General features: G+C 66.3%; 56 protein-coding genes and 3 pseudogenes (1 of these 59 running past the window's edge). 31 read left to right on the top strand and 28 right to left on the bottom strand.

What is annotated here, in order from left to right:
• The 3 genes from NG698_RS15790 to dacB form a co-directional block, all read right to left on the bottom strand.
• A protein-coding gene (locus tag NG698_RS15790; protein WP_252601783.1) for an Rv3626c family coenzyme F420 biosynthesis-associated protein crosses the window boundary here: on the bottom strand, positions 1-313 show its 5' portion. Its footprint begins 821 nt before the window's first position; 313 of the gene's 1,134 nt are visible here — the first part of the coding sequence; it begins with the start codon at positions 311-313; its stop codon lies beyond the left edge, outside the window.
• A gap of 135 nt (positions 314-448) precedes the next feature.
• The gene (locus tag NG698_RS15785) at positions 449-1,435 is read right to left on the bottom strand and encodes a hypothetical protein (protein ID WP_252601785.1); all 987 of its coding nucleotides are present in this window, start codon (positions 1,433-1,435) and stop codon (positions 449-451) included.
• Positions 1,436-1,931: 496 nt separating this feature from the next.
• The gene (dacB, locus tag NG698_RS15780) at positions 1,932-3,428 is read right to left on the bottom strand and encodes a D-alanyl-D-alanine carboxypeptidase/D-alanyl-D-alanine endopeptidase (RefSeq protein ID WP_374210046.1); all 1,497 of its coding nucleotides are present in this window, start codon (positions 3,426-3,428) and stop codon (positions 1,932-1,934) included.
• A gap of 154 nt (positions 3,429-3,582) precedes the next feature.
• Here dacB and NG698_RS15775 point away from each other — a divergent pair, with 154 nt between their 5' ends.
• The 3 genes from NG698_RS15775 (at position 3,583) to NG698_RS15765 (ending at position 6,270) form a co-directional block, all read left to right on the top strand.
• Positions 3,583-4,071, top strand: coding sequence for an inorganic diphosphatase (locus tag NG698_RS15775; protein ID WP_056347687.1), 489 nt, complete (start codon positions 3,583-3,585; stop codon positions 4,069-4,071).
• Positions 4,072-4,231: 160 nt separating this feature from the next.
• The gene (locus NG698_RS15770; RefSeq protein ID WP_252610965.1) at positions 4,232-5,521 is read left to right on the top strand and encodes a carboxylesterase family protein; all 1,290 of its coding nucleotides are present in this window, start codon (positions 4,232-4,234) and stop codon (positions 5,519-5,521) included.
• On the top strand, positions 5,518-6,270 hold the full coding sequence (locus NG698_RS15765; RefSeq protein ID WP_252601789.1) for a DUF429 domain-containing protein: 753 nt from the start codon (positions 5,518-5,520) through the stop codon (positions 6,268-6,270). The genes NG698_RS15770 and NG698_RS15765 overlap by 4 nt, the downstream gene beginning before the upstream one ends.
• On the opposite strand, the gene NG698_RS15760 is transcribed toward NG698_RS15765, so the two are convergent.
• Complete coding sequence (locus NG698_RS15760) at positions 6,267-8,717, bottom strand: phosphoketolase family protein (protein ID WP_252601832.1); 2,451 nt, start codon at positions 8,715-8,717, stop codon at positions 6,267-6,269. The genes NG698_RS15765 and NG698_RS15760 overlap by 4 nt on opposite strands.
• A 143-nt stretch (positions 8,718-8,860) precedes the next feature.
• Here NG698_RS15760 and NG698_RS15755 point away from each other — a divergent pair, with 143 nt between their 5' ends.
• Positions 8,861-9,460 carry a hypothetical protein gene (locus NG698_RS15755; RefSeq protein WP_252601791.1) on the top strand — a complete coding sequence of 200 codons (600 nt, stop codon included), beginning with the start codon at positions 8,861-8,863 and terminating at the stop codon, positions 9,458-9,460.
• A gap of 22 nt (positions 9,461-9,482) precedes the next feature.
• Here the strand turns inward: NG698_RS15755 and NG698_RS15750 are convergent, their stop codons facing one another.
• Positions 9,483-9,818: a DUF1761 domain-containing protein gene (locus NG698_RS15750; protein ID WP_252601793.1), complete on the bottom strand. Its 336-nt coding sequence runs from the start codon at positions 9,816-9,818 to the stop codon at positions 9,483-9,485.
• Between the two features lie 59 nt (positions 9,819-9,877).
• On the opposite strand from NG698_RS15750, the pseudogene NG698_RS15745 reads away from it, so the two are divergent.
• Positions 9,878-10,426: pseudogene (locus NG698_RS15745) on the top strand (ThuA domain-containing protein); the annotation flags it as partial.
• Positions 10,427-10,650: 224 nt separating this feature from the next.
• Here the strand turns inward: NG698_RS15745 and NG698_RS15740 are convergent.
• Complete coding sequence (locus tag NG698_RS15740; protein WP_252610908.1) at positions 10,651-11,511, bottom strand: HAD family hydrolase; 861 nt, start codon at positions 11,509-11,511, stop codon at positions 10,651-10,653.
• Between the two features lie 171 nt (positions 11,512-11,682).
• Between NG698_RS15740 and NG698_RS15735 the strand changes: the two genes are divergently transcribed.
• Positions 11,683-12,060, top strand: a complete 378-nt coding sequence (locus tag NG698_RS15735) for a hypothetical protein (RefSeq protein ID WP_252601799.1) — start codon at positions 11,683-11,685, stop codon at positions 12,058-12,060.
• Positions 12,061-12,124: 64 nt separating this feature from the next.
• Here NG698_RS15735 and serS read toward each other — a convergent pair whose 3' ends face one another.
• Entirely contained in the window at positions 12,125-13,405 is a 1,281-nt protein-coding gene (serS, locus tag NG698_RS15730; protein ID WP_252610906.1) for a serine--tRNA ligase, read from the bottom strand.
• A 91-nt stretch (positions 13,406-13,496) separates the two neighbouring features.
• On the opposite strand from serS, the gene NG698_RS15725 reads away from it, so the two are divergent.
• Complete coding sequence (locus NG698_RS15725) at positions 13,497-14,555, top strand: diacylglycerol/lipid kinase family protein (protein ID WP_252610905.1); 1,059 nt, start codon at positions 13,497-13,499, stop codon at positions 14,553-14,555.
• A gap of 12 nt (positions 14,556-14,567) precedes the next feature.
• Here NG698_RS15725 and NG698_RS15720 read toward each other — a convergent pair whose 3' ends face one another.
• The 3 genes from NG698_RS15720 to NG698_RS15710 form a co-directional block, all read right to left on the bottom strand.
• A complete protein-coding gene (locus NG698_RS15720) occupies positions 14,568-14,777 on the bottom strand; it encodes a hypothetical protein (protein WP_056347667.1) in 210 nt (69 codons plus the stop codon).
• 124 nt (positions 14,778-14,901) lie between these two features.
• A complete protein-coding gene (pheA, locus tag NG698_RS15715) occupies positions 14,902-15,840 on the bottom strand; it encodes a prephenate dehydratase (RefSeq protein WP_252601805.1) in 939 nt (312 codons plus the stop codon).
• A 39-nt stretch (positions 15,841-15,879) separates the two neighbouring features.
• The gene (locus NG698_RS15710) at positions 15,880-16,206 is read right to left on the bottom strand and encodes a rhodanese-like domain-containing protein (RefSeq protein WP_056347663.1); all 327 of its coding nucleotides are present in this window, start codon (positions 16,204-16,206) and stop codon (positions 15,880-15,882) included.
• A 111-nt stretch (positions 16,207-16,317) separates the two neighbouring features.
• On the opposite strand from NG698_RS15710, the gene NG698_RS15705 reads away from it, so the two are divergent.
• Positions 16,318-17,061, top strand: coding sequence for a Type 1 glutamine amidotransferase-like domain-containing protein (locus tag NG698_RS15705; protein WP_252610904.1), 744 nt, complete (start codon positions 16,318-16,320; stop codon positions 17,059-17,061).
• Positions 17,054-18,508 (top strand): amidase, encoded by a 1,455-nt coding sequence (locus tag NG698_RS15700; protein WP_252610903.1) that lies wholly within the window; start codon positions 17,054-17,056, stop codon positions 18,506-18,508. Before NG698_RS15705 ends, NG698_RS15700 begins: the two co-directional genes overlap by 8 nt.
• Positions 18,509-18,865: 357 nt before the next feature.
• On the opposite strand, the gene NG698_RS15695 is transcribed toward NG698_RS15700, so the two are convergent.
• The 3 genes from NG698_RS15695 to NG698_RS15685 form a co-directional block, all read right to left on the bottom strand.
• Complete coding sequence (locus NG698_RS15695) at positions 18,866-20,386, bottom strand: carboxyl transferase domain-containing protein (RefSeq protein ID WP_252610902.1); 1,521 nt, start codon at positions 20,384-20,386, stop codon at positions 18,866-18,868.
• Between the two features lies 1 nt (position 20,387).
• A complete protein-coding gene (locus NG698_RS15690) occupies positions 20,388-21,605 on the bottom strand; it encodes a CaiB/BaiF CoA transferase family protein (protein WP_252610901.1) in 1,218 nt (405 codons plus the stop codon).
• A 78-nt stretch (positions 21,606-21,683) separates the two neighbouring features.
• Complete coding sequence (locus NG698_RS15685; RefSeq protein WP_252610900.1) at positions 21,684-23,051, bottom strand: SLC13 family permease; 1,368 nt, start codon at positions 23,049-23,051, stop codon at positions 21,684-21,686.
• Positions 23,052-23,184: 133 nt separating this feature from the next.
• Here NG698_RS15685 and NG698_RS15680 point away from each other — a divergent pair, with 133 nt between their 5' ends.
• Positions 23,185-23,883, top strand: coding sequence for a FadR/GntR family transcriptional regulator (locus tag NG698_RS15680; RefSeq protein ID WP_252601821.1), 699 nt, complete (start codon positions 23,185-23,187; stop codon positions 23,881-23,883).
• Positions 23,884-23,933: 50 nt separating this feature from the next.
• On the opposite strand, the gene NG698_RS15675 is transcribed toward NG698_RS15680, so the two are convergent.
• Both NG698_RS15675 and NG698_RS15670 read right to left on the bottom strand, forming a co-directional pair.
• The gene (locus tag NG698_RS15675) at positions 23,934-24,539 is read right to left on the bottom strand and encodes a DUF4190 domain-containing protein (protein WP_252610899.1); all 606 of its coding nucleotides are present in this window, start codon (positions 24,537-24,539) and stop codon (positions 23,934-23,936) included.
• A 78-nt stretch (positions 24,540-24,617) separates the two neighbouring features.
• Positions 24,618-25,538: a nuclease-related domain-containing protein gene (locus NG698_RS15670; RefSeq protein ID WP_252610898.1), complete on the bottom strand. Its 921-nt coding sequence runs from the start codon at positions 25,536-25,538 to the stop codon at positions 24,618-24,620.
• Between the two features lie 288 nt (positions 25,539-25,826).
• Here NG698_RS15670 and pgm point away from each other — a divergent pair, with 288 nt between their 5' ends.
• Positions 25,827-27,497 carry a phosphoglucomutase (alpha-D-glucose-1,6-bisphosphate-dependent) gene (pgm, locus tag NG698_RS15665; RefSeq protein ID WP_252610897.1) on the top strand — a complete coding sequence of 557 codons (1,671 nt, stop codon included), beginning with the start codon at positions 25,827-25,829 and terminating at the stop codon, positions 27,495-27,497.
• A gap of 120 nt (positions 27,498-27,617) precedes the next feature.
• On the opposite strand, the gene NG698_RS15660 is transcribed toward pgm, so the two are convergent.
• On the bottom strand, positions 27,618-28,223 hold the full coding sequence (locus tag NG698_RS15660) for a malonic semialdehyde reductase (RefSeq protein WP_252610896.1): 606 nt from the start codon (positions 28,221-28,223) through the stop codon (positions 27,618-27,620).
• A gap of 232 nt (positions 28,224-28,455) precedes the next feature.
• Here NG698_RS15660 and NG698_RS15655 point away from each other — a divergent pair, with 232 nt between their 5' ends.
• On the top strand, positions 28,456-29,625 hold the full coding sequence (locus tag NG698_RS15655) for a serine hydrolase domain-containing protein (protein WP_252610895.1): 1,170 nt from the start codon (positions 28,456-28,458) through the stop codon (positions 29,623-29,625).
• A 77-nt stretch (positions 29,626-29,702) separates the two neighbouring features.
• Positions 29,703-31,055 (top strand): uracil-xanthine permease family protein, encoded by a 1,353-nt coding sequence (locus tag NG698_RS15650; protein WP_252610894.1) that lies wholly within the window; start codon positions 29,703-29,705, stop codon positions 31,053-31,055.
• Positions 31,056-31,085: 30 nt separating this feature from the next.
• Here NG698_RS15650 and NG698_RS15645 read toward each other — a convergent pair whose 3' ends face one another.
• From NG698_RS15645 to NG698_RS15630, 4 genes are all read right to left on the bottom strand, one after another.
• Positions 31,086-31,949, bottom strand: coding sequence for an SGNH/GDSL hydrolase family protein (locus NG698_RS15645; RefSeq protein ID WP_252601993.1), 864 nt, complete (start codon positions 31,947-31,949; stop codon positions 31,086-31,088).
• Positions 31,946-32,764, bottom strand: coding sequence for a GAF domain-containing protein (locus tag NG698_RS15640; protein WP_252610893.1), 819 nt, complete (start codon positions 32,762-32,764; stop codon positions 31,946-31,948). Before NG698_RS15640 ends, NG698_RS15645 begins: the two co-directional genes overlap by 4 nt.
• Before the next feature lie 124 nt (positions 32,765-32,888).
• The gene (locus NG698_RS15635) at positions 32,889-33,404 is read right to left on the bottom strand and encodes a hypothetical protein (protein ID WP_252601988.1); all 516 of its coding nucleotides are present in this window, start codon (positions 33,402-33,404) and stop codon (positions 32,889-32,891) included.
• A 42-nt stretch (positions 33,405-33,446) separates the two neighbouring features.
• Complete coding sequence (locus NG698_RS15630) at positions 33,447-34,346, bottom strand: SDR family oxidoreductase (protein WP_252610892.1); 900 nt, start codon at positions 34,344-34,346, stop codon at positions 33,447-33,449.
• Between the two features lie 185 nt (positions 34,347-34,531).
• On the opposite strand from NG698_RS15630, the gene NG698_RS15625 reads away from it, so the two are divergent.
• Positions 34,532-35,026 carry a DUF6328 family protein gene (locus NG698_RS15625; protein ID WP_252601982.1) on the top strand — a complete coding sequence of 165 codons (495 nt, stop codon included), beginning with the start codon at positions 34,532-34,534 and terminating at the stop codon, positions 35,024-35,026.
• Between the two features lie 50 nt (positions 35,027-35,076).
• Positions 35,077-35,738, top strand: a pseudogene (locus NG698_RS21975) (DUF6766 family protein).
• 61 nt (positions 35,739-35,799) lie between these two features.
• Here the strand turns inward: NG698_RS21975 and NG698_RS15615 are convergent.
• The 3 genes from NG698_RS15615 to NG698_RS15605 form a co-directional block, all read right to left on the bottom strand.
• The gene (locus tag NG698_RS15615) at positions 35,800-36,924 is read right to left on the bottom strand and encodes a glycerate kinase (protein ID WP_252601979.1); all 1,125 of its coding nucleotides are present in this window, start codon (positions 36,922-36,924) and stop codon (positions 35,800-35,802) included.
• A gap of 71 nt (positions 36,925-36,995) precedes the next feature.
• Positions 36,996-37,820 (bottom strand): class I SAM-dependent methyltransferase, encoded by an 825-nt coding sequence (locus tag NG698_RS15610; RefSeq protein WP_252610891.1) that lies wholly within the window; start codon positions 37,818-37,820, stop codon positions 36,996-36,998.
• Positions 37,821-37,874: 54 nt separating this feature from the next.
• Positions 37,875-38,261, bottom strand: coding sequence for a DUF7793 family protein (locus NG698_RS15605; protein ID WP_252610890.1), 387 nt, complete (start codon positions 38,259-38,261; stop codon positions 37,875-37,877).
• Between the two features lie 134 nt (positions 38,262-38,395).
• On the opposite strand from NG698_RS15605, the gene NG698_RS15600 reads away from it, so the two are divergent.
• The 3 genes from NG698_RS15600 (at position 38,396) to NG698_RS15590 (ending at position 42,809) form a co-directional block, all read left to right on the top strand.
• Positions 38,396-40,021 carry a sensor histidine kinase gene (locus NG698_RS15600; protein WP_252601973.1) on the top strand — a complete coding sequence of 542 codons (1,626 nt, stop codon included), beginning with the start codon at positions 38,396-38,398 and terminating at the stop codon, positions 40,019-40,021.
• Positions 40,022-40,041: 20 nt separating this feature from the next.
• Positions 40,042-41,580: a putative bifunctional diguanylate cyclase/phosphodiesterase gene (locus tag NG698_RS15595; protein WP_252601971.1), complete on the top strand. Its 1,539-nt coding sequence runs from the start codon at positions 40,042-40,044 to the stop codon at positions 41,578-41,580.
• A gap of 287 nt (positions 41,581-41,867) precedes the next feature.
• Positions 41,868-42,809 carry an EAL domain-containing protein gene (locus NG698_RS15590; protein ID WP_252601969.1) on the top strand — a complete coding sequence of 314 codons (942 nt, stop codon included), beginning with the start codon at positions 41,868-41,870 and terminating at the stop codon, positions 42,807-42,809.
• A gap of 6 nt (positions 42,810-42,815) precedes the next feature.
• Here NG698_RS15590 and NG698_RS15585 read toward each other — a convergent pair whose 3' ends face one another.
• The 3 genes from NG698_RS15585 to NG698_RS15575 all read right to left on the bottom strand — a co-directional run bounded on the left by NG698_RS15585 (position 42,816) and on the right by NG698_RS15575 (position 44,820).
• The gene (locus NG698_RS15585; protein WP_374209961.1) at positions 42,816-43,622 is read right to left on the bottom strand and encodes a glycerophosphodiester phosphodiesterase family protein; all 807 of its coding nucleotides are present in this window, start codon (positions 43,620-43,622) and stop codon (positions 42,816-42,818) included.
• Positions 43,623-43,649: 27 nt separating this feature from the next.
• Entirely contained in the window at positions 43,650-43,898 is a 249-nt protein-coding gene (locus tag NG698_RS15580) for a hypothetical protein (RefSeq protein ID WP_252610889.1), read from the bottom strand.
• Positions 43,899-44,001: 103 nt separating this feature from the next.
• Entirely contained in the window at positions 44,002-44,820 is an 819-nt protein-coding gene (locus tag NG698_RS15575) for an HAD family hydrolase (RefSeq protein ID WP_252601965.1), read from the bottom strand.
• Between the two features lie 136 nt (positions 44,821-44,956).
• Here NG698_RS15575 and NG698_RS15570 point away from each other — a divergent pair.
• The 5 genes and pseudogenes from NG698_RS15570 to NG698_RS15550 all read left to right on the top strand — a co-directional run.
• Positions 44,957-45,526 (top strand): annotated as a pseudogene (locus NG698_RS15570) (ABC transporter substrate-binding protein); the annotation flags it as partial.
• Between the two features lie 118 nt (positions 45,527-45,644).
• A complete protein-coding gene (locus tag NG698_RS15565) occupies positions 45,645-45,848 on the top strand; it encodes a DUF1905 domain-containing protein (protein WP_252610887.1) in 204 nt (67 codons plus the stop codon).
• A gap of 14 nt (positions 45,849-45,862) precedes the next feature.
• Positions 45,863-46,159 carry a YdeI/OmpD-associated family protein gene (locus tag NG698_RS15560; RefSeq protein WP_252601959.1) on the top strand — a complete coding sequence of 99 codons (297 nt, stop codon included), beginning with the start codon at positions 45,863-45,865 and terminating at the stop codon, positions 46,157-46,159.
• A gap of 81 nt (positions 46,160-46,240) precedes the next feature.
• Complete coding sequence (locus tag NG698_RS15555; protein WP_252610885.1) at positions 46,241-46,888, top strand: metalloregulator ArsR/SmtB family transcription factor; 648 nt, start codon at positions 46,241-46,243, stop codon at positions 46,886-46,888.
• Between the two features lie 9 nt (positions 46,889-46,897).
• The gene (locus NG698_RS15550) at positions 46,898-48,175 is read left to right on the top strand and encodes an MFS transporter (RefSeq protein ID WP_252610883.1); all 1,278 of its coding nucleotides are present in this window, start codon (positions 46,898-46,900) and stop codon (positions 48,173-48,175) included.
• A gap of 115 nt (positions 48,176-48,290) precedes the next feature.
• On the opposite strand, the gene NG698_RS15545 is transcribed toward NG698_RS15550, so the two are convergent.
• Positions 48,291-48,980, bottom strand: coding sequence for an ArsR/SmtB family transcription factor (locus NG698_RS15545; RefSeq protein ID WP_252601952.1), 690 nt, complete (start codon positions 48,978-48,980; stop codon positions 48,291-48,293).
• A 138-nt stretch (positions 48,981-49,118) separates the two neighbouring features.
• Here NG698_RS15545 and NG698_RS15540 point away from each other — a divergent pair, with 138 nt between their 5' ends.
• Together NG698_RS15540 and NG698_RS15535 are read left to right on the top strand one after the other, a co-directional pair.
• Positions 49,119-49,685 carry an OsmC family protein gene (locus NG698_RS15540; RefSeq protein ID WP_252601949.1) on the top strand — a complete coding sequence of 189 codons (567 nt, stop codon included), beginning with the start codon at positions 49,119-49,121 and terminating at the stop codon, positions 49,683-49,685.
• Between the two features lie 21 nt (positions 49,686-49,706).
• On the top strand, positions 49,707-50,477 hold the full coding sequence (locus NG698_RS15535) for a methyltransferase domain-containing protein (protein WP_252610881.1): 771 nt from the start codon (positions 49,707-49,709) through the stop codon (positions 50,475-50,477).
• 142 nt (positions 50,478-50,619) lie between these two features.
• Here NG698_RS15535 and NG698_RS15530 read toward each other — a convergent pair whose 3' ends face one another.
• A complete protein-coding gene (locus NG698_RS15530; protein ID WP_252601944.1) occupies positions 50,620-51,555 on the bottom strand; it encodes a PfkB family carbohydrate kinase in 936 nt (311 codons plus the stop codon).
• Positions 51,556-51,644: 89 nt separating this feature from the next.
• On the opposite strand from NG698_RS15530, the gene NG698_RS15525 reads away from it, so the two are divergent.
• From NG698_RS15525 to NG698_RS21795, 6 genes are all read left to right on the top strand, one after another.
• Positions 51,645-52,001, top strand: coding sequence for a sialidase family protein (locus NG698_RS15525; RefSeq protein ID WP_252610879.1), 357 nt, complete (start codon positions 51,645-51,647; stop codon positions 51,999-52,001).
• A 10-nt stretch (positions 52,002-52,011) separates the two neighbouring features.
• Complete coding sequence (locus tag NG698_RS15520) at positions 52,012-52,542, top strand: ROK family protein (RefSeq protein WP_252601938.1); 531 nt, start codon at positions 52,012-52,014, stop codon at positions 52,540-52,542.
• A gap of 58 nt (positions 52,543-52,600) precedes the next feature.
• The gene (locus NG698_RS15515; RefSeq protein ID WP_252610877.1) at positions 52,601-53,116 is read left to right on the top strand and encodes a beta/alpha barrel domain-containing protein; all 516 of its coding nucleotides are present in this window, start codon (positions 52,601-52,603) and stop codon (positions 53,114-53,116) included.
• On the top strand, positions 53,113-54,354 hold the full coding sequence (gene nagA, locus NG698_RS15510; RefSeq protein ID WP_252610875.1) for an N-acetylglucosamine-6-phosphate deacetylase: 1,242 nt from the start codon (positions 53,113-53,115) through the stop codon (positions 54,352-54,354). The genes NG698_RS15515 and nagA overlap by 4 nt, the downstream gene beginning before the upstream one ends.
• 91 nt (positions 54,355-54,445) lie before the next feature.
• A complete protein-coding gene (locus tag NG698_RS21800) occupies positions 54,446-55,150 on the top strand; it encodes a CPBP family intramembrane glutamic endopeptidase (RefSeq protein ID WP_252610873.1) in 705 nt (234 codons plus the stop codon).
• Between the two features lie 470 nt (positions 55,151-55,620).
• Positions 55,621-56,121 carry a hypothetical protein gene (locus NG698_RS21795; RefSeq protein WP_308293043.1) on the top strand — a complete coding sequence of 167 codons (501 nt, stop codon included), beginning with the start codon at positions 55,621-55,623 and terminating at the stop codon, positions 56,119-56,121.
• Positions 56,122-56,288 lie beyond the last annotated feature (167 nt).

Genomic DNA, 56,288 nt, shown 5'->3' with positions numbered 1-56,288 from the left:
CCATGGCGGGTTTGAGCATCACGGCGAAGCTCTGTGTGTTTGCCTTGGCCCAATTGGCCCGGTCCACCACCAGGACAGAGGAGTCGCGCAGGTCCCGCGCGGCTTCGAGGCCCGTGATTTCGTGGACGTGCGGGACGGAGGCGTCGGCGAGGCGGCGCAGGCTGTCCACGGCTTCGCCGATTTCCGCCGAGTTGAGGGTTGGCCCCGCGGAGGCCAGCCGGGCCGCCGTGGACGCGGCCAGGTCCCAGTTGATCAGGGCCGGGGCCGGGCTGGATGATGCCGGGGCTGACGAATCACGCACAGTGGACTCCATAGCCCCATCACATCACAGCGGACGGCGGATGGTCCTTAAGTTCGCTGACCGGCGAACGGCTCGGGGCATCCGGTGACCTGCGCCTGTGTGTGGTTCGTTTCAGAAATCGGCCGGTTGCGCTGTCCTTCACCCACGTCACGGAGTCTTGGTGGCAACTTCGGCAGGAGCCGTCTTGGCGTAGACGTCCTTACTGACCTCATATCCGTGCTGGTCGAGCTCAAGTGCTTGTTCATTGACGTCGGCCAGTTGGGCGTCGGAGAGCTGTTCGATTTTTTCGAGGTCCAGGGTTTCCTGTTTCACGCCACCCTCGGCTGTCACCCTTACCAGCCCAGTGCCGGCTGAATAGAACTTACGCTGGTGGCCTACATCCGGTTCCAGCGGATTGTGCTCATCAATCACCAGCACACCTTCGTAGCAGTCGGTGGGGACGCATAGCGCTACGTTGTCCTCGTAGGCACGCGCGCAATCGAGGAAACCCACTGAAGCCGCGTGAGCCTGAACATATTCCGGCGTGCCGGTCCGTGGCTGCGCTTGCATTGCAATGCCGGCTTGGCTCCCCGAAATCCCGTGGATGAAAGTATTGGGCGCCCCAATAAATTTGTCGTTTTCGAACTCCTCGGGATACTCACCGAAGAGCCAAACCGCTCCAGCGTTATCCTGGGCAAAAAAGGCCAGCTCCGATTCAACCAGCGCCCCGTCCTGGTAATCGCGGTCCCACATCACCAGGGTTTTCACACCGTCAATGACCTTGGTCAGGCCGGTTACGGTGTGTGTGACCCTGCGTTCGGTGGTGTCATCTTCAGCGGCGACCGTGCCGGTGGTGGAATACACGGTGCCTGGCTTTAGCGGAAACCACTTGTTGTCGATCGTCGGAGAGCTTTGGAAGGTGGTCTTGTCGAAGTTGACCGCAGACCCTGGCCCGCACAGCTCTGGCGCCTGCGACGTCGCTGTCGGCGACCCTGACGGCGATGCCGGCTCCGAAGTGCCGGTGGAGGTGGGCTGCGCTTGCCCGGCATCCGGCGCCGCGCACGACGCCACCGTCGACATTGCCAGAAGCAGCGTGAAAGCGGAACTAAGGGCTGATAGTCGTTTATTTGGCTGGAACATCATTGTGGCCTTCACTCTCGGAATTTATTGCTTTCAGCAACTGTCACGGGCGCCCCGTTTAGGAGCTCACCGAGGGGCAGCGCTGTCGAAACCGCGCCGGGTCTGGGACCGATCCGAAGACCTCTGTACGGGAGCGCGGAGAGCCGCCGAACACGCGGCCTCGAGCACAAGGTCAGGCCGTGCCGCGCCTTGGCGGGAGCGGGTCGGGACGCCATCACGGAATTTGATCGGAAATGGACACCAGCCTCACCCCTAATGACGGTTTCGACGTCGGAGGTTCCGTGCGTAGCCAAACACGGAGCCCGCGTGTGGTTGAGCCTAGGGCTGGCCTCCGTCAAGTGTCACGAGTAGCCGGTACTTGTTTTTCCGCCCGCCGCGCCGCAAGTACTTGCTCCCAAAAGAGCAGGCCCGCATAACAGCGGTCCGGACCCGCACGAACGGTGTTGCCCGGCACCGCTATTGCGGCGCAGGGCAGCGGTTACGGTAGGAACCCGGTTGCGGTAGGAGCAGGTCAGCGGCAGCCGCAGGCGGCGAGCGCCGTGGCGGCTCGGTCCAGGGCTTCCCGGTTCCCGGCGGCGCCAGGCTTCAGGTCGTTGCCGATGAAGGAGAAGACCAGGAGCCGGCCGTCGGCGTCCACCACGTAGCCGCTGAGGGCGATGACCGAATTCAGGGTCCCGGTCTTGGCCCGCACCAGGCCGGCACCGCGGGCCGTGGAGCCATCGACGTAGCGGGTGTCCAGTGTTCCGGTCAGCCCCGCGACCGGAAATCCATCCAGCGCGGCCCGCAAACGGGTGTCGGTCCCGCTGGTGATGGCACGCACCACTTCCGCGAACTGGCGGGCAGAGACCTGGTTGCCCAGCGCCAGCCCGGACACGTCCGCGAGCCGCATGGTGTCCGTAGGGATGCCCAAATCCGCGAGCTGTGCGCGGACTGCTCCAGTGGCGCCGTCGTTGCTGGCGGGCTCCCCCGCAGCCGCCGAGGCCATTCGGCCCAGGACCTCCGCCAGGTAGTTGTCCGAGGTCTGCAGCATGAGGTCCACCTGCTGGCCAACCGTGGCGGACTGGACCTCGGCAAGCACCGCCGGCTCTTCTGCCGGGGGCGCATCGCCCGAGGGTGCGGTGTAACGTTCGACGCCGGCCGCTACCGTGAGTCCCGCAGCGGCACCCGCCGTCTTGAGCTGCGCCGCAAACGCCTCGGCGGCGGTGATTGCAGAGTCCTGCGGGCGGGGTCCGGTGGTCACGGCCGGGTCAAAGCGCGCCGAGTTCAGCGCAAGCGGGTACAGCGGGGCAACCTCGCCCGCCGCAACGTCCCCGTCCGCCCAGGCGGGGTTCAGCGTTGGGCCGGTGAACAGGGAGTCGTCCACCAGGACCGTCAGCTCGCCGGTTGTTCCGGCGGCTTGGAGCGCGTTCACGGTGGCGGTGGCGAGGGTGGCGAGTCCGGCGCGGCCCATCACCTGGTTGGGCGCAGATTCCCCGGCACCCAGGAGGACGTCGCCACCGCCGGTGAGCACCACCTGATTGGCAGCGGGCCCGGCCAGGACCTTGGTGCTGAAACGGTGGTCCGGCCCGATTGCGCGCAGGGCGGCCACGGCAGTGAGCAGCTTCATATTGGAGGCGGGGATCCGGCTCTCCGAACCTCCGCGGTCAAACAGGACCTGGCCAGTGAGCGCATCCTGGACCAGCCCCGTGAAGCTGCCGTCGCCGTCGGGCTTTAACAATCCGCCCAACTGAGCGGCGACCGCGGAGGGCAGCGGGATGGGCGCCGACTCCGTGAGCGGAGAAAGGCCCATTCTGGCGGAAAGCGCGGTGGGGGCCTGCTGCCAGGCGGGCACTTCGGGTGTCGCCGCAGGACGCGGGCTGACGAAAGCAGGGACAACCAGCCACGCGGCGGGAAGGGCCAGCATAACGATCACGGCCAGGAGCAGCGCGTTGGGCCAGGCACGCAGTCTGCGCTGGACCGTGCGCCTGAACGCCGCCCTTATCCCTGCGGGACGCGATGTTTCCTTCATGCTGGTGCTGGTCCTCAAGTCCTGAAATTTCCCCGCAAGTTCCTGAAACCTGGGCCTCTCGCTATATCCTCAATAGTAGTCGGCGGCACCGACACTCCTTTTTGTTGTTCGTCTCCTGTGCCGCGAACCCCCTGCAATTGCCGAGGAGCATTCCATGAAGCATGACGTGACCATCGAGATCCCCAAGGGATCTCGCGTCAAGTACGAAGTTGACCACGAGACCGGCCGCGTCCGCCTGGACCGCGTCCTCTTCACCTCCATGCAGTACCCCACGCACTACGGTTTCTTCGAGAACACCCTGGGCGAAGACGGCGACCCGCTGGACGCACTGGTGCTCCTGCAGGACTTCGACCTGCACCCCGGCGTCATCGTTGAGTCCCGCCCCATCGGCGTTTTCAACATGACCGACGACGGCGGCGGCGACGCCAAGGTCCTGTGCGTCCCGGTTGACGCCCGTTTTGACCACATCCAGGAAATCAGCGATGTCAGCGAATTCCTGATCAAGGAAATCGAGCACTTCTTCACCCGTTACAAGGACCTGGAGCCGGGCAAGTGGGTCAAGGCCGAGGGCTGGGGCGACCGCGCCGCCGCCGAGGCCGAGCTGGAAGCCTCCATCAAGCGTTACGTGCCGGCAGCGCACTAGTCCGCACGGTCTCAGCAACGCGGGGTCACTTCCCGCCCATTCCACCTCCGGAATTGGGCAGGAAGTGACCCCGCATTGTGGTTTAAGGTGGAGGGTGAGTTCCGAGCCTTCGAATCCCCCGTATTTTGAGCCGCCGTATTTTGAACCGCCGTGCGGGCCCATCACAGGGTGGCGGGACGGTGAGGTGGTTCGCGCAACCGGTATCCCCTACGCCACCGCGGGTCGCTTTCAGCCTCCGGTGACAGCGCCCGACTGGACTGCCGGTTTTGCTGCCACCACCCTCTCGCCCGCCTGCCCGCAGGGCCCCGTTCCGTTCCTGGACGACGTCCTGGGTACCCGGTACGGCGAGCTCCCCGGAAGTGAGGACTGCCAGCGCCTGTCGATCACGGCTCCGGCCGGGCTTGCCGACGGCGAACAGGTCCCCGTCATGGTGTGGCTGCACGGCGGCTCCTACACGTCCGGCTCCGGCGACCTGGCGATCTTTGATGCCCAGTCCCTGGTATCGGAGAACCGGGTCATCGTGGTCTCCGTGACCTACCGCCTGGGCCTGTTCGGATATTTGGCCACCGGCACCGGCCGGCCCGCGAACCTCGGCCTGCTGGACCAGTTGGAAGCGTTCCGGTGGGTGCAGCGCAACATTTCGGCCTTCGGTGGGGATCCGGGGCGGGTCACCGCGTTCGGGCAGTCCGCAGGCGGCGACTCCGTAGCCCACCTCATGGCGACGCCCGAGGCACCGTCCCTGTTCCAGCGGGCCATCATCCAGAGTGCACCGCTGGGGATCACCCGCGGCCGGCACAAGATGAGCCGTGCCATGGGCATCGCCGCCGAAGCCGTCACGGAGGACACCCCGATGCTGGACATTGTGGCCATCGAAGACCACGTGTCACAGGTGGCCCGGAAGTACGGCCTGATGGCGGCCATGCCGTTCGGCACGCAGTACAGCCACGCCCCGCTGCCGCCGGAATCACGCGTCGAGGCCGCCTGGAACGCCACGGCCCCGGGCATCGAAGTGCTGATCGGGCACACGTCCGACGAGGCCCGGCTGTTCCTGCCCCGCAGTCCCGTGGTCAGCCTGCTGGGCAAAGTCCCGGTGCTGGGTGCGGCCGCCGTGAAAGCCATCAACTGGGCGGTGACGGAGGCGGTCTACGGCCGGGCAGCCCGGAAGTTTGCCCGCCGTCACGCCCGCGCGGGAGGCAAGGCCTACAGCTACCTGCTGTCCTGGGGCGCACCGGGAAACTTCTACCGCGCCGCACACACCGTTGACCTGCCGCTGCTCTTCGGAAACCAGCAGACCTGGGCCGCCGCCGGGCTCCTCAAGGGCGCAACCTGGGCTGAGATCGACGCCGTGGGCCGCGAGATGCGCCGGCTGTGGGCTGACTTTGCCCGCGGCGACGGCCTTGAGCAGGCGGGCAGGATTCCCGGCGCGCTGCAGTACCGTGCAGCGCGATGAGGACACTGGGCGTCGATCTAGCAGCGGCGACCAAAAAGACGGCCGTCGCCGTCTTGGAATGGGATGCTGGCACTGCGCGCCTGGAGCACCTCGCCCTCGACGTGCATGACAGGGAAATTGTGGAACTGTTCGGCGCCAGTTCGATGACCGCGATCGACTGCCCAGTTGGCTGGCCGGACGCCTTCTTGCCGTTCCTGACAGGCCACCTGAATTTTGACGCGCATCCAGTCCTGGACCACGACGGCATCGAGGGACGCCGACTGCTGGCCTACCGGGAAACTGACCGCTTCGTCACGGGGCACACCGGGCTGATTCCGCTAAGCGTCTCCGCCGACCGGCTCGCCCACCCGGCCATGCGGTGTGCTGTGATTCAGGCCAAGATCGCCGCTGAGTACGGGCCGCAGGCCAGGGACGGGTCCGGCCGCTTAGCAGAGGTCTACCCTGCAGCGTCCCTCAAAGTCTGGGGTCTCCAGGCCCGTGGCTACAAAGGCCGGGGCACTCCTGAGTCCAAGCGTCTTGGTGTGATTCTGGAGCAGCTGGTCGCGGCGGCGCCATGGCTGGACCTTGCCGGCAACGAGGACCGGCTGACTGCCTCCGACGACCTTTTTGACGCGGTGATCGCCTCTTTGACCGCCCGCGCCGTGGCGGCGACCCAGACTCTCCGTCCACCGGACCTTTATGCTGCCGCAGCTCTAACCGAAGGCTGGATCCACGTTCCGTCCGGCCAGCTGGCCGATCTCTTGGCCTAGCTGCTTTCCTTTTGGGCCATCAGCGTCCAGTTCCGGATCTCCTCCGGGTCCTCGCCGTGCGTGCGGGTGTGTTCGCGGGCCTGGATCCGCCGGTCCTGAAGGTCCTGCCGCAGCAGCGAGTGCTTTTCGGCCAGGCCGGGTACGCGGTCAATGGCGTCGATGGCCAGCTGGAAGCGGTCGATCCCGTTGAGCATGGCCATGTCGAACGGCGTGGTGGTGGTCCCTTCCTCCTTGTAGCCGCGCACGTGCAGGCCGTCCTGGTTGGTGCGGCGGTAGGCCAGCCGGTGGATCAGCGAGGGATAGCCGTGGTAGGCGAAGATGATCGGTTTGTCCGGGGTAAAGATGCCGTCAAAGTCCGACGCCGGAAGGCCGTGCGGGTGCTCACTCACGTCCTGGAGCCGCATCAGGTCAACCACGTTGACCACGCGGACCTTCAGCCCCGGGACGCCCCGCTTCAGCAGTTCGGCCGCGGCCACTGTTTCCACCGTAGGCACATCCCCGGCACAGGCCAGAACAACGTCCGGGTCCTCCCCTGGCACCTCCGAACCCGCGAATTCCCAGATGCCCAGGCCGCGGCGGCAGTGGTTCGCTGCGTCGCCCGGGCCCAGCCAGGTGGGCGACGGCTGCTTGCCGCTGACCACAATGTTCACGTAATCGGTGGATGCCAGGCAGTGCTCCATGACCGAGAGCAGCGTGTTCACGTCCGGCGGCAGGTACACCCGGATGACCTCGGCTTTCTTGTTCACCGCGTGATCGATGAATCCGGGATCCTGATGCGAAAAACCGTTGTGGTCCTGCTGCCACACATGGGACGAGAGCAGGTAGTTCAGCGACGCCACGGGCTGGCGCCACGGGAGCTTGAGGTGGACCTTGAGCCACTTGGCGTGCTGGTTGAACATGGAATCTACAATGTGGATGAAGGCCTCGTAACAGCTGAACACCCCGTGCCGGCCGGACAGGAGGTACCCTTCCAGCCAGCCCTGGCACAGGTGCTCGCTGAGCACCTCCAGAACCCGGCCCGAACGCGCAAGGTGCTCGTCGACGTCGTCAATCCGGTACTGCCAGACCTTGTCCGTCACTTCGTAGACGGCCTGAAGCCGGTTGGATGCCGTCTCATCCGGCCCGAAGAGGCGGAAGTTCTCCATGTTCAGCGAGATAACGTCCCGCATCCACGAGCCCAGGGTGATCATGGGGCTGATCCGTTCGGTTCCCGGCGCCGCGACGTCGACGGCGTGGGCTGCGTAGGCGGGCAGCTTCAGCGGTGTGCGAAGGAGTCCGCCGTTGGCGTGCGGGGTGGCGCTCATCCGGAGGTTTCCGGTGGGCGCATTCGTGGCTACGTCGGGCCTGAGCCTGCCCTCGGCGTCGAACAGCTCCTCCGGACGGTAGGAGTTCAGCCACTCCTCCAGCTGTTTCAGGTGTGCGCCGTTGGTGCGGACTTCCGCCAGCGGGACCTGGTGGCTCCGCCAGGTGCCCTCCACCTGGAGTCCGTCCACTATCCGCGGTCCCGTCCAGCCCTTGGGCGAGCGCAGCACAATCATGGGCCAGTGCGGCGCAGCGGCGCTTCCTGCGGCACCGGCCGCAGTGCCGCCGTCGTCCGCTGTCCCGCCCGCCCCGTCCGCCCCGCCCCGGCGGGAGTCCTGGATGGCGCGGATCCCGGTCAGGCAGGTGTCGACGGCGGCCGCGAAGTCCCGGTGCGCCTGCTCCGTGTCGTTCGGGTCCTCGACGGTCACGAAATACGGTTCGTGGCCGTAACCGCGCAGCAGCTGCTCCAGCTGTTCCTGCGGCATGCGCGCCAGGATAGTGGGGTTGGCGATCTTGTAGCCGTTCAGGTGCAGGATGGGCAGGACGGCACCATCCGCGGCCGGATCCAGGAAGTTGTGCGAGTGCCAGCTCGCCGCGAGCGGCCCCGTTTCGGCCTCACCGTCGCCGATCACGACGGCGGTGATCAGCTGGGGATTGTCGAACACGGACCCGTAGGCGTGGGCCAGCGCGTACCCGAGTTCACCGCCTTCGCTGATGGAACCCGGGGTTTCCGGCGCCGCGTGGCTGGGAATGCCGCCGGGGTAGGAAAACTGGCGGAAGAGTTCGGCCATTCCTGCCTCGTCGGGGCCCACCTGGCCGTAGATTTCCGAGTACGTGCCCTCAAGCCAGGCGTTCGCCACAACAGCAGGACCGCCATGGCCCGGGCCGGCAACGAAGAGCATCTCCTGTTGGTCCCGGCGGATCACACGGTTGAGGTGTGCGTACACAAAGTTCAGCCCGGGAGTGGTGCCCCAGTGGCCCAGGAGCCTGGATTTGGTGTGGTCCGCAGCAAGGGGTTCCCGCAGCAGCGGATTTGAGCGCAGGTAGATCTGCCCCACGGAAAGGTAGTTCGCGGCCCGCCACCAACGGTCCACGAGGTCCAGTGTTTCCTCCCCCAAGTTGTCCTGCCCCATGCTGCCGGCCATGACCATCCTCACGTAGCTGCGCGCCGCCGTCGGCAGCCGAGCCTCCATCGCAACACCTATCGGTACGCGGCACAACCCTGGCCCTAAGGGACTCCTTGCCGACTTGCCCTGGGCCAACTACTAACCGGTAGTCTGTGTTTCACATGTTCACGTTGACCATCAACCAGACCGACAGCCGGCGCGACGGCGACCGCGTCCCTCAGCTGCTGAAGGACCTGCGGCACATACCCGCGCGCCTGGATTTCGACCGGTCTGTGGAGGATGAAGTCCAGGGCATCGTGGACTGCCCGCATCAGGCCGTGGAGGCTGCCCTGATCGCCCTGCGCTGCGGCTCCTGGTACGTGGGGCTCGGCGTCGGGCCGGTCAACGAGCCGCTTCCCAACCAAATCAAGGATGCCTCCGGCCACGGCCTGATCTATGCCCGGCGCGCGGTGGACAGGCTCCGGAACAGCAAGGAACGCATCCCGGTCGCAGTGGAAGGACCGTTGGCAGACGTCGCCCACGAGGCCGAGGCCGTGCTGCGGCTTTTGGGCCATATAGTGCGGGACAGATCCGGGGCTGAATGGCGCGTGCTGGACCTCATGACTCCCGGCGTCCGCGGACAGCAGAAAGCGGTGGCCCAGGAACTCAGCATCACCACCCAGGCCGTCAGCAAAGCAGTGGCCCGGTCCCAATGGAACGAGGAACACGCTGCCCGCCCCGCTGCTGCACGGTTGCTTGCACTCATCCTTGAGGTGCGCTGAACGCAGCTGACTCACGCCGCCGCTACTGCATGGCGCCGATGATCGCCCCCATCGCCGTGAACGTCACGATGTTGTAGCTGGCATTGATGGCGAACAGCATGAGGCTGCGGCGTTCAAAGAGGTAGTTGACGCCCAGGGCAGCCGCAACCCAGGCCGCGCCCGCAGCCAGCCCGGCCAGGGCACCGAATCCGGCACCGCCGTCGCCGATAAACGCCGCGAGCACCACGGCCATCACCGCTGCGAGCAGGAACGATCCCACAAAAACCCGCACGGTCCCGCTCTTCAGCTGCTCAGCCGTGACACCGGCCTCGCGCTGCCATACCTTAGCGAAGAGCACCGAGTACCAGAGCCCTCCCACGATGAAGCTCGCTAGGGCGGAACGAGGGCGTCCACGAGGCCCTCAACGAGCCGTCCCACATCGGGGAGATCTACCCTGACGGCATCCACGGTGCCATCGCGGCCGGGCTGCGCTCCTACTACCCAGACGCCGAGATCACGACGGCGGTCCTGGCCACCGACGATGAGCACGGCCTCGACGAGGACATCCTCGCCGACACCGACGTCCTGCTGTGGTGGGGCCACATGGCCCACGCCGAGGTGAGCGAGGCCGTCGTCGAACGCGTCCACCGCCACGTCCTGGGCGGGATGGGGCTCATCGTGCTCCACTCGGGGCACTTCGCCAAGGTATTCACCCGCCTGCTGGGCACCAGCTGCTCCCTGGCGTGGCGGAACGACGGCGAACGCGAGCTGGTGTGGACCGTCAAGCCGTCGCATCCCATCGCCGAGGGTGTAGACAGTCCCATCGTCATCCCCGAGCAGGAGATGTACGGCGAGCTGTTCGACATCCCGGACCCCGACCACCTGATCTTCATCAGCTCCTTCGCCGGCGGCGAGGTATTCCGGTCCGGTGTCACGTTCACCCGCGGCAAGGGCCGAATCTTCTACTTCAGCCCCGGCGACCAGGAATACCCGGTTTACCATCACCCGCAGATCCAGCGGGTCCTCGCAAACGGCGTGCGCTGGGCGGCCCAGCCTGAGCTGCACCGATCCGTACCGGCCCTTCCCGGGGCTGGTTCGAGGGGGCTTAGCGTTTGGCAAGCACCCACGAGTTTTGTCCAGATAATGCCCGTTTGGAGGCGTTTGGCGGCATTATCTGGACAAAAACTCCAGGCAAGTCGGCAGAAGCAGCTCTACGACAGGAGGCTGCGCAGCACGTGCGCGGCGCCGTCGTCGAGCACCGAAAGCGTGACCTCATCCGCGGCGGCGATAACTTCCTCCGGGGCCTGGCCCATGGCGACTCCGCGCCCGGCCCAGCCCAGCATTTCGATGTCGTTCCGGCCGTCGCCAATGGCCACGGTCCGGTGGGGTTCAGCCCCCAACTGGCCGCGGAGCCGTTCGAGCGCGCTGGCCTTGGTGACGCCGGCTGCGGCGATATCCAGCCACGCCGTCCAGCCGACCGAGTAGGTAACGCCGGCCAGTCCGATCTCCTGGATGGTTGCGGTGAACTCTTCCGGGGTGTTTTCGGTGCTGAACACCACCAGGCGGACGGCGGTGGCTTCGAGCAGAGTCTGGAAGTCGACGCCGATGGCCTCGACGCCGAAGCTGGCGTCTTGGAAGCGTTCCGTGGACAGGAAGTTGCCGTCCTCGTCCTCCAGCGCGTACTTGGCCGTGGGCAGCTTCTGGCGTAACGCCCTCAGCGCCGGGGCCGGATCGAAGGTGGCCTTGTGGATGATTTCATATCCGTCGGTCAGGTCCGGATCCAGCCGGAGCGTCACGCCGCCGTTGCAGCAGACGGCGTAGCCGCGGTCGATGCCGATCTGCTCGATGATGGGCAGCGTGGCGTTCAGGGAACGGCCGGTGGCGATGAGGACGTCGTGCCCTGCAGCCACCACGGCCTGGGCGGCCTCACGGACAGGCACTGACATGTGGCCGTCGTGGTCCACCAGGGTTCCGTCCACGTCCAGGGCAACCATGAACTTGGCGGTGCTGTTTTCGCTTGCGATCCGCTGGTCATCGATGCCAGCGACTGTGGTTTCAGTCAATGTAGTCATACATCCAGTAGACCAGAGACCCCCTAAAACCGGCTAGGACGCAGGCCACAGCGCGCATGAACACCCGGTTAATACTCACAGGGTTATCCCCAGTGTGAGTGTTAACCTTGGGCACGCTGTCCGCCTCCCGGCCAGCCGTAGATTCCCCGCCGGGTCCTGGAGGTACTCGAATTGGCTGACGAGGCTTCGGAATCCGTAGGCGAGTCCCGGAGCAGAGCACTCATCCACATCTTGGGGCTCCCGGCTCCGGTCCTGCAGCATTCCTTTTATGACCATGAAGGTTTCATTGCACGGACGGACTTCTTCTGGCCTGAATGCGGCGTCGTTGGGGAGTTCGACGGCGACGCCAAGTACCTCGACGACGACCTCCTGGACGGCCGCAGCACACGGGAAACCGTCCTGGCCGAGAAGAAGCGTGAAGATCGGCTCCGGGCGCTTGGCTACAAGGTCGTCCGCTGGGACTGGAAAGCCGTAACCGACCCGGAGTTATTGCGGCGGAAACTTGAACGCGCCGGAGTAACACGCAAGAATCCCCGCCGCGTGGCCTAATCCCCCTCGCGTTACAAGGGGAATCGACCACGCGGCGGGGAATTGTCAGCGAGGCAGCCGGAGCCTAAAGGACCGGGAAGACTTCCATGCCGCCGAGGTACTTCTGCAGTGCGGCCGGGACGTTGACCGAGCCATCGGCGTTCTGGTGGTGCTCCAGGATGGCCACGATCCAGCGGGTGGTGGCCAGCGTGCCGTTGAGGGTGGCTACGGCACGGGTGCCCTTGGCAACGCCTTCGTCGTTGACCACACGCTCGCGGATGTTCAGGCGGCGGGCCTGGAACGTGGTGCAGTTCGAGGTGGAGGTCAGCTCACGGTAGGCGCCCTGCGTCGGAACCCAGGCTTCGCAGTCGAACTTGCGGGCCGCGGACATGCCGAGGTCGCCGGCGGCGGTGTCAATGACGCGGTACGGGAGCTCGCACTTGGCCAGCATCTCCTCTTCCCAGGCCAGGAGCCGTTCGTGTTCGGCTGCGGCCTTCTCCACCGTGGTGTAAACGAACATCTCCACCTTGTTGAACTGGTGGACACGGATGATGCCGCGGGTGTCCTTGCCGTGCGAGCCAGCCTCACGGCGGTAGCAGGAGCTCTGCCCGGCGAACCGGATCGGGCCGGTCGTCAGGTCCAGGATCTCGTCCGCGTGGTAGCCGGCCAAGGCAACCTCGGAGGTGCCCACCAGGTAAAGGTCGTCCTCGGCGAGACGGTAGATCTCGGCGTCGTGCTTTACATCAAAGCCTGTGCCCTGCATGGTTTCGGGGCGCACCAAGGTTGGGGTGATCATGGGAACGAAGCCGGCCTCGATGGCCTGGTACATGGCCATCTGCAGCAACGCCATCTCCAGGCGTGCACCCACGCCGCGCAGGAAGTAGAAGCGTGAGCCCGAAACTTTCGCGCCGCGCTCCATGTCGATGGCGCCGATCAGCTCACCGATTTCCAGGTGGTCCTTCGGCTCGAAATCGGGGAACTCGCGGGGCGTTCCAACGGTTTTGACCACCACGTAGTCGTCCTCGCCGCCCTCGGGGACGCCGCCCTCAATAAGGTTCGGGATACTGCGCAGCAGTTCGTCCTGCTTGGCCTGGGCAGCGTCTGCTTCGGCCGATGCGGCCTTCACAGTGTTGGCCAGTTCCTTGACCTCGGCGAGCAGGGCTTTCTTCTCATCGCCCTTGGCCTGCGCCACCTGCTTGCCGAAGACGTTCTGCTCGGCGCGGAGGTTTTCAAACCGGATCAGGGCGGCACGCCTGGCGGAGTCTGCGGCCATGATCGCGTCCACCACTGATTCGTCTGCGCCGCGGGCGCGCTGGCTGGCACGGAACTTATCCGGGTTTTCGCTGAGGTCTTTTACGTCGATCACCAGACAAGAGTATCGAATCCGGCGGAACCAACACTGCCGGGCCGGACGGGGGGGAATCGCGGCGCCGCGGCCGGGATACTGTTGAAGCACCATGAACGACTGGCTTCTCTACGTCCTGAGCGCGGCGGCGCTGGCTTTCGCCGTCTCCAGCTGGTGGGGCGTCCGGAAGCTCAAGGCCCTGCACGTCCGCAGCGCGGTCCATGAAGAAGCGCACGAAACGGGCCTCACCCAGCAACGCGTGGTCGTCATCCTCAACCCCGTCAAGGCACGTGCCCCCGAAGCGAAGGAAGCCATCCGGCGCGCCTGCCTGACAGCCGGCTGGGACGAACCCCTCTTCCTGGAGACGACCGCCGAGGACCCGGGATACTCCCAGGCCCGGTCGGCCCTGAACTACAAGGCCGACGTCGTTCTGGTGGGCGGTGGCGACGGTACTGTGCGGGTGGTGGCAGAGTCCCTCGCACACACGGATGTGGCCATGGGCCTGATTCCGCTGGGGACGGGAAACCTCCTGGCGCGAAACGTGGATCTGGATGTCAACGACCTTCACGCCAACGTGCAGACAGCGCTTTTCGGCCACCAACGCTACATCGATACCGCGCGGATGGGCATCGAGAATTCCCGCACGGGACACTCGTCTGAGCACGCATTCCTGGTTATCGCCGGGATCGGCATGGACGCCGAAATACTCGCTGATACCAATGCCGGCCTCAAGAAAGCCGTGGGTTGGCTTGCTTATACCGAGGCCGGAATGCGTCACATGCCCGGGCGGCGACGGAAGGTATCAGTCGCGCTGGATGACAAGCCGGAGCAGGTCCGGAACATCCGCAGCGTCCTCTTTGCCAACTGTGGGCTGGTCCCGGGCGGGATCGATTTCATCCCGGAAGCCATGATCGATGACGGCATGCTGGACGTGGTGGTCATGAGCCCCCGCAGCGCCATCGGCTGGCTGGCCATGTACGCGAAAATCCTCTTTAAACACAAGGGCAACCTGCCCATCATGACGATGTACCGGGCCGGCCGAATCGTCATCAAGTGCCCGGAGCCCATGCCGACACAGATCGACGGCGACACGTCCGGGTTGGCCACCAAGCTCACCGTCCGGGTGGAGCCGCGCTCGCTCCTGATAAGGGTCAAGGGCCAACCAGCCTGAGCCGGTCCCGTCTCAGGCGGTTGCCTTCTTGGCAGCTCCAGCCTCTGCAGCAGCTTTCGCGGCACGTGCCTCGGACTGCTCACGGATCATGGCCTGCTCCTCTTCGAAGCGCAGGCGGTCGGCGCGGTCAGCGTCATCCCCGTCCCAGTCCTGGTTGTCCGCTGTGGGCTTCGGATTAACGATCATGCCCTGGCCGTCGTTGTCTGTGCTGCTGGTACTCATGACCTGTTCCCTTCATTAGGGGCCATCCCCCAAGTGGATCAAGCAAGCATACGCACAGTAACTATCACAGGGAAGTACCTTGGCCTACGCTGTGGGCGAAGCCTCGGGCGGCGTCAAGCTCCGTTCATTCCCCCTGCAGAATCCGCCCGACCCATTCATGCGCCGCCCGGAATGCCTCGTCAGATGTGTGTTGCGCGACGCTGGAGCTTTGGGCGTCCGCCCGTCCATAGGAGCCAAGGAAGCGGGTGGCCGGGCTGATGCGGTGAAGGCCAGCCAAGGCGTCGGCCACACGGGCGTCCGCGATGTGCCCATCGGCGTCAATGCTGAAAAAGTAGTGTCCCAGATACTGACCCGTCGGCCGGGATTCGATCCGGCTGAGGTTCACGCCCCTCGTGGCGAACTGGTCCAGGATTTCCATCAGCGCACCCGGGCGGTCTTCCGGAAGCGGGACTACGACGGTGGTCTTATCCGCACCGGTCCGTTCAGGTAATGCGCCCGGCCTGCTCACCAGGATGAACCGCGTCACCGCACCCGGGTTGTCGCCGATGTTTTCCGCCAGGACGGTCAGCCCCGGCTGCTCCTGGGCCACAATGGGCGCACAGATCGCGGCGTCGTAGTGGGCGTCGCCGCCCAGGAGCCCCATGGCGGCCGCCGCGGTGGAGGAACCGGCAACATATTCTGCACCTGGAATATTCGCATCCACCCAGAGACGGCACTGTGCCCAGGCATGGCCGTGAGTGGAAATGCGGCGGATATCATCAATGCCCACTCCGGGTCGGGCCACCAGGACAAAGCTGATGGGGACCAGGACTTCGCGGATGATGCGGAGTTCCTGCCCGCCGGCGATGGCGTCCAGGGTGGCCGTGACCCCGCCTTCCACCGAGTTCTCAATGGGGACCATCGCTGCGTCCGCAGAGCCATCGCGGACCATGTCCAGCGCAGCGTTGACGTTGGAGGCCGGGATGCGATAGGCCTCTCCGGCATCCGGAACCTGCATCAATGCCGCCTCGGTAAAGGTGCCCTGAGGCCCGAGGAAAGTGTACGTAACAGGTGTCGCGGGCATGGATTCCTCTGTGGTGACGGGACGCAGGTTCGGGCTGAACTAAAGAATGAGCGGCTTGAGGCCGTTGTCGGACACGAGTGGCTTGCCGGACTCGAGCCACTGGTCCATTCCGCCGGCCACGTTGATGGCTGTATAGCCCTGTCCGGTGAGCCATTGCGCGGCGCGGAAGGACCGTCCGCCAGTGCGGCAGATGACATAGACGTCCTGGTCCGGGTCCAGTTCGTCAAGCCGCGCCGGAAGCTGGTCCAGGGGAATGTGCACAGCGTCCTCAGCGTGTCCGGCTACCCATTCGTAGTCTTCGCGGACATCCAGGATCACGGCGTCGGCTGGGACGTCGTTGACGGGCACGGTATCAAAATCGCTCATGGGAGTCCTCTTTCGGAGAATCACGGGTCTCCTTCCAGCCTAGCGCCAGCCGATCGTCCCGCTCCCGAAACCAGGGACAAGTTACGCTGTTGAAGACCCGTAGGAGGATCCTTGCCCGCTGAGCAGCCCACCATTTTGGCCACGTCTGGAGGCTACAGGCAAGGTGCTCGAACACGCTTGGAGTTTGACCGCCTGCTGCACTACGCCGTGGAGCTTTCCGGAGCCAGCGGACGCCCGCCGCGGGTCACCCACGTGGGTACGGCCGCCGGGGATCAGCGCGGGTTCAATGCGGAAATGGATGAGGCCGCGCGGCTGGCGGGCTTCGACTTCAGCCACCTCAACCTCTTCACCATGCCAAACCACGCAGACCCGGAGGCGCATCTGCTGGAGCAGGACGTGGTGTGGGTGAACGGCGGCTCCGTGGTGAACCTGCTTGCCGTCTGGCGTGCCCACGGGCTGGACGGCATCCTCCACCGCGTGTGGCAGCACGGAGTTGTGCTGGCGGGGGTTTCGGCCGGATCAATCTGCTGGTACCAGGGCGGCACCACTGATTCGTTTGGGCCGGAGCTGCGTGCAGTGCCCAATGGCTTGGCCTTCCTCCCGTACGCCAATGGCGTCCATTACGACTCAGAGGAAAGGCGGCGCCCGCTGGTGCACCGGCTCGTGGCTGACGGAATGCTGGGTGAAACGCACTGCACGGACGACGGCGTGGGGCTGGTCTACCACGGCACGGAACTTGTGGAAGCGGTTGCCGAGGTACGGGGCAAGGGCGCTTACATCGTCACCGCGGAAGCCGGTGGAGCGGATGGAACCACCGCTTCCGAGAGGCGCCTGGAGCCTCGCTTCCTTGGCTGACATCCACAAACTGCCGGCTGTTCGGCTCCGGGATGCGCTCCGCGCGGGAGAGCTTTCAGCGCGGGAAGCCACAGCCCATTTCCTGGCCCGGATCGCAGAGCAGAACCCGTTGCTGGGCGCCTTTGTCACGGTCACGGCGGATCAGGCGATGACCGACGCAGCCGCCGCCGATGCCCGGTTCGTCCAGTTCCGAAAAGACTCCGGGCACGACTCTGCGCGGGACTCCGGAGGCAGCGCGGGCGCCCTGCCACTTCTGCACGGCATGCCGGTGGCATTCAAGGACCTGACCGACGTCGCCGGCGTGGTGACCACCCATGGAAGCGCTGCACTTGACCACAAACCGGCGCCCGCCGATGGCGCACTCGCCAAAGTCCTCAAGGCCGCTGGCGTGGTCTCACTGGGCAAGACGCAGGTTCCGGAGTTTGGACTGACGGCGTACAGCGAAAACCGCATCGCACCGCCGTCGCGCAATCCCCATGCCCCGAGCCGGAGTTCCGGCGGCTCCTCCGGGGGCAGCGCTGCCGCGGTGGCCGCGGGCCTGCTTCCGTTCGCGCCAGGGACCGACGGCGGCGGTTCCGTCCGCATCCCGGCCGCCGCCTGCGGCCTCGTGGGACTCAAACCCGGCCGCGGCGTGGTGCCGTCGGGCGAGAGTTCAGGCGACCCCGCCCGCCTGGTCGTAGCGGGGCCCCTGGCCCGCAGCGCAGCCGACTCGGCCCTGCTGATGGATGCTCTGGCGCCGTCCCCTGACAGCAGTTATCTCGACGCCGTGGCGCACGAACCCCGCCCGCTGCGCATAGGCCTGACCCTGGAAAGCCCCTGGTTTGCCACCTTTCCGTTCACGCCCGAACCCGAAGCCCTGGCCGCGCTGCAGGCGGGCACCGAAATGCTGGAGCATGCCGGGCACGCCGTCAGCGAAGCCGCCATCCGCTACGACAACCGCTACCCGGACGCCTTCACCACCGCGTGGACCGCCGCCGTCGGAACCGCCCGGATCAGTCCGCACCGCGAAGCGCTTCTGGCCCCGCTGACCCGTACGTTCAGGCGCCGGGCCCAGCAGCGCAGCGCCGCAAAACTCAATGAATCGCTGGCGTTCCTGCGGCAATTCGAACGCGACACGATCACGCAGTACGGCGGCTGGGACCTGATGCTGATGCCGGCCCTGGCGCAGACGCCGCGCCCCGTGGGCTGGTTTACCGGCGCCACGCACGGCGACGAACCGTGGCCGGCAGCAGAATGGCCCGGGGACGCCGACGGCGACTACCGCCGGCAGTGCGAATTCGCCCCGTGGTCCTCCATGGTGAATGTCTGCGGCCTGCCTGCCATCACCATTCCCGTGCACTGGACCGGCGGGCAACCAGCGCATGGCCTGCCGATGGGGATCCAGCTTGTAGGACCGGCGGGATCGGAACTGCTCCTGCTCCAGGTGGCGGCCCAGCTCGGCTTCTGATGCCAGTTTGAACGGCTCCGGGTGTCGACTCCGGGGCCGATCCGGAGGACGATTAAGGGGCAGTCACTATGAGGAGGTCTGTGATGTGCTATTCATCGATGGAGGATTTCGGGTGGCGTAACAAGAGAGAAGCCGACCGGAAACCCGAAGCGCACCAGGAAACACCGCCGGACCGGCCGGAGCCGCATTACACGGCCCAGGACTTCACCTTCCGGGCCTTCCCGCGTCGCCGGCGGACCCATGAAGCCCAGGAACCGGCCCCTGAGCGCAGGCGCGAGAAAGTCTGATTTTGCGAGTCAGGCCCACCTGAAGAAAGGCCCCCTGACGGGGGCCTTTCCGCTGCCCGGACGTGGGCGCCTACCCGCCGAGCTCCCGGAACTTCCTGGACCGTGCCGCCAACAGTTCAGAAACCGGAACACCAGCCAGGGTCCCCAGCTCGTATTCGATGGCCCGGGCCATCCGGGCGCAGAACTCCCTGGGCTCCAGTGACGCGTCGTCCCGTTCATCCACGATGTGGTCCACCAGGCCGTTGGCGTAGAGCGCGCCTACATTGACGCCTTGGGCGTCGGCCATCTGCGGCGCAAAATCCGTGGTGCGGTGCACAATCGCGCTGGCCCCCTCGGGCGGCAGCGGCGACAGCCAGCTGTGCTGGGCGGCGATGGTCCGGTCCGCCGGGAGCAGCGCCAGCGCGCCGCCGCCGGCGCCCTGCCCCAGCAGCACCGAGACCGACGGCGACTCCAGCCCGATCAGTTCGTGGAGGGACCGTGCGATCTCGCCGGCCAGACCGCCTTCTTCCGCTTCCTGCGACAAGGCCGCACCTGCGGTGTCGATGACGGTCAGCAACGGCAGACGGAGTTCCTCGGCAAGCTTCATCCCCCGCCGCGCCTCCCGCAGGGAACCGGGACCCATTCCGGCTGCGTCCTTGCGCAGGGGGCGGGCATGGCCCAGGACGATGCAGGACTGTCCGCCGAACCGGGCCAGGGCCAGCAGGAGGCCAGGGTCCTTTTCGCCCTGGCCTGTTCCGTTCAGGGGAAGGGCGTCATCGGCGCCGTACCGGAGGAGCTGGCGCAGGTCCGGGCGGCGCGGCTGCCTGGAAATGCCGATGGACGTCCACGCGTCCACGGCCACCGGCCGCACGGCGAGGGTTGCCGGTCGGTGAACGGGCCCGGCAGTGGGACTCGTCGTGGGCTTCGCCGCGAGGATGTCCAGTGCCCGCCCGATAATCTCCGCAAGCTCTGACGGTTCCACGACGGCGTCGATCAGGCCCTTGCTGAACAGATTCTCCGCCACCTGCACACCGTCCGGAAAGGCCTCCCCGTGCAGGGCTTCGTAGACGCGCGGGCCCAGGAAGCCCAGCAGCGCCCCCGGTTCGGCCACGTTGATGTGGCCCAGCGAGCCCCAAGAGGCCATCACTCCCCCGGTGGTGGGATGCCGCAGGTAGACCAGATACGGCAGCCCGGCCTGGCGGTGGGCACGCACGGCCCCGGTGATCTTTACCATGGACAGGAACGCCAGGGTCCCCTCCTGCATACGCGTTCCGCCTGAAGCGGGGCCTGCCAGCAAGGGGAGCCCTTCGGCGGTAGCCCGCTCCACGGCGGCGACGATCCGCTGGGCTGCCGCATGGCCGATCGATCCGGCCAGGAAGGAGAATTCGCTGACGATGACCGCCACCCGGTGTCCCCGGATCCGGCCGGATCCGGTGATGACTGATTCGTCCGTTCCGCTCCGTTCCCGCGCCTTTGCGAGGTCGCGGGCGTAGTCCACGTTCGCGTCCGGCTGCCGGACAGGCATGTCCCAGGAGACGAACGTGCCCGGATCAACAACGGCCGCCAGCAGCCCGGCCGCGTCCAGGTGCCTGACCTTTTCCGTCGTCAGCACCTTAGTTCACCCCCGCAACGGCCGCAGACATGCCCAGCCACTCGCGGATTTTCTGTCCGTCCCCGTTCAGAAGGGGCGGCGCATCGTGTTCGGTCGGGGTGGTCTCTGCTGCGTCGCCGCGTGAGAAAAACCTCAGCGGGGGCCCGGGCAGGCTGACCTTCCCAAGCACCGGATGCTCCACATCAACCACCAGCCCCTGCGATGCCACCTGCTCCCAGGCGTACACCTCGTCCAGCGAGCGCACCTTCCCGGCCGGGATCCCGGCGTCGTTCAGTTTTTCGAGCAGCTCGGCGGCACCATACGCGGCAAAAACGCGTTCGACGGCGGCAATCACCGCCGTGCGGTTTCGCACCCTCTCCGCGTTACTGGCGAAGCCCGTCGCTGCCGGATCGAGGCCAAAGGCCGCGGCGAACGAGGACCACAGCTTTTCGCTGCCGACGCTGATCTGGACGGACCCGTTACGGCACGCGAACAGGCCGTAGGGGGCGATGGACGGGTGGTGGTTGCCCTGGGCCTGGGGTACTTCGCCGGCGACGGTGGTGCGTGTCCCCTGGAAGGCGTGGACGCCGATGAGCGACGCCAGCAGTGAGGTGCGGACGATCTGCCCGGCGTCGGTCCTGTCCCGCTCCACCAGCGCTGCGAGGACGCCGAAGGCCCCGTTCATTCCGGACAGGAGGTCGGCGATGGGCACACCCACGCGCTGGGGGTCCTCCGGCCCGGAGCCGGTGAGCGACATCAGCCCGGCCTCGCCCTGAAGGATCTGGTCATAGCCGCTGCGCTGGGACTCCGGGCCGTCGTGCCCGAACCCGGTGATGGAGAGGATCACCAGCCGCGGATTGAGGTCATGCATCGCGGCGGTGGAGAAACCGAGCCGGTCCATCACGCCGGGGCGGAAGTTTTCAATGACGACGTCGGCACGTTCCAGCAGCCCGCGCAGCACCTCCTGCCCGTCAGTGCCTTTCAGGTCCAGGCTGATGGACTCCTTGTTCCGGTTGCAGGACATGAAATAGGTGGACTGCAGATCGTCCTCGGGCCCGACGAACGGCGGGCCCCAGCCGCGGGTGTCGTCACCGGATCCGGGGTTCTCCACCTTGATGACGCGGGCACCGAGATCGGCCAGCATCATGCCGGCGTGCGGTCCTGCGAGCGCCCGGCTCAGGTCCACCACGAGGTGCCCTGACAGTGGGCCGCTCCTGTGGTCTTCGTCTGTTCTGCTCATTGCTGGATTCCTTCGGGGTGAGGTTGGTGCACAATTGCCGGCAAAGCGGCCCGTGCTGGGCGGGATCGGGGCGGGCACTTAGAGCCAGCCCGGAACCACCAGGGCCAGCCACGCGAGGAGCGGTCCGGCCACGATGACGATCCCGCTGTAGCCGAGGATCTGCTTGTAGAAGCTGTCCTTGTCCACGCCTTCCGGGGCATTGGCCAGGACCAGTGCCCCGTTGGTGGAGAACGGGGAAACGTCCACGATGGTGGCGGCGACCGCGAGCGCACAGATCACGCCGACGGCGCCGATCTCACCGGTGGAGAGGAACGGCACGGCCAGCGGGATGAGGGCGGCGAGGATGGCCGTGGAGGATGCGAACGCGGACACAACGGCGCCGATGTAGCAGATGAGGAGGGCCGCCAGCAGCGGCATGCCCATGGCGGCCACGCCGTTGGAAACAAACTGGATGGTTCCGGCCTCCTCCAGGACTCCGACAAACGTGAGCATGCCGCAGATCAGGAGCACCGTTGACCAGCTGATCTTGTTGATCGCGCCCTTCTGGGCCTTCGGCGAGACCAGTGCCAGCACGATGGCGATGGTGATGGATACAAAGCCGACGTCGACTTTGAAGCCCAGGGCAATGACGGCCAGTGCGATCAGGCCGGCGATGGTCACCAGCTGGGGGATCCGCTCCGACCGCTCCTTGGTGGCTGCGACGCCGTCGCCTGCATGGTCGCGGGGGCCGTACATGCCGGAGCCGAAGCCCTTGAACGGAACATCTGATCCTGCCTTGGCGCCGACACTCACGGCCATGCGGGCTTCGGCAGCCTGCTCTACGAAATGGCTCACCCGGGAGGACAGGAGGGCCCGGCCGCCCAGGACAATGAACAGCACGAGTGCGATGACGAGGTTGAACACCAGGCTGCTCAGGAAGAGCGCGGTGGGGCTGAAATCCAGGTTTGTCTTGGCGAGGATGCCGTTGACTGTGACGCCGTAGACGGCAATCGGGGAGAATCCGCCGGCCTGGGCGCCGTGGATAACCATCATGCCCATCAGCAGCGGGCTGATCTTGTACTTACCGGCGAAGCTGAGGGCAATCGGGGCAATGATGGCGACGGCGGCGGGAGACAGTGCGCCAACGGACGTAATGAGCGCGGTGACGGCAAACATAACCCACGGAATCAGGGCCACCCGGTTGCCCACCATCCTGACGGCCCCGCGGACCAGGAGGTCGATGGTGCCGTTGTTCTGCGCAATGGCGAAAAGGTAGGTGACCCCGACGATGGTCAGGAACAGGCCGCCGGGAAAGTTAGCCAGGATCTCGTTAGTGGACATGCCCAACACCACGCTGCCCAGCAGGAATGAACCGACAAACGCAAGGGCACCCATGTTCAGGGGCAGGACGGTGGCGAGCAGGAACATTGCGGCCAGGATGATGATCGATAAGACAGGAGCGGACATCGTTGGTCCTCCTAGGAAGGAAAAATGTGACGTGAGTAACTGACTCACTGGACTAGCCTCCTAGACACTAGGTCTATCTGTCAATACGCCTGCCGTGTATTCTTGGGGAAACCGACGACATAGTGAGGCCCATGTGGAGAAGACGGCACGGCTTGGCCTGGAGCGCGTATCGCGGCCACGGCTGTACGAGCAGCTGGTGGAGCAGATCCTGGCCTATATCGAGTCCGCCCAGCTGGTGCCGGGCGATCTGCTGCCGGCCGAACGCGACCTGGCCGATCGGCTGGGGGTTTCGCGGGCGACGCTGGCCCAGGCGCTGGTGGCGCTCGAAGTGCTGGGAGTGATCGATGTGCAGCACGGTACCGGCGCCGTCCTGGCCCGGCGGTCCAGCGTGGCGTCAGTGATCAAGGGCCTGCGTGAACACCAGAGCCGGCTGCCGGAAATCGTGGAGGCGCGCAGCACCCTTGAGGTGAAACTGGCCGCACTGGCCGCGGAACGGCGCACGGAGGAGGACCTGGCGGCCATCGACGCGGCCTTGGAGGTCATGGCCGCCGAAATCGGAGGGGGCGAGCGCGGCGCGCACGGCGACGAGCTGTTCCATCAGGCGGTCACCGGCGCCGCCCACTCAGCGGTACTGGCCCAGCTGATGGCGGTCATCGCCGAAATGATCCTGGAAACGCGGATAGAGTCGTTGGGACAGCCGGGGCGGCCCGAACAGTCGCTGGCCTCGCACCGGACCATTGCAGACGCCATCCGCGCGCAGGACCCCACTGGTGCAGCCGCAGCCATGTTGGCCCACATTGAGCTGGTCTCGGACGTGGAGCTGCTCCGCTGATCCGTCAGGACGCCGGCGGCCGGCCGGGTGCGTTACCTCCCCAGGCTGGCTCAGTATGAGTACCCGGACGAGCGGTACATGGCCAGTCCGATGATGACGAACAACCAGAACGCCCCGTAACCCAGCAGGCAAAGGTAGCCCAGGACCAGCCCGGTGATGGACATGCCCTTGCCAGAGGGTTCCCGGCGGAGGGCCAGATGGCCGGTGATGATCGCGGCGATCTGCGGAATCATGAACCAGCCAAGGATGACCGAGGAAATCCCGAGGACCATGCTGGCGATGCTCAGGCCCTTTGGCTGCTGGGCGGGCATGCCGTAGTAGGCGGGCTGCCCGTACGCCGGCTGGCCGTAAGGGCTTGCGGGCTGGCCATAAGGGCTGGCACCCTGGCCGTAAGGGCTTGCGGGCTGGCCATACGTCGCGCCGTACGGATCGCCAGGCTGGCTGTAGGCACCGGGTTGGTTGTACTGGCCTGACTGGCTGTACTGGTCCTGGCCAAACTGATTCTGGCCGTACGGGTTCTGGTCATACGGCGGCGGCGCCGGAATGCTTGGGCCCTGCGGCGGCACAAACTGCGGCGGCTCGTAGCCTGCCGGCGAATCGCCGGGTCCCGCACCGGACCCTTGCGAATCAGGGCGCGGAGTTGGCTGGTCAGTCATGATTTTCCCCATTCGAAGTCTCCGCTTCCCAGCCTACCGCCGCCTGCATCACGGGCCTACAGCCGCCCTCATCCAGTGCTACCGCCCCCAATACGGCAGCACGTAGACAGCAAAAACCACAAAGGCAGCCAGGAACATCAACCGGGTCATTCCATTGGCCGCGTCGTGCTGCGCCTTCGACTTCCTGGCGCGTCCCGAGCCGCCGCTGCCGGCCCCACTACGCGCCCCACGGCGGGTGCCATAGGCGGGGTGCCGGGGCCCGCTCCGGCCCCCTGTCTGCCCGGACCGCGGCGGCCCAGCCACCGGCGGCCCTCCACCCTTCGGCTCTACGGTCGGTGACTTAGCCGGCTCTACGGTCGGTGACTTAACTGTCAGCGGCTTCACGGTCAGCGGCTTCACCGCAGAACTTTCCGCCGCAGATTCCTGCGTGAGCTGCTCGCCGAGGTGCGCATACAGGCCCACCACCGTCTGCTGGTCCAGCACCGGGGGCAGCGCCAGCACGGCAGCAACAACGCGGTCTGCCCCTGCCACGGCGACGTCTGAATTGGTGATGCCGAAAAGGTCCGGCTGCCCGGTGAGGCAGATCAACGGGCGGACGAACCGCCGGTAGGGCGGCGCCAGCACGGACGCGACGGCGGCGCACTGCGCCAATGCCCCGTCAACCGACTGCGTCCTGGCAAATCGGCCCTGCCACAGGACACCGGCGGCGACACTGACCTCGCCGGTCCAGTTCTTGGCATCGACCACCACCACCCCGCCGGGACCAACCAGCACATGGTCAAGGATGGCTTTGGGCCGCCCGGGCCAGTGGACGTCGTTCAGCAGGTACCAGCCGTGCGGAATGAGCAGGCTCAACCTGTCCGCCACGAGCCGTTCGCCCACAGCACCGGCGTCCCGCGACTTCGTGGCCCGTTCGGCCTGATCGAGTTGGCGTTTCAGCCGCTGCACCCGTTCTGCAGCAAGCCTCGACTGCTCGGCCGCGCCTTCTCCTGCCCCCATGACCTACCCCCTGGCTCCCGCTTGCCAACTCGCTGCAGTGTGCGACTTACTGCAGTGCCAGACACTTACTGCAGAGCCCGACGGCGGCGCTCCCCGCCGTCGGGCATTCCTTCCTGAGTTTTTCCGAACGTAGCAGCGCCGCGGGGAGCCGGTATATAGGTACTTTTGGGCCCAGTACTCGCTTTAACTACTTGCTGCCAAGCCTCCGGCGGGGACTTTTCCGCGTCATAGGGACCGGATTATGGACTGCGCGTTTTGACTCCAGCCCACGTCTGGCATGCTGGTGCCATGGCTAGCCGCGCGGGCACAGTTGCCCAACCCCAGGACCTTGTTGACATCACTGCGCTCCTCGACGCGTATTACGACATCACGCCGGATCTGGGTGATCCCGGCCAGCGCGTGGCGTTCGGCACTTCCGGGCACCGCGGCTCGAGCCTCAAGGCGTCGTTCAACGAAAAACATATCGTCGCGATCACGCAGGCAATCGTGGAATACCGCGCCGGGCAGGGCATCACCGGCCCGCTTTTCCTGGCGAAGGACACCCACGCCCTCAGCGAGCCGGCGCAGAACTCCGCCCTGGAGGTTCTCGCAGCCAACGGCGTGCACGTGCTGATCGACGCGCGGCACGGCTACACCCCCACACCGGCACTGAGCCACGCCATCCTCACATACAACAACAACCGCCAGCCCGGCACTCCGGAAGCGGACGGCATTGTGGTCACGCCCAGCCACAACCCGCCCGGAGACGGCGGCTTCAAGTACAACCCTCCGCACGGCGGCCCGGCCGATTCCGACGCCACGGGCTGGATCGCCAACCGTGCCAACGAACTCCTCGAAAACGACCTGCGGGGCGTGAAGCGCATCCCCGTCTCCGACGCCCTCGCCGCGGACAGCACCGGCAAGTTCGACTTCCTCAGCAGCTACGTTGACGACCTCCCGTCCGTGTTGAACCTGGACGCCATCCGCGAGGCCGGTGTCCGCATCGGCGCCGACCCCATGGGCGGGGCTGCAGTGGATTACTGGGGCGAGATCGGCGAGCGCCACCACCTGGACCTGACCGTGGTGAACCCCACCGTGGATCCCCAGTGGGCGTTCATGACCTTGGACTGGGACGAGAAGATCCGGATGGACTGCTCCTCGCCGTTCGCTATGGCTTCCCTGATCAACAGGATGTCCGACGGCGGCAGTTCAGCCGCGTTCGACGTCGCCACCGGCAACGACGCCGACGCCGACCGCCACGGCATTGTCACACCTCTTGTCGACGGGGTGGGTGGCCTGATGAATCCGAACCACTACCTCGCCGTCGCCATCGATTACCTCTACCGCAACCGCAGCGGCTGGAACCCCAACTCGGTGGTGGGCAAGACCCTGGTTTCGTCCTCGATCATCGACCGTGTGGCGGAAAGCCTGGGCCGCAAACTCGTTGAGGTCCCCGTGGGCTTCAAGTGGTTTGTGCCGGGACTGCTGTCCGGCGAAGGCGCGTTCGGCGGCGAAGAGTCTGCCGGCGCTTCCTTTAACAAGCTGGACGGCAGCGTCTGGACCACCGACAAGGACGGCATCCTGCTGGCGCTGCTGGCCTCGGAGATCACCGCGGTCACCGGCAAGTCGCCATCGCAGCTGTACAAGGGCCTGACCGACCAGTTCGGCGCCCCCGTCTACGCGCGCATTGATGCAGCAGCCACGCGGGAGCAGAAGGCGGCACTCGGCAAGCTCTCGCCGTCGGACGTCACTGCAACTGAACTGGCCGGCGAAACCATCACCGCCAAGCTGACCGAGGCGCCCGGCAACGGCGCGTCGATCGGCGGGCTCAAGGTGGTCACGGAGAACGCCTGGTTCGCCGCGCGCCCGTCCGGGACCGAGGACGTCTACAAGATCTACGCCGAGTCCTTCAAGGGCGAGGAGCACCTCAAGCAGGTCCAGGCGGAAGCCAAGGCGCTGGTGGACGGCGTCATCGCCTAACCTCCCCAAAAAAAGACCAAACGCTCTCTCACTTAATGCGCTTAAATGACCGACGCTCTCTCACTTTCGTCAAGAAAGTGAGAGAGCGTCGGCGTTAAAGCCGCATTAAGTGAGAGAGCGTTAGACGGTGCGGACAACGTCCTCGTAGCTGAACTTGGGCTTCGCTGCGCCCCAGGCGTCTGCGCCGGCCTGGCCGATGTTGACCACCAGGAAGCTCATCTGGTCGCCGGCCGGGAAGAACGCGGCGTCGATGGCACCGAAGTCGGCTCCGGTCATCGGGCCGGCTGCGAGGCCGAGGGACCGGACGGCCAGGATGAAGTAGCCGGCCTGCAGGTGGGCGTTGTTGTTGCCGGTGGACGCAGCCAGGTCCGGGGCGGCGTCGTATATGGCCTTCGGAGCGTTGTATTCGGGGAGGAAGTTGTCCCATTGCTCGGCCCAGGCGGTGTCGTAGCTGAGGATGGCAACCAGCGGCGCGGAGGCGGTCTTGGCCTTGTTGCCGTTGGCCAGGGTGTCGACCAGCGTGGCGCGGGCCTCGTCCGAGCGGACGTAGGTCACGCGGAGGGGCTGGGAGTTGAAAGCCGTGGGGCCGAACTTCGTGAGCTCATAGATGGCGCGGGCCTGGTCCTCGGTCACCTCACCGGTAAAGGAGTTGGCCGTGCGGGCCTCGGCAAAAATGGCGTCGACGGCGGCCGAATCGATAACCGCTTCTTCGTGGGCAATAGTCATGGCGTACCTTTCGCTGGGCCGCTCATCGCAAATGATGGGCCGGCGGTCTGCTTTCCATAGTTGTAACTTCAAGCAGGCCGGACCTCTTCCCAATACGCAGGTGACGTTCACCACAGCGGAGGCGGGATTTCTGCTTGACCCCTCCAGAAAGCCTGAGGAACATAGGCGGTAAAGGCGCAGCCTGCCTGATCGTGCTCCCTGCGCCGCCCGACCCCAGCAGGGACGTGAAAACATGTCGGAGCCTCGGAATCGCCCATCACGGATCCGGTTCTCCGCCGTTCTGGCCGCCATCGTGGCAGTCGTGCTGACGGGCTGCACAGCGGCACCGCCGGCGCCTGTGCAGGTCACCCGAGCGTCCGTGACGTACCGGACCATCCTGGCGGAATTCAGCAAAAGGATGCTGGACCTCGGAGCCCCGGCAGTCCTGATCGAGGCGCGGATCGACGGCGAGACATTTTCGTCGGCTCGCGGGGCCCGCAGCCTCGAAACGTCGACGCCGGCTGAGGTCACCGACCCGGTCCACGTCGCCAGTGTCACCAAGTCCATGGTCGCCGTTTCGGTCCTCAAGCTCGTCGAGGAAGGCATCATCCAGATCCAGGACCCGGTGGGACGACACCTCCCCGAATTCGACACCCTGATGAAGCCGCCAGGCCCTGTCACGGTGGAGCATCTCCTGCGGCACACCAGCGGAATGCCCAACTATCACGACCCGCAACTGACGTCGCGCACGCTGCAGCAGGCGCTGACGCAGCCCATCACGGCTGAAGAAATTCTTGCCCTGACAGCCATCGTGCCCTGGGTGCTGACGCCCGGCGACCGCATGCTGTACGCCAACGCGAACTACATTACCCTTGGCCTCATCGTGCAGCGCCTGCGCGGCCAGCCCATCGCCCAGATCTTCCGGTCAGACATTATCGACCCCCTCAGGCTGACCGGCACGCATATGACCGGCCCCGGTCCGGCACCCGCAAACATGGTCCATGGCTACATCACTGTCGACGGCGTTCGGCTGGACACTGCGTACCTGGCCGGGCTCATCGGCAACACCGCGGCCGGCCTCGTCTCGACTGTCGGCGACGTGAACACGTTCTACGCTGCGCTCATGGACGGGCGGCTCCTGAAGCCCGACACCGTCAAGGAGATGCTGCTGGCGCCCGAGGGCTACGGGCTGGGCCTCGACCGGTGGGGCGACGCCTGCGAAGGCGGCTTCTACTACGGCCACGCGGGCGACACGGCAGGATACGGAACGATGGCCCTGACAACCCCGGACGCCAGGCGCCAGTTGACCATTAATCTGGCGTATCCACCTGGACCGCTAAACCTCACCCCGTACGCGCCCAGCAATGAGCTGGCCTGGGAAGTATTGAGGATCGCGCGGAAGGCACTCGACAGCACTTGCTGAACCCGGACCGGGCCGCGCGGTATTGTTGCACCGGAAGATCCCAGCCCCAGCGGCAACCCCCTTGAAAGGCCCCGACCATGAGCATGCTCGGAATGAAATGGAAGCTCCACGGCACCGGCAAATCGATTAAGCCCGGCCACGTGGTTGCTCCGGATGAGCGGCTGGCCTGGCCTCTGACCATCGGCGTGGGCATGCAGCACGTCGTAGCCATGTTCGGAGCCACCTTCCTGGTGCCCATCATCACCGGGATGCCACCGGCCACCACCCTCTTCTTCTCCGGCATCGGCACGCTGCTGTTCCTGGTCATCACCAAGGGGCGGGTGCCCAGCTACCTCGGCTCCAGCTTCGCGTTCATCGCGCCCATCATGGCGTCCCAACAGCAGTTCGGCGTGCCCGGCGCGCTGGGCGGAGTGGTGCTCGCCGGCGTCGCACTGGCCCTGATCGGCGCGATCGTGCAGAAGTTCGGCGCGGGCTGGATCAACCGGCTGATGCCGCCCATCGTCACCGGCGCCATCGTGGCACTGATCGGCCTGAACCTTGCACCCGCGGCGAAAATGAACTTCGACGCCGCCCCCGTCACCGCCGTCATTACGCTGGCCACCATCATCCTGGTCGGCGTTCTTTTCCGCGGAATCGTCGGCCGGCTCAGCATCCTCGTGGGCGTGGTGGTGGGCTACCTCGTCGCCATGCTGCGCGGCGAAGTGAGCTACGAAAAAATGGAAGCCGCCGCCTGGATCGGCCTCCCGCACTTCCAGACCCCCGAGTTCCACGTGGGCGTGCTTGGCCTCTTTGTCCCCGTGGTACTGGTCCTCGTGGCCGAAAACATCGGGCACGTGAAGTCCGTGGCGGCCATGACCGGCCAAAACCTCGACGGCGTCTCCGGCCGCGCGCTGATGGCCGACGGTGCCGCCACGGTCCTCGCCGGCATCGGCGGCGGCTCCGGCACCACCACGTACGCGGAGAACATCGGCGTTATGGCGGCCACCAAGGTGTATTCGACGGCGGCGTACTGGGTTGCCGGCGTCTTCGCCATTGTGCTGAGCTTCTCGCCGAAATTCGGCGAACTCATTGCCACGGTCCCGCCGGGCGTGCTGGGCGGAGCGGCCACCATGCTCTACGGCATGATCGGAATCCTGGGCGTCAAGATCTGGGTACAGAACAAGGTGAACTTCTCCAACCCGGTGAACCTGACCACCGCCGCCGTCGCGCTGATCATCGGTATTGCCGACTACACGTGGACCATAGGGGAACTGACGTTCACGGGCATCGCCCTCGGCTCAGCCGCCGCCCTGGTGATTTACCACGGCATGAAAGCCATCGCGAAGGCCCGCGGCTCGGTGGCTGAACCGGAAACGGAGCAGGCGGGCCTGCCTCCTGCCGTGAGGGCCGCCGTCAACGCAGCAGCGAAACGCGCGCCGAAGAAACGCTGACCTTTTCGGGCCCCGGGTCAGGCTCCTGCGTCAGGCCGCGCGACCGCCGCCGATGAATGGTCCGGGCGGGGTTCCGATGCCGAAGACCGGCCGCGGCTCGGGACGCTTGGCGGACAGCTCCGCTTCTGGCGGGTGCTTCAGTTGCCGGATCACCCACGGAACCAGGTATTCCCGTGCCCAGATGAGGTCCTCGGTCCTGGCCTCCTTCCAGCTGCGGGGCAGCGGCGGCTTGGGCGCCAGGGGCTCCAGCGTGTGCGGGACACCCAGGGCCTTCAGCACGGCCGCGGCGATGGTGTGGTGCCCCAGCGGTGAGAAGTGCAGCCGGTCCGGATCCCACATGCCCGGGTTCGACAGTTCGCGCAGGAACCACAGGTCAACCATGACCGCGTCATGGCGGGCCGCCACCGCGTGGAGGTTCTCATTGAAGATGGCCACTTTGCCGCGGATCTGGCTGAAGACCGGCGTCGCACCCCAGTCCGGCCCGGCAAAGAGGACCACGGTGGCGCCGGACCTTGCCAGTTGTGCCACACCGTCGTCGATTTTTTCTGCGAGCCGGTCAGGATCGCTGCGCCGGAAAACAATGTCGTTACCGCCGGCGGAGAGCGTGACCAGGTCAGGTTTCAGGGCGACCGCCGCGGCAAGCTGGTGGTCGAGGATCTGCTGTACCAGCAGGCCCCGGACGGCAAGGTTGGCGTAGGCGAAATCAGGCTGGTTCGCACTGAGCTCCTCGGCCACACGGTCCGCCCAGCCGCGGAAACCGCCCTCGCTGCGCGGCTCGGGATCCCCGATCCCCTCGGTAAAGGAATCGCCCAGTGCCACGAGGCGGTGCCACGGGTGGGGCGCCGGTTCCACAGCGGTGTTCTTGGCTGCAATGTCCTGTTTCCAGACGTTCATGCCGTGCTCCCTGTTTTGTAGGGTCCCTCGCTGAGGGAGGGGGTTTCAAGTCCAGCGAGTCCCCGGAAAGGGGCGTTTTCCCGGCCACGTCCGGCCGGGTCCAGGCGCGAGGCAGCCACAATATTCAAGGCGGTCTCACGAAGCCCCTGGCGGGTATGCCGCGCGACGGTCCGGAGGTACTGCAGGGCCGCCTCATGGCCGAGTCCGTAATCGGATTTGAGGGCGCTTACTGCCAGGTCCATAATCACCATGGAGCTTTGGGCTACCGCAAGTTGCGCGCCGGCTTCGGCCCGCTCCGCCACCCGCACCACCATCCACAGCGACCGGGCAACCTGCCGCGCATACCGGCGCGTCCTGATGATGTCCTCGCTGGTGAAGGCGTGGGGAGTGGACGCGTAGAGGCTCAGTGCGGCGCTCCAACCGGCGGCGGCCGCAATCGGCATTGACAGCAGCGACCTGACGCCGTGGTCCGCGGCAGCACTGGCATAGCCCGGCCATCGCCGGTCGCGGGCGACGTCGGCCAGGTGCACAAAATCCCCCGTGCGCACGGCCTCAAGCACGGGTCCGTCTGCAAACGAGCACTGTTCTTCGTCTGCGGCGCGGGCCGCGGGGGTGCCGGCGGCGGCGGTTCGGGCCGATCCGCGGCGGAAGAAGGTGGCAGCCCAGCTGATCCCGCGGGAATCGCCATCGATGTCGCGCATGAACTCGCGGGTAACCGCAGCAAGGAAGTCTTCAACATCCGTGCTGTCGAACACCACATCCTGGGGGTCGGGAAGCGATTCCCAGCCCGGCTCCCCCGGTGTCTCCGCGGCCATGTTCCACGCCTAGGTTCGAAACGCGTGGCCCACTGCAAAACCTGCTTCTAGGATACGTCCGGTGAAGGCCCCCCAGGGCGTGGACCACCCACATAAAAACCGCAGTCCGGGCACAGAACAGTGCTTACCCGGCGTCGAAACTTTCGTCGCCGTCGTCGTTCGGTGATTCGTCCTTGGCGCGGTCGGTTCCGCTGCCGTCCGGCAGGCCGGCAGCATCCTGTCCGGATTCCGACGAGAAGGGTTCAGAACCCTGCGAATCGGCGTTGGCGTCGTTGATCTCCGCCTCGGCGGAGGGCACGACGGCGTCGCGCGGGATGGGCGGTTCGCCCGGCTCGAACCCGGGATCATTGGTGTCACTTTCGGCGTGGTGCTGGTCATCGGTGCCACCGAAACGGCCGGCACCCGGCTCGCCGGCACTGTCCTTGTCTTCCTCATCGAAGTGGCTGAGATTGGGCGTGCCCGTGGCGAACGTTTCGCCGTCGGGGCTGTTCTGGTTCAGGCCGGCGGCATCAAAGTCCTCTTCCTCACGGGGCTGGGCGAACTGCTTAGTCTCCGCGCCGCCCACCTCCTGTTCCGCCGTCGGCGTGCCGTAGCCGCCCACTTCCACGTGCGGTTCTGTGCGCTGGTTGTCCTGACTCATGGTTCCTCCTGTTGTGGATGTGAATCTGACGTGCAAACTTCGTTACAGGCCCTTGCCGCCGGTCACCGGCAGCACTGCTCCGGAGATGTAGGATCCCTGGTCGGACGCCAGCAGCACATACGCCGCGGCCAGCTCCGCCGGCTGACCCGCCCGCTGCAACGGCGTGTCCTGCCCGAAAGTGGGCAGCTTGTCCGGCCATTCCGTGGCGGGGATCAGCGGAGTCCAGATGGGGCCGGGGGCCACCGCGTTTACGCGGATTCCCTTTGGTCCCAGTTCCTGGGCCAACGCCTTGGTGAAGGCAACCTGCGCTGCCTTGGTCATGGCGTAGTCGATCAGCCCCGGCGAAGGATTAAGGGCCTGGATGGAGGCCGTAGTAACGATCGAGGAGCCGGCTTTCAGGTGCGGAACTGCGGCCCGGGCCGTCCAGATCAAGGAATAGAGATTGGTCTTGAACACGCGGTCGAATTCCTCGGTGGGGAGTGACTCGAAGCTCTCGCGGTTCTTCTGGTAGGCGGCGTTGAGCACCACCACGTCCAGACCGCCGAATTCAGCCACAGCATCAGCGACGATCCGGGTGCTGAAGTCCTCCTCCCGACCGTCTCCGGCCAGCAGCAGCGCGCGCTGGCCCGCTTTGCGGATCCAGGCGGCGGTGTCCTGGGCATCTTCCTCTTCTTCCGGAAGGTAGGAAATTGCGACGTCGGCCCCCTCGCGGGCGAACGCGATGGCCGCCGCCTTGCCGATCCCGGAATCGCCGCCGGTGATGAGCGCGGCCTTACCCTGCAGCGCACCGCGCCCCTCGTAGCTGAGTTCGCCGTGGTCCGGCTTCGGATCCATCGGCGCGGTGAGTCCCGGCTGCTTCTGTTCCTGCTTCGGGAAGGGCCCGGAGTAATAGCCGTCCCGGGGGTCTGTGGGCGGGCCTGTCCGGTTCTGCGTATCGCTCATAGTCCACCTCTTCATTGAATCGGTTTTCGAAGGGCTCCGGCCGGCACCGGCTCTTTGAAACTATCCCGCCCGGAGGAGCAAAGTCCAGCGCCCGGAGGAAATAATCAGTAAACTTATCAAACGTTGCCCTTGGCGCAGCTTCAGCCTAGTTTTGGAGCACGCCCAGCCCCGGAGCAAGGAGAAACATGTCGGATGTGGAGGACTTCACCGGCAGCACCGGCCGGAATGAAACCCGCGAGGAGCAGCTTGACCGGAACTGGGCTGAGTTGCTGCAGGAACTCCGGGTGCTGCAGACCGGGGTCCAGATCCTGGCCGGTTTTCTCCTGACGTTGCCGTTCCAGCAGCGGTTCGAGGACCTGGACGATTTCCAGGTGGCCCTTTACCTCGTCAACGTTGTGATCGCGACGCTGACCACCGCCTTTATCCTGCTTCCCGTCAGCGTCCACCGCCGGCTCTTCCGCCAAAGGCTCAAGGAAACCCTGGTCTCCAGCGCAGACACCATTACCAAAATTGCCTTGGCCGGCGTGGGGATGCTCAGTGTCGGGACAGCCGCCCTTGTCTTCGACGTGACGGCCGGCCGAGCCGCCGGCCTGACCGCCGGCGGAATCCTGCTGGCAGTCCTTCTGGTGCTGCTGGCTTATGTCCCGCTGCGGCTCAATAAACGCGCAGCCGAACAGTAGCCAGGTCAATAAGCCAGCAAGCTGCTGGGGATCCATTCGAAGGAGTGCACATGCGCACGTGGGCCAAGGAACACGGGCTTTTGCTCGCCAACGCCGGACTTTTCCTGGCGTTTTTTGTTGGCATGATCCTCTCCGGAGCTGCCGCCTACGGCGAGGACCAGGCGGCCCACGGGCAGCCGGGAGTCACGGTTCTGGACTACCTGTCTACGGGAAATTTTGTGGAGCCCACGTTTGAAAACTGGGAATCCGAGTTCCTGCAGATGGCCATGTACGTGATCCTGACCGTGTTCCTTTTCCAGAAGGGTCCTCCGAATCCAAGCCTGTGGGCAAGGCTGCGCCGCAGGACCAGGATCCGCGCGATGCCACCATCAGCGAGGCCACGCCGTGGCCGGTGAAGCGCGGCGGCCTGGTGCTGAAGCTGTATGAACACTCCCTGTCCTTGCTCCTCCTGGCACTGTTCATCGCCTCGTTCACACTGCACGCCTTCGGCGGCACGTCCGCATACAACGAGGAACAGCTCAGCCACGGCGAGTCCCAAGTGACGATCCTGGAGTATCTGGCCACCAGCAGGTTCTGGTTCGAATCCTTCCAGAACTGGCAAAGCGAATTCCTCGCCGTGGCGGTCCTGGTGGGCGCCTCCGTCTACCTCCGCGAAAAGGGCTCACCGGAGTCCAAGCCGGTGGCCGAGCCGCATTATGAGACCGGGGCCTGAGCGGCGCGCGCCTAGTCAGCCGCAGCCCAAGCAGTAAGCCCAGCGCCGCCGGGGGCTGGCTTCAGGCGCCTTCCAGAACCTGGCTGGTAGCCCAGGCCAGGTGTTTTGCCGCGTTGGCGACGGCGTCTTCCGGGCTGGCCGCGACATCCAGCAGCTGCGCGGCGGCTACCACGCCGTGCGCCGCGAGGTCCTCGGGCGTCACCATGATCCGCCCCGCCACCACGATCACCGGAATCCCGCGTTCCCGGGCGGCGTCGGCGAGCGCGATGGGGGCCTTGCCGGTCAGCGACTGCGAGTCCATGGAACCCTCGCCGGTGATCACCAGGTCGGCGTTGTCCAGTTGGCCCGCGAGGCCGGTGAGCCCGGCGACGAGCGCGAACCCGCCTTCCAGCCGGGCGTTGGTGAAGGCAAGGAACGACGCCGGGAAGCCGCCCGCCGCCCCGGCTCCCGGGATGTTGACGTCCCGGCCAGTCGCCTCCCGGAGTACAGACGCCCAGTTGCGGAGACCGGCGTCGAGCTGTTCCATTGCCTCGTCGTCGGCGCCCTTCTGGGCCCCGAAGACGTGGGCCGCGCCTGTGGCGCCATAGAGCGGGTTCTGGACGTCCACGGCGATCCTGAACGAGGCGGCGGACAGCCGGGGATCCAGTCCGGTGGCGTCCAGGGCTGTAACGTCGGCGAGTGATCCGCCGCCCAGCGGCACAACGTTGCCGGCGGCGTCCAGCGGCTTGAGGCCCAGCGCACGCAGGGCACCGCTGCCGCCGTCGGTCATGGCCGATCCGCCCAGACCCAGCACAATCTCGGTGGCTCCGGCGTCGAGGGCCGCGGCGATCAGCTGTCCGCAGCCGTAGCTGTGGGCCCGCAGGGCGTTGGCGGGGGTGGGCTCCATCTCGGCCAGGCCGGAGGCCTGCGCCGTCTCGATGACGGCGGTAGCACCGCCGTCGGCGTTCTTCCGGATGGCCCAGGCGGCGCCCACGGGGGCGAGGATGGGACCCACGACGGCGTTGAGCCGCTCCTCGTAGCCGGCCGAGACGGCAGCCTCCAGGGTTCCTTCACCGCCGTCGGCGATTGGAAACTGGTTGGCGACGGCGTCCGGGTAGACGCGCAGCGCACCTTCGGCGATGGCGGCGGCGGCCTCCGCGGCGGTGAGCGAGCCCTTGAACTTGTCCGGAGCGATGAGAATGCGCATGCCGTCCATCATGCCAGCCATGTCCGGGAAAGCGCTTGCCCAATCCGGCATGCGGACAGCGCGGGACGCCCCTACCGGCGGGCGTCGGGATCTTTGGCCTTGAGCACCGCAAAGTAGCCCGGTACGCGGCTGTTCCCAGCGGCGTCCATCAGCGGGTTGGTCTCGATGGTCGCGGCCCCGTCCTCCACCAGCGTCCACCGGTCCTTGGGCATCACACGGGCGAGCTCCTGCGGTCCGAAATGGGCCGGCATGGGCAGTGTCCGGATCGCGAGCTCCAGCGGGGCCGGGATGCTCCGCAGCGACGCACCCAGATGCGCGACGTACTCCACCGGGTTGCCCGGGAAGTTCGTCTCCGCCAGAAAGACTGTGCCGCGGGCGCCCACGAGCTGCCTCAGATTTTCCATCAGCGCGGCCTGATCGGCCTCGGTCAGAACGTGCAGCACGCCACGGACAAAGACGTTGGCATCCGTGGATCCCACCAGCCCGGAGACAGCCCCCAGCTCGGTCATGTCACGGGCCAGGTAGCTGACACCCTCAACGCCCGCCGATTCGTCCCGGGCACGGGCCACCGCGTGCGCAGACACGTCAACGCCCAGCACCTGCGGTGAAAAAGCAGTCAGCGCGCGGCTGAAGGCGCCGTGCCCGCACCCCACATCCACCACCGGAAGGTTGGGATCGAAGTGCCGCTGCAGGATGTCCCGGTAGCCCAGCAGCTCCTGGTCCGTGCCGGAGTCCCACAGCACGTCACTGCGGGCGCCTGTCCGGGCGATTCCGGCCCAATACCTGTCCCAGGCCGCGGTCCTGTTTTTGGGAGCCGACCAGGACAGCCTGATCAGTTTGGGCAGGATCAAGTACTTCCGCAAGGCGGCGAGCACCGGTTTCGCTGGGGATGGCATCGTACAAATATAAGACGCCGAACACGCCGCAGCAGTTTGGCCGGGCGGGTCCGTTCAGGCGGTGGCCGCTGGCTCCTTCAGCAGCCAGGCCATGGCATCGTCGCGGGACGTAAAGAACCGGGTGGGGCAGGGCAGTTTGTTGATACCCAGGATGAAGTTGGCCAGTACTTTGTCAACGGGCGACGCCCCCAGCAGCGCAACGCGGGAGGCCTGGCAGGGGCGGCCAAAAACCGTACGGGCTCCCCGGCTGACCTTGGCCGTGGTGGCCATATCCACCAGCATGGGGTGTCGGCGGGCGCCGCACAGGTCATTGACCTTCTGCATGGCCGCCTCAGCGTCGGATTCCGTAATGGACACACCCCGCGGCCACTTCAGCTGGATAACACCCCGTTCATCCAGCGTCAGGTCCGTCTTGGCCGCTTCTGCAGGCTGACTCGTCACGATTACCCTCCGCGCATTCTTATAGGAACAGGTATGCTCCGTCACCCTACAATGTACTCAGTCAGGAGCAAGCAGGTGCTCACTCAGGAGCGAAGGGGGCAGGTTTGCCAGCGGTCACACCACATTTCGCAACCGTGCCATACCTGGCTGTCGTTGCGGACCCCGACGCCGGGCGCCGGGAATTCACCACGGCGGCACTGGAAGCGGCGGGCTTCACGGTCAAAACTGCCGGCGACGCCGCCAGCCTGTCGGCGCTTCTGGACCAGCGCGAGCCTTCCGTCCTGATCCTGGACAGTTCACTCTCCGACGTCGACGCGACCGCCCCTGTGCTGGTCCTCGTGGATCTCGACAGTCCGGCAGAGGTCAAGTCAGTGGAGCATGCCGGCGTACGGGACTCCATCGCCAAGCCGCCTGCTGCCAAGGAACTCGTCCACCGCGCCACAGCCCTGATCAACCTGGTCTCCCGCCGGAACGAAGCGCGGCAGGAAGCGGAGACGCTCCGCGAAAGGCTGCGGCAGGTATCCGCGGCGGTCCGCGGAACCAACCATCCGCAACAGATCGCCGACTTTGTGGTCAGGGGGTTCGGCGAGACGTTCGGCGCGGACCGCGTCTGGCTGACCACATTCGACGACGACAGGGTGCCACCCATCACCGCCCAGTGGCAGCGGCCCGGCCTTGCTCCGCTGCCCGAAGGATTGTTCACGAACGAAGACCCGGCGCGCAGGACGGCTGACGCACTGTGGTCGCGGGCTGAGGCCCTGACGGCGGACGGAGAGTTCGCACCGCTGGGCACCGGCGACGTCCAGCTGCCGGCCGAACTCGCGAAGCTGCGCGCCGCCGCATCCGTGGCCGTCCCAATGGGGGACGGCAGCTCTTCCCTGGGAATTATTTGGATCGCCCTGCTTAACTCGCCCAGGGAATGGTCGCGGGCCGAGCTGGCACTGATCCAGCACGTGGCAGGCAATACCGCCCACGGCCTGATCCAAAGCCACCTGATCACCAGCCAGCAGCAGGTGGTCAAGCAGCTCCAGCAGCTGGACAAAGCCAAAACCGACTTCCTGGCCACCGTCAACCATGAGCTCCGCACGCCGCTGACATCGATCATGGCGTACCTGGACATGATCCAGGAGAATACGTCCGATCCCGTGTCCAGCGAGGTCCACCAGATGCTGGACATCGTGGTCAGGAACACGGAACGGCTGCGGTTGCTGATCGAAGACATGCTGAGCGTTTCCCGCAACGGGCATGAACAAAGCCCGCTGCACCTGACCCCTGTCCGGCTGGCTCGGACTCTGGAGATCGTCACCGCCGCGCTCAGGCCGCTCGCGACAGTGCAGAACGTCGCCATTGTGATGGCCCGCGCCTCGGAGGATCAGGAAATCCTTGCCGATGAGGTTCAGCTCCAGCAGGTTTTCACGAATCTGGTCTCCAACGCCATCAAGTTCACCCCCGGCGGCGGACAGATCGACGTCGTCAGCCTGACGCGGGCAGATGCAGACGGCACCCGCTGGGCGACGGTCAGCGTCTCGGACAGCGGGATAGGGATCTCCAGCGACGAGATAGCCCACATCTTCACCCGCTTCTACCGCGCCTCGAACGCGATGTCCGGGGCGGTTCCGGGCACCGGACTTGGGCTCGCCATCACGCAGGACATCGTCCAACGCCACGGCGGCCGCATTGACGTAACCTCGGAGCTGGGCGTTGGCACCACTGTCACCGTGAACCTCCGCCTTGGAGCCCACGCGTCCCACGGAACCTGAACCCGGAAAGGAGGCACCAGATGTTCGCTGACGATGACCCCAGGCTCTCCCAGCTGCTCGATGGCATCGTCCGGCTCGCCTCCGGAGACCTCCAGTCGCGCATAGAAGTATCGCCGGCCCGGGACGAGCTCGACGCCATCATCATGGGCACCAACCTCCTGGCCGAGGACCTGCAGATCATATACGAAGAGCTTGAGCAGCGTGTTGAGGTCCGCACACAGCTGCTGCACGAAGCCCACCGCGAAATGCAGATGATGGCCATGCAGGATCCCCTAACCGGCCTCGCCAACCGCTCGGCGCTTCTGTCCGCACTGAAGTCCGCCCAGGACCACGACGGCGATCCCCTCAGCCAGCCCGTCATCCTCCTCCTTGACCTTGACGCCTTCAAATCCATCAACGACACCCTCGGCCACACTGCCGGCGATCAGGTCCTGATCACCGTGGCGCAACGCATCCGCAGCGCCGTCCGGACCAGCGACGTGGTTGCCCGGCTGGGCGGGGACGAGTTCGCCATCGTTATGCCGGCCACGGGCGCCGACCAGGCCACCGTCGTAGGCCAGCGCATCCTGGCCGCCATCAAGGAACCCATTGACCTGCCTGACCGGACCGTCCGCTGCGGGGCGAGCGTAGGACTCAGCGTCGGGGCGGCCGGGCGGAGGGCCGAGGACCTGCTGATGGAGGCCGATGTGGCCATGTACGCCTCCAAAGCCGAGGGCCAGAACCGGCTCCACGTCTTCGAACCCGGGCTCCTGCTCATCCGCAGGCTCCGCAGCCAACTCCTGGAGGATCTCCGGGCCGCCATCAAGGGCAACGGTCTGGTGCTGCACTACCAGCCTGTGGTTGAACTGGGCACCGGCCGCATTGAAGGGGTGGAAGCCCTGATCCGCTGGGACCACCCCACCCGCGGCCGCATCATGCCGGACGAGTTTATCCCGCTGGCAGAAGATGCCGGCCTGATCTCCGAACTGGGCCTGTGGGTGCTCAGCACCGCTGTAGGCCAGCTACGCACCTGGATTGATGCCGACGTGGTGGACAGCCGGTTTTCCGTCCGGATCAACATCTCTGCAACGGATCTGCAGAGCCTGCAGTTCATCGAGGACGTCCGCGCCGTGCTCAAGGAGACAGGCGTCCGTCCCGAGCAGGTTGTCCTGGAGCTGACCGAAGCGGCCATCGTCAGGGGCAACGAACTGGACCGGTATTCCCTGGGCGGGCTGCGCGGGCTGGGGGTCGGGATCGAGATCGACGACTTCGGTACCGGATACTCCTCCATCAGCTACCTGCGCCGGCTCCCCGTGGACCGGGTCAAAGTGGACCGGTCCCTGATCGAGGGCCTGGGTACAGACCCCAGCCAGCCGGCACTGGTGGCTGCAGTCCTGCAGTTAGTGCGCGCCTGCGGGCTCGAAGCCGTGTGGGAAGGCGTGGAAACGGCGGAACAGGCCGAGCACCTCCGGAACCTCGGGTGCCTCAGCGCACAGGGCTATTTCTTCAGCAAGCCCGTTCCGCCCGAACGGATTCCTGCGCTGTTGGCCGAAACTTCTTCCGAAAGTAATAGAGGTTGATCGATTAAGGGCTGCGCTTTGGATCATCCCGATATACGATCAAGTTGCGGTATCCGATTCTTCGAGGCCAGGAAGATCGGCATTAATCAGAAGTAGCGAATTCCGAAGGCATCTGGAAATTTGAAAATAAAGGGGCCAAGGAGCCATTACTTCGTCAACTGGGGGCGTTGCTAATGACGGTTCGGGTACAAGCTTGGGGAGTTATTGCGGCGGTTTTGGCGGATTCCGATCCTGCCGGGGCGGCAATACGTCAGCGCCTTAGCAACCGCTTGGGGGAAAACCCCGGCATGCCGGAACGGGCCCTGCTGGAATATCTTCTGGAACGCCGGCAACAGGACACCACAGACGCGAACACGCCCGACACCGCGCGCTTCCCGCAGCCTCCCAGCGCCATGCCGCCACAGGTGGCCGAGCAGCTGGATTCCTTGCGCAGCCTGTCGCGGATCAGCGCGCTGCTGGAAAACCAGATGTTGATGACCGCGTTCCAGCCCATCTACGGCCTCGAGTCCAAGGCCGTAGTGGGCGTAGAGGCGTTGTCGCGCTTTGTCAGCGACGACGGCGCCAGCGCGGAACTCTGGTTCGCCGAGGCGGCCGCCGTTGGATTGGGAGCCAACCTGGAATTCTCGGCACTCGCATCCGCAGCCGCCGCAGCCGCAAAACTCCCCCCGCAAGTCTATGTCGCCCTGAACATCTCCCCCACGTCATGCCTGGATCCCCGGCTGCCCGAATTGTTCGACCACATCGAGCTGCCAATAGACCGCATTGTGCTCGAATTGACGGACGGAATTTCGGACGAGGAATACTCGCATTTCGTTTCCGCAATTACGCCGCTCCGGGAACGCGGGCTGCGCATTGCAATCGATGACTCACACCCCGGCGCGGGCGCCCTCAGCCGGATGCTCCATCTGCGGCCCGACTTCATCAAGCTGGGCAGGAACGTGATCAGCGGCGTGGACACGGATACGTCCCAGCACGCCCTGGCCGCTTGCCTGGTGGACTTCGCGGAGCAGATCGGCAGTATTCTGGTGGCCGAAGGTGTTGAAACCACCGAGGAACTGATGGTCCTCACAGAGTTGGGCTTCAGCGCCGGCCAGGGCTACCTGCTGGGCCGGCCCTCGGTGCAGCCGAAGGATTGGGCGGCATGGAATACGCCGCTTGACCCCGACGGGCTCCACCGCCTCGCCGCAGCAGCCGATCACGGCACCCACGGTCCCGGCGGCTCCGACTAACGCAAGTCAGCCGCCGGGCCACTCGCCTCGCTCCTGCAAGACCTGCTTCAGCAGATCCGCGCGGTCCGTCACGATCCCGTCCACGCCCAGGTCAAGCAACCGGTGCATCTCGGCGGGGTGGTTGATGGTCCACACATGGACCACCAGGCCCAGGGCGTGCGACCTCCGCACATAGGCAGGCGTCACCACGCGGATCGCCCCGTACCGGACCGGAACCTGCAGCGCCTGGACATCCCGCAACGGACCCCGCAGGACAAATCGCAGCCACGCGGCCGGAAGCACCGGCCCCAGCAGGACGAACAGCGCGTTCGTCACCATCCCGGCGGACGACGCCACCGGGCGGCTCAGCAGCTCCAGCACCGCCCGGCGTCGGCGGTCCGAAAAACTGGCCACCAGGACCCGGTCATGCGCGCCGTGCCGTTCGATGCCGGCGGCCAGGCTTTGCACGGAGTTCCAGTCTTTGACGTCCAGGTTCAGCCGGGCGGCCGGGAAGGCCACCAGGAGGTCATCGAAGAGCGGCACGGGCTCGCGCCCGCCGATCCGCGCGGTGGAAACCTCGGCGGCGGTCAGCTCGGAAATCCGGCCACGGCCGTCAGTGACCCGGTCCAGGGTGTCGTCGTGGAAGAGCAGCAGCACGCCGTCGGAGGTGGTGTGCACATCCGTCTCGAGGTACTCATAGCCAAGTTCGGCGGCGGCCCGGAAGGCGGCCATCGAGTTCTCCAGCCCCTCCCGCGAGAATCCACGGTGGGCCATGGCGATGGGATGCGAAGGACGGGCAGCACCGCCGGAAGCATCAAAAAACGGCTCAGTCACGCTTGTGAGCGTACCGGAGCCGCTGGGCTATGCGTCCAGCGGCACAATCTCCACGCCGTCACTGCAGTGCAGCAGCGTGCGGCCGTGGCCGTCGTCCAGATCCACCCACACAGCGGTGTGGTCCCACGTGATGGCGTCCACGAACCCGCTGGTTTCGTATCCCGGGGCGCGGCGGACGCGCACGCGGTCGCCCTCTTTCAGTGCCTTCCAGTGCGCAGCCGGCTCTGCCGGGCGCAGCGGCGCTTCGGCCGCGCGTTGGTTGCCGTTCCTTGCCATGACTTCCCCTTTAGCCGCGGATGTGTATCCGTTGCCCACGGTAGGCGGCAAACGTGAACGGAAGGTGAGCGGAAGCTGTGAATTTCCGGCTACAGAGCCGGGATCAGGACAGCTCTACGCCCAGCGCCGCGAGCCTGGCCTCGAGAACCTGGGCCACGCCGTCGTCGTCAAAGTGGGGTGCCTGCTGCCCGGCGGCGCTGATGGCGTCCGGATGGCCGCTGGCCATGGCGTACCCGTGGCCTGCCCAGCGCAGCATCTCGACGTCGTTGGGCATGTCCCCGAACGCCACGACGTCGGCCGCGTCAATGGACAGGGAGTTGGCGTATTCGGCCAGGGTGACGGCCTTGTTGACGCCGGGGAGCGACAGTTCCAGCATCGCCACGGTGGGCGCGGAGTGCGTGGCGGCCGCCAGGTGGGCGACGGCGGGCCGCACCGCGGCCAGGAAGTCGTCCGCGGTGCCATCCCTGACAATCGCCAGGAATTTCACGACGGCGTCGTCCGGGGTGAGCGTTTCGGCCAGCGGGGCGGGGGTAAATTCGGCCAGCAGCTCGCTGGTGCCGTTCTCGATGAAACCGGGCTCAAGATGGAATCCGGTCAGTGTTTCCGCGGCGAAGAGAGCGGCCGGGCGCAGTTCCTTGATGATCCGCCGCAGTTCCAGCACCGCGTCCATGCCCAGCGTCCGGGCGGAAACCAGCCGGTCCGCTTCGAGGTCCCACACCACGGCGCCGTTGGAGCAGATGACCGTGCCGGTGTGGCCCAGCTGTTCCTCCAGCGGGTGGAGCCAGCGCGGCGGGCGGCCGGTGACAAAAACGAGCTCGATGCCGGCGTCCCGGCAGGCGTGGAAGGCCCGGACGGTGCGGTCGCTGATCTTTCCGTCGTGCCCAAGAATCGTTCCGTCAATATCACTTGCTACCAGCCGCATCCTGCCAGTCTACGTGGGGCAGGGGGCTTCCCGGGCCGTGAAGCCTCCTCCCTGGGGCCGGCCTGTTGGAGTCGCCCGGCGACGTTTTTTGACGCCGCGCTACGTTCTGTTGAGCCTGCACGTCGTTGCGTGAACGGTTGACGGCAGCGGCGACGTGGCCATCAACCCCACCGAAAACGCCCAGACGCTGAAACTGTTCCAGGACGGAAAGCTCGACGGCGCGTGGCTGCCTCAGCCCTGGGCCTCCCGCCTGGTGCTGACCGCCGGGGCCAAGGTCCTGGTTGACGAAAAGGACCTCTGGGACGGCTCACTCTCCGGCAAGGCCGGCGAGTTCCCCACCACCATCCTGGTTGTGAACAAGAAGTTCGCCGCCGAGCACCCGGACACCGTAAAGGCGCTCCTTAAGGGCCACGCTAAGTCCGTTGACTGGCTGAACAGCGCGGCTGCAGCCGAGAAGGCCAGCGTCATCAACGCTGCCCTCAAGGAAGCGGCCGGTGCCGAACTGAAGGCCGACGTGATCGAGCGGTCCCTGAAGAACATCGTCTTCACGGTCGATCCGCTCGCCGGAACCTACCCCAAGCTGCTCAAGGACGGCGTGGAGGCCGGCACCACCAAGCAGGCAGACATCAATGGCATCTTCGACCTGACGGCCCTCAACGAGGTCACCGGGGCGAAGACCTCGGCTGCCGGGCTCGGCAAGGAGTAGACCGCGTTCAACCCGCCCGCTTGCCTGCAACTTCTCCGGATTGCAGACAGGTGGGCGGGTTTTTCGCGTTCCCTCCGGGTTTCTTTTCGGGCCGACCGGCCGGGTCGATAATGACCGTATGGTTCACTTCACCGCCACTGTTCAGCTGCGGGGTCCCAATCCCTTCGTGGACGTCCCGACGACAGCTGTGGCTGAGCTGCTGCCGCTTGCGGAGCATGGCCGGATCAGGGTGACCGGCACGCTCAGGGGTACGGAGTTCAACGCCACCGTGATGCCGGTCTCAGGTCCGGACGGCACTTCCTGTATCTTTCCGGCGGCCTGAGGACGGCAACGGGCGTGCGCATCGGGGAAACGGTCACATTGGACGTTCAAGCGCTCAACACCAACGAGGTCATCCCACCCGGAGATTTATCGGCAGCCCTGGACGCGGCCGTGGGAGCGGCAGGCAACTGGGGGCAGCTGCCCGTTTCGCAGCGGCGGGAGTTGACGCGCTTCCTTGAGGACGCCCGAACCCCGTCGACGCGGGCGCGCCGGGTGGAGCAAATTATGGCCCAGGTGCTGGGCGGGGACGTCCGGCCGCCGGGCCTGCGCGCGGTGGGCTGCCAGGAGCATCTGCAGGGCCTAACACCCTGAAGATCACGCGCCATGACCCCGCGTCGCAGCGAACAAGCCCTGATAGTATTCCAATATTCATTGGAATACTGGAGGTCGAAAGTGAACCGGGACGCCTACGCGCACGTGGCGCGCATTGGAAAGGCCATCAGCAGCGGAAACCGGCTCGAACTCCTCGAGCTGTTGGCGCAGGCTGAGCAGTCCGTTGACAACCTGTCCCGCTTGTCCGGCATGGGGGTGACGACCGTTTCTGCCCACCTGCAAGTACTGAAGGGTGCCGGCCTGGTGCGGACGCGCAGGGATGGCACCAGGATCCACTACCGGCTGGCTGGTCCGGAGGTCGCCGGATTGTTCGTGGCGATGAAGAACATGGCGGCCCGGGTCCTCCCCGGCCTCTCCACCATCGACGGTGAGAAGGACTCCGGCAGCGGCCGCGATGACTCCGTGCCGCTGATCCGCACCATCGAGGAAATCCGCGAGGCATACATGCTTGATGTCCGCCCCGCGCACGAATACCAGGCAGGCCACTACCCGGGAGCGGCATCGATTCCCCTGGACGAGCTGGCCTCCCGGATCGGGGAAGTTCCGCGGGATCGGAGGGTCATCGTCTATTGCCGGGGCGAATTCTGCCGGCTCGCCCGTGATGCGGCACGTCTGATGCGCGGGCAGGGCATCGACGCGTACGCCATGGATGAAGGCGTCCTTGAATGGCGCGCCAGCGGCGACGTCGACCTGACCGCCACCGCATAGGCCCCGGCTGTGCAGCAGATCCCAGAAAAACTGGTCCAGTTCTACTCCTTTTCCCCGGAGCGCCGCCATGCGCTCTATCGGCGCACCCTCGCCGTCGTCATCATTTCCCAGATTTTCGGAGGGGCCGGTCTCGCCGCCGGCGTCACCGTCGGCGCCCTTCTGGCCCAGCAGATGCTCGGCACCGCAGGGCTGGCAGGCATCCCGGCGGCACTATTCACGCTCGGCTCAGCCGGGGCGGCCTTCCTGGTCGGACGGATTTCCCAATCCCGGGGCCGCCGTGCCGGCCTGGCCTCGGGATTCATCGCCGGCGGCATCGGAGCAGCCGGCGTCGTCCTGGCAGCGGTAACGGACAGCGTGGTCCTGTTATTCATTGCCCTTCTCGTCTACGGTGCCGGAACGGCCACCAACCTGCAGGCACGGTACGCCGGAACCGACCTCGCGCCACCCCAGCGGCGCGCCACCGCAGTCAGCCTGGCCATGGTGTCCACAACACTCGGCGCCGTTGCCGGACCGAACCTGGTCACCCCGATGGGCGCATTCGCCACAGCCTTGGGCATCCCGGCCCTGGCCGGACCGTTCCTGCTCGCCTCAGTCGCCTACGCCTTCGCGGGCCTGGTGCTGTATTTCTGGATGCGGCCCGACCCGCTCCTACTGGCTACCGCGATCAGTGCCCAGGACCGGGCGGAGACTGCCCCGGCCACCGATTCGCCGTCCACCCCGGAACCGCCGGGGAACAACCGCGGTGTCGCCGTCGGCACCACCGTCATGGTCCTCACCCAGATTGCGATGGTCGCCATCATGACCATGACCCCGGTCCACATGCAGTCGCACGGTCACGGCCTGACCGAAGTCGGAGTTGTGATCGGCATCCATATCGGCTTCATGTACCTGCCCTCGCTGATCACTGGCGTCGACCGGCTCGGCCGGGTCCCCATGGCCGTCGCCGCGGGCGTGACGCTCCTGGCAGCCGGGATCCTTGCGGCAACGGCCCCTGCGCAATCCATGGGGCAACTGATGATCGCACTCGCGCTGCTCGGACTGGGCTGGAACTTCGGCCTGATCAGCGGCACGGCCCTCATCGTCGACGCCACCCCGCTCGAAACCAGGGCCAAGATACAAGGCTCCATTGATGTCCTTATCGCCCTTGCCGGCGCAACAGGCGGCGCCCTGTCCGGAGTCGTCGTCGCCGGCGCCAGCTACGCCGTTCTGTCCCTGGCCGGAGGCGTCCTGTCCCTCCTTCTGATTCCCGTCGTGGTCTGGTCACAACGTACAACACCCCGTAACTGAGTGCCCCGCCGATTTCGGACGCCGCGGCCGGCGCCGTCCCGGCTAACCCTGGCGGGCTTCCCCGGCGACCAGGCTACACCGTGCGCGACCGCAGCGACGTGCTCGAAGGCGGCGGCTATCCCGGCGCGCCGGACTTGCGCGGCGCGCCAGCCTCGACGGGTAGCCCGGCCTCAGCCCACTCGGGATAGCCCTCCTCGAGCCTGACGGCAGGCATACCCTGTTCCCGCAGCGTCCGGACCGCCTCGTCGGCGAACACGCAGTACTGTCCGCGGCAGTATGCCACGATGATGCGGCCGTGCGGCAGGTCCTTCATCCTCCCCGCCAGCTCTCCGACAGGAACCGAAACCGCGCCCGGGATGTGGCCGGAGCGGAATTCGCGCTCAGGCCGCACATCGAGAACTACGACATCTCCGGCGGCCATTCGGTTGGTCAGCTCAGTCCGGGTCAGGGAGTCCAAGGCCGCCCTGTCCCCCAGGTAGGCCTCGGCGAGTTCGTCGAGTTCTGCGACATGCTCGGATGCAACCTCCCGCACGGCCGCCCAGAGTCGCGTGACAGCGGTGCCGCTGAGGCGGTAATGGATCCGCGTTCCTTCGCGACGGGTGCGCACCAGGCCTGCCCGCAGGAGCTGCTGAAGATGCTGCGAAGTATTGGCGATGCTCTGCCCGATTTCCTCGGCAATTTCGTCCACAGGGCGCTCACCCTGGGCCAGGACATCCACTATCTCGGCGCGCCGACCACTGCCAAGGACCTTGGCCACGGAAGCAAATGCATCAAACAGCTTGTCCTTTGCCGGCCTGTCACTCATGCCCGATCCTCCGCAAATCATATTCAAGTAGGTACTTGACAAGATATACCCACCGGGTGTCGTATTCAAGTATTCACTTGAATACCACCCGGGCCGCGCCACGGACCCCGGGACAACCCGGAAAAGAGGCGAATTGCGATGGAATCGACAGCGACCTTCCGCAATGGCATTGACGTCGACCAGCTACTGGGGACCATCGATGCGATCCAGGCAGATCCCACCCAGGGCAGCTTTACGTTCAGAGCCACCAGCACCTGGCGCGGCGGCACCCATAACTCGGGAAAGATCCTGGGATTCACCCATGCGGGGGAACCCGACACCACCCGGACCGGAGACTTCACGACCGAGGGTGACGAACCTCCCGTGCTCCTCGGAAACAACGCCGGACCCAATGCCGTCGAACTGCTGCTGCAGGCCCTGGGCTTCTGCTACGCCGTCGGATACGCGGCCAATGCGGCCGCCCAGGGTATAGAGATCAGTTCACTGGAGTTCCACGTCGAAGGCGATCTGGATGTTCGGCCCTTCCTCGGCCTCGAAGGACCTCGGCCCGGATTCACCGCCATCCGTGCGCAGGCACGGGTCTCCAGCCCGAATGCCACCCCGGAGCAGCTTCAGTCCCTATGCCGGTATGTCCAGGACACGTCACCGGTCCGCGACTGCCTGGCCAACCCGGTTCCGGTTGAAACCACCCTCGAAATCGTATGAAGCACGGGTATAGCCATGGACATGGGAACAGTTGCAGTTGACCGAACCGAGCTTGAGGACAAGGTCAAGCAGGTCTATCGGGCGGTGGCCCAAAACCCCGCTGGCAAGTACCACTTCAAGATGGGACGTGGTCTTGCGGTGCAGCTGGGCTACCCGGCCTGGCTGCTGGACGCGATCCCTGCCGCCGCCGTCGAGTCCTTCGCCGGGGTGGGATATTTTTTCGACCTGGCGGACCTCAGGCCCGGAGAAAAAATCCTGGACCTGGGCTCAGGTTCGGGGATGGACGTCTTCGCCGCCGCCGTCACGGTGGGATCCGGCGGGCAGGTGGTGGGCCTTGACATGACCGAGGAGCAGCTGGAGAAGGCCGACGGCCTGCGGAAAGAGGGCGGCTTTCCCCAGGTCGCCTTCGCGCACGGGTACATCGAAGAACTCCCCTTCGACGATGCCAGGTTCGACTGCATCATCTCCAACGGCGTCATCAACCTGTCCGCGGACAAAGCCGCTGTGTTCCGCGAAGCGGCACGCGTGCTGCGCCCAGGAGGACGCCTGGCGGTTGCCGATATCGTCACCGAAAGGCCGCTGACCCAACAGATTGTCTGCAACATTGATCTCTGGGCCGCCTGCATCGGTGGCGCCACGCAGGAAGACACCTACCAGGAATTGATCGCCGGCAGCGGGTTCGCGCTGAAAACGCTCCGGACGAATCCGTATGAGTTCCTCTCCGACAGCGCCCGTGCGGCGACCACGAAATACGGCGTCAGGAGCCTCTCGATCCTCGCGTATGCCGGCTGACCTGCGGCACGTTGCCTTCGGAATTGCGCCACGCATAAGGATCCCCAAAGCGCTCCGGTTGCGGTGAGGGCAGATGTCTCATCGGATTGCGTGCCGTTGCCTCCGCGTGGCCAAGCCGGCGGTCGGTGATGCCGGAATCAGCCTAAGTTGCAACTGAGTTCAGTTCGGCACGCGTGGGCGGGTTGGCGCCCGGGCGGGAAACCGTGACGGCCGCCGCGCGGGCAGCGTGGGCCAGGAGCTCAGCCAGGCCCTCGGCCGGAAGCTCGCGCAGGTCCTTCCGGTTCTGCGCGCCGTCCAGGCCCCGGTCCACGATCCCCGAAAGCAGCGCGGCCATAAAGGAATCACCTGCGCCCACGGTGTCGGCCACTTCCACGCGAGGCGCGTCAATCGCGGCTTCACCGGCGGCCGTAATTCCCCACGGACCGGCCGCGCCCCGCGTGACCACCACCACGGCCGGCCCCTCGGAGCCACCCAGCGACAGCCAGCGGCGCGCTGATTCCAGCACATCCACACCCGGATACAGCCACTCCAGGTCCTCGTCGGAGGCCTTGACCACGTCCGAGAGGGTGACAAACTTCTCCGCCTGCGTCCGTGCATAATCCACGTCGGTGATGATGCTGGGCCGGCAGTTGGGATCGAAGCTGATGGTGGCGGCGGGATGGGCGTGCTCGACGGCGGCGAGCACCGCCGCGGCGCCCGGCGCCAACATCGTGGCGATGGAGCCGGTGTGCAGCAGGGTGGTTCCCTGCAGCATAAAGGCGAGGCGGTCCGCCAGGCCGGGAAGCTCCCAGGCGAGATCGAACGTGTAGGTGGCGGCGCCGTCGTCGTCGATTACCGCGGTGGCTACGCTGGTTGGCAGCTCGTCGGGGCCCAGCGGCAGCATAACGGAGCTGGAGCGCAGGTGCGCCGCCACCGAATCCCCGTAGGCGTCGCGGCCGTAACGGCCGACGAATTGCACGGGATGGTCGAGGCGGGCCAGGCCCACCGCGACATTAAGGGGACTGCCGCCCACGTGGGCTTCGATTCCGGAGGCGCGCTGGACAACGTCAACAAGGCCCTCGCCTATAACTGTGAGCATGGTCATACTCTGCCAGAGATGCGACTGCCTACACAGGCGTGTTACGCGTCGCCCACCATGGAGATGTGACATCCCATGTCCTCTAGCCGATGACGGCTGCCATGCCCGACGTGGAACACGTCCTGGCGGTCCGCGGCACCGGCGGCTACCGGCAATACAGGATCCCCGCCCTCGCCGTCTCGCGGCAGGGCACCCTGCTGGCCGCCTATGACGGCCGCCCCAACCTCGATGACCTGCCCAACCCGATGGACCTCCTGCTCCGGCGCAGCACGGACAGCGGCCGGACCTGGGGCGATCAGCATATGGTGGGGACGGGCGGCGGCCTTAACGGCTACGGCGATCCGAGCCTCCTGGTGGACGTGGATACCGGCCGGATCTTTATGTTCCACGCCGCCGGTACGCATGCCGGATTCTTCGAAGCGGCGGCCAGGCTGGAGCCTAACTAGTGGATAACTAGTGGCCTTCGGCACCGGCGTCGGTGGCAGTTTTGTCCTGGCCGGGCACCCGGTCCTGGGACACCGCTATGCGGGCGGCCACGTGGGCCACTTCGCCTCGCCGTACGCATTCCACGAGGGCCAGGCTATTCTCTGCGTCTGCGGCGGCGCCGGGCATGTTGAGGCCATCGCCTCCGGGCCCGCCATCCGCGAGGCGTACGTGCGGCTCGGCGGCAAGGAACCGGCGCTGGACGCCCGCGGTGTCTTTGCCCTCGCCGGCGACAGCGATGCCATAGCCATCAAGGCGTGGGCATGGGCGCCTCTGCCGCCGGCCAGGCCGTGGGCGGACTCGCCAACATCCTGGACCCGAAGTGGTGGTGGTTTCCGGCGGGCTCTCCGACGCCGGCGCGCCCTGGTGGCGTCCCATGGAACGCGCCCTTCGCGCCGAACTCCTGCCCGCGCTGCTCGGCCTCCCCGTCCTCCCGCTAAACTCGGCAACGCAGCAGCAATGGTGGGCGCCGCGCGACTGGTCCTCACCACCACTCGGTCCTAAGCACCTCGTCATTCCCTGATCTTCAGCCCGCTCCGTCAACCTTCCAGAGGAACCGACCGTGATTCTGACCCCCAAAGCCCTGCGCGGGCAACTCATCGTGTCCTGCCAGGCGTATCCGGGCGAGCCCCTGCGGGACCCGCGCAGCACGGCGCAGATGGCCGCTTCCGCAGTGATCGGCGGCGCCGCTGCCGTCCGTGTCCAGGGTCTGGCCGATGTGCAGTTCACGCGTGCAGCGGTGGAGGTTCCGGTGATCGGGCTCTGGAAGGACGGTCACGACGGCGCCTTCATCACTCCCACACTCCGTCATGCTCTGGCGGCGGCCAACGCGGGCGCCCACGTGGTGGCCATCGACGGCACGCGCCGGGAGCGTCCGGACGGCCTGACCCTGGCCCTGGCCCTGGCCCTGGCCCAGACAGTGGCGGGCATCCACCACGATTCCCACGCCTTGGTGATGGCGGACTGCGGCTCGTTCGACGACGCTGCCGCGGCGGTCGAGGCCGCGGCCGTCGTCGTCGGAACCGCGATCACGCACCCGGCCACCATCACCGGCTGGTTCGCCGAGACCCTCAAGTGACGCCCGGGCCCACCGCCGCTGAGTCCGGGAGCTACCTGCTGGCCGGCACGGTCCTGACCGACGGCTCGATCCAGGACGACGCAGTGGTGGCCGTCGCGGACGGCCGCATCGCGTATGTAGGGCCCCGCGCGGGCTTGGATGAGGCGTCGCTGCCCGGTCTTGAGGAACTCGAACTGCCGCGGGGCAGCCTGATTCTGCCCGGCCTCGTTGACCTGCACTGCCACGGGGCCGTGGGCGGCGACTTCCCCAGCGGCGACAGCGGGGCTGCCAGGGCCGCCGTGGACTTCCTGCACCGCAGCGGCACCACCACGCTGCTGGCAAGCACGGTGACCGCGTCCCGCGAGGACCTGCTGCGCGGCCTGGAAACCCTGCGGCTGCTTGCCGATGAAGGGCTCATCGCGGGCATCCACTCCGAGGGGCCGTTCCTGTCCCACGCGCGATGCGGCGCCCAGGATCCGCGGTACCTGCGCGAGCCGGACCTCCCCCTGCTGGGCGAACTGTTGGCCGCGGCCGGCGGCCACCTGCGGACCATGACGTACGCGCCCGAACTTCCCGGCGCCGACGCCGTGGTGCGGATGCTCGCCGAGCACGGCGTCACGCCGTCGCTGGGCCACACTGACGCGGACGCGCGGACGACGGCGGCCTCCCTCACCGGGGCGGCGGAGCTGCTGGCGGCATCCGGCCTGGGGACCGTATCGCGCCCCACTATCACACACCTCTTTAACGGTATGCCGCCGCTGCACCACCGCAGCCCCGGACCTGTCGCCGCGTGCCTCCGGCTGGCCGGGGCCGGCACGATTGCCGTCGAACTCATCGCCGACGGCGCGCACCTGGACCCCGAAACAGTCCGGATGGTCTTCGAGTTGGTGGGGGCTGAAAACGTGGTCCTGGTGACCGACTCCATGGCCGCCACCGGGCTGCCGGACGGGGACTACGAGCTTGGCCCCGCCGCCGTTTCCGTCAGCGGTGCCGTGGCCCGGCTCAGCAACGGCACCCTCGCTGGCGGGACGGCCACATTGCTGGACGTTGTGCGGCGGACCATTAACGCCGGCGTGGAGCCGGCCGCCGCTGTTTTGTCAGCCACCGCGGTTCCGGCGGCCATCATCGGCCAGGGGCAGGAAATCGGAAGTCTCCGCGCGGGCCTGCGGGCCGACGTCGTAGTGGTGGACCGCAACTTCCGCCGCGTCCTGGTCCTGCGCGAGGGGCGCACCCTGGGCCGCCCCGCCGTCGGAGTTTAGCGCCGGCTCTGGCCTGCGGGAACGCCGTCAAGGCCGGCGTCCAGCACCGGCGCGCACGCGGGCAGGGGGCGGACAATTGGAGCACCTTGCAGTGACTGTTTGGAGCCATCATGCGCCGTTCCACTGGCTGGCTAAAACACCACAGGCTTTTGGCATTCTTTGTCCTGACCTACGCGATTTCCTGGGCATCGTGGCCCGCTTACGCGACAGGGCGCATTCCCCGCATGGAATTCCCGCCGTCCTTGTCCTGGTCACGGGGCTCATCACCATGGCACTCGGGGCCTCCGCCCCGGGCCTTGCACAGCTGACGTGGAGTGGGCTGCTGACCGTCTTCGCCGTCCGGCTGGTCAATCCGATGGACGGACCACTGGGCGAAGAACCCGGGTTCCGCGGCTACGCCCTCGCGCTCCTTCAGGCGTCCCGGCCTCCGCTGGTGTCCGCAGCCATTCTCGGCGTCCTCATAGCCCTCTGGCACCTACCGCTGGTCCTCTTTGGCGGGCTAAGCCTGATCGGCTTGCCGACGACGTTCGCCATCACCTTCCTTTACGTCTGGCTTTTCAACCGCACAGGCGGCAGCGTCCTGCTGACGCTCCTGTTCCACAACAGCCAGGGCACTTTCACCATGGGTTCCTTCGGCTTCACCGGCGCCGGCGCCGACCGCGCGGAGCTGATCTACTTCGGCGTCGTCGTCCTCGCGGTTCTGGCCACTGTGGCGCTGGACCGCCGGGCATGGCGCAAGGCACCCCGCCCGGCCACCGCCGTCGGGCGTTTCTCCTTCAGGAGGCGTCCCAGGTGAACGACGGCGGGCAACAGTCGCCCTTCGAGCGGCGCCTATAGTCCCGGTCAGGACCAGGCCACTCCCATCCAAGCACGGAGGAAAAATGGCCGTGGCCGGGCCCGGACTGGCAAAGCAGCTAACCGCTCACTTCATATCGTCTAGACTTTCGATTATGACCGGTGCCCCTCCCCGTCTTCTGGCCTGGCTCGTTGCCCTGACGATGCTCCTCACGGCGTGCGCGCCCGCGATCGGCTTTGACGAGACCGCCACCGATCGACCGATAGCGACGTCCTCGGCCCGGCCAGCCGCTGGCGACGTCGCCCCCGCCCCTCACCGGACTCCGGCCCCCACACCGACGCCGGTTCCCACGCCGACGGCGGTGCCCCAGGCGTTTGCCCTGAACCTCTACCAGGAGGGGGACTTCGTGCCGCAGTACACCTTCGACTGGTGTGTGGCGGCGAGCATCCAGATCGCGCACAACCTCATCGATGACACGGGGGGGCGGCACGTGGGCCGATCGCGCTCAGCAGAACGACCTGTGGGAGATGGCCCGGGCACGGTCGTCCAACTCGTTCAACGGTGCCAACCCATTGGGTTGGGCCGAGGTGCTGACTGACGTGGGGATGGGGCCATACGCCGTTGTCAGCATCGCCAACTACGAGGACGCACCGCAAACGGCGGCGCGTGCCATCACCGAAACGGGCCGGCCGGTCGGGCTGGTCATGTGGAGCGGTCGCCACGCGTGGGTGATGAGCGGGTTCGAGTCGCTCGGCGATCCCGGCCAGTTCCCGGAGTTCTCGGTCACCGGCGTCCGCGTCCAGGATCCGCTCTACCCGCACGGCAGCGGGCAGTGGGGTCCATCGCCTGCGCCCAACAGCCTGCTCAGCCCCGAGCAGCTGGCGACGCAGTTCGTGGTCCGTGAGCCGCGACGCTGGAGCAGCGATCTGCCGGCGGGCTACCTGCTGGTGCTGCCGCAGGCCGAGGCCTGACCAGGTTTTTTGTGCCCTGAGCTTACTTCAATCTGGATTGAAGACTGGCAAGGAAGAGGCAGCGCGCCTAGGACGCTGCTGAACAATTTGGGTGGTTTAAGGCGCGCCTGCTGGACTTGCCGGGCTGGTCGTTAAGACTGGTTGGATGCAAGGTATTGAGGACGCCC

It is taken from the genome of Pseudarthrobacter raffinosi (assembly GCF_023913735.1).
GTDB classification, from domain to species: Bacteria; Actinomycetota; Actinomycetes; order Actinomycetales; family Micrococcaceae; genus Arthrobacter; species Arthrobacter raffinosi.
The sequence above is the reverse complement of the archived record's forward strand: the minus strand, read 5'-3'. Positions and strand labels throughout refer to the sequence as shown.

Coding starts and splice junctions, on each gene's coding strand:
- dacB (WP_374210046.1), bottom strand. CDS start 3,428: ATGAAGGAAACATCGCGTCCCGCAGGGATAAGGGCGGCGTTCAGGCGC.
- NG698_RS15775 (WP_056347687.1), top strand. CDS start 3,583: ATGAAGCATGACGTGACCATCGAGATCCCCAAGGGATCTCGCGTCAAG.
- NG698_RS15765 (WP_252601789.1), top strand. CDS start 5,518: ATGAGGACACTGGGCGTCGATCTAGCAGCGGCGACCAAAAAGACGGCC.
- NG698_RS15760 (WP_252601832.1), bottom strand. CDS start 8,717: ATGGCCGGCAGCATGGGGCAGGACAACTTGGGGGAGGAAACACTGGAC.
- NG698_RS15755 (WP_252601791.1), top strand. CDS start 8,861: ATGTTCACGTTGACCATCAACCAGACCGACAGCCGGCGCGACGGCGAC.
- NG698_RS15740 (WP_252610908.1), bottom strand. CDS start 11,511: ATGACTACATTGACTGAAACCACAGTCGCTGGCATCGATGACCAGCGG.
- NG698_RS15725 (WP_252610905.1), top strand. CDS start 13,497: ATGAACGACTGGCTTCTCTACGTCCTGAGCGCGGCGGCGCTGGCTTTC.
- NG698_RS15720 (WP_056347667.1), bottom strand. CDS start 14,777: ATGAGTACCAGCAGCACAGACAACGACGGCCAGGGCATGATCGTTAAT.
- pheA (WP_252601805.1), bottom strand. CDS start 15,840: ATGCCCGCGACACCTGTTACGTACACTTTCCTCGGGCCTCAGGGCACC.
- NG698_RS15710 (WP_056347663.1), bottom strand. CDS start 16,206: ATGAGCGATTTTGATACCGTGCCCGTCAACGACGTCCCAGCCGACGCC.
- NG698_RS15690 (WP_252610901.1), bottom strand. CDS start 21,605: ATGAGCAGAACAGACGAAGACCACAGGAGCGGCCCACTGTCAGGGCAC.
- NG698_RS15685 (WP_252610900.1), bottom strand. CDS start 23,051: ATGTCCGCTCCTGTCTTATCGATCATCATCCTGGCCGCAATGTTCCTG.
- NG698_RS15675 (WP_252610899.1), bottom strand. CDS start 24,539: ATGACTGACCAGCCAACTCCGCGCCCTGATTCGCAAGGGTCCGGTGCG.
- NG698_RS15670 (WP_252610898.1), bottom strand. CDS start 25,538: ATGGGGGCAGGAGAAGGCGCGGCCGAGCAGTCGAGGCTTGCTGCAGAA.
- pgm (WP_252610897.1), top strand. CDS start 25,827: ATGGCTAGCCGCGCGGGCACAGTTGCCCAACCCCAGGACCTTGTTGAC.
- NG698_RS15660 (WP_252610896.1), bottom strand. CDS start 28,223: ATGACTATTGCCCACGAAGAAGCGGTTATCGATTCGGCCGCCGTCGAC.
- NG698_RS15655 (WP_252610895.1), top strand. CDS start 28,456: ATGTCGGAGCCTCGGAATCGCCCATCACGGATCCGGTTCTCCGCCGTT.
- NG698_RS15650 (WP_252610894.1), top strand. CDS start 29,703: ATGAGCATGCTCGGAATGAAATGGAAGCTCCACGGCACCGGCAAATCG.
- NG698_RS15645 (WP_252601993.1), bottom strand. CDS start 31,949: ATGAACGTCTGGAAACAGGACATTGCAGCCAAGAACACCGCTGTGGAA.
- NG698_RS15640 (WP_252610893.1), bottom strand. CDS start 32,764: ATGGCCGCGGAGACACCGGGGGAGCCGGGCTGGGAATCGCTTCCCGAC.
- NG698_RS15635 (WP_252601988.1), bottom strand. CDS start 33,404: ATGAGTCAGGACAACCAGCGCACAGAACCGCACGTGGAAGTGGGCGGC.
- NG698_RS15630 (WP_252610892.1), bottom strand. CDS start 34,346: ATGAGCGATACGCAGAACCGGACAGGCCCGCCCACAGACCCCCGGGAC.
- NG698_RS15625 (WP_252601982.1), top strand. CDS start 34,532: ATGTCGGATGTGGAGGACTTCACCGGCAGCACCGGCCGGAATGAAACC.
- NG698_RS15615 (WP_252601979.1), bottom strand. CDS start 36,924: ATGCGCATTCTCATCGCTCCGGACAAGTTCAAGGGCTCGCTCACCGCC.
- NG698_RS15610 (WP_252610891.1), bottom strand. CDS start 37,820: ATGCCATCCCCAGCGAAACCGGTGCTCGCCGCCTTGCGGAAGTACTTG.
- NG698_RS15595 (WP_252601971.1), top strand. CDS start 40,042: ATGTTCGCTGACGATGACCCCAGGCTCTCCCAGCTGCTCGATGGCATC.
- NG698_RS15590 (WP_252601969.1), top strand. CDS start 41,868: ATGCCGGAACGGGCCCTGCTGGAATATCTTCTGGAACGCCGGCAACAG.
- NG698_RS15580 (WP_252610889.1), bottom strand. CDS start 43,898: ATGGCAAGGAACGGCAACCAACGCGCGGCCGAAGCGCCGCTGCGCCCG.
- NG698_RS15575 (WP_252601965.1), bottom strand. CDS start 44,820: ATGCGGCTGGTAGCAAGTGATATTGACGGAACGATTCTTGGGCACGAC.
- NG698_RS15565 (WP_252610887.1), top strand. CDS start 45,645: ATGGTTCACTTCACCGCCACTGTTCAGCTGCGGGGTCCCAATCCCTTC.
- NG698_RS15545 (WP_252601952.1), bottom strand. CDS start 48,980: ATGAGTGACAGGCCGGCAAAGGACAAGCTGTTTGATGCATTTGCTTCC.
- NG698_RS15540 (WP_252601949.1), top strand. CDS start 49,119: ATGGAATCGACAGCGACCTTCCGCAATGGCATTGACGTCGACCAGCTA.
- NG698_RS15535 (WP_252610881.1), top strand. CDS start 49,707: ATGGGAACAGTTGCAGTTGACCGAACCGAGCTTGAGGACAAGGTCAAG.
- NG698_RS15530 (WP_252601944.1), bottom strand. CDS start 51,555: ATGCTCACAGTTATAGGCGAGGGCCTTGTTGACGTTGTCCAGCGCGCC.
- NG698_RS15525 (WP_252610879.1), top strand. CDS start 51,645: ATGACGGCTGCCATGCCCGACGTGGAACACGTCCTGGCGGTCCGCGGC.
- NG698_RS21795 (WP_308293043.1), top strand. CDS start 55,621: ATGACACGGGGGGGCGGCACGTGGGCCGATCGCGCTCAGCAGAACGAC.